Origin of the sequence: Hwanghaeella sp. LZ110, assembly GCF_048892525.1 — a bacterium.
Classification (GTDB): Bacteria; Pseudomonadota; Alphaproteobacteria; order UBA8366; family Aestuariispiraceae; genus Pacificispira.
The window spans coordinates 57,672-114,215 of sequence record NZ_JBLZHT010000006.1; the positions used below are offsets into that span (position 1 = coordinate 57,672).

At 56.4% G+C, this 56,544-nt stretch carries 55 protein-coding genes, 1 tRNA gene and 1 pseudogene (2 of these 57 running past the window's edge); 32 read left to right on the top strand and 25 right to left on the bottom strand.

Translation table 11 applies throughout. The features are described from left to right. From ppsR to ACOSDM_RS13400, 6 genes are all read left to right on the top strand, one after another. Positions 1 to 996: the 3' portion of a transcriptional regulator PpsR gene (gene ppsR, locus ACOSDM_RS13375; protein WP_420725043.1), read on the top strand. Its footprint begins 432 nt before the window's first position; 996 of the gene's 1,428 nt are visible here — the last part of the coding sequence; the start codon falls outside the window, past its left edge; its stop codon occupies positions 994 to 996. Between the two features lie 115 nt (positions 997 to 1,111). Then, on the top strand, positions 1,112 to 2,026 hold the full coding sequence (gene chlG / locus ACOSDM_RS13380; protein ID WP_420725044.1) for a chlorophyll synthase ChlG: 915 nt from the start codon (positions 1,112 to 1,114) through the stop codon (positions 2,024 to 2,026). Continuing rightward, positions 2,027 to 3,355, top strand: a complete 1,329-nt coding sequence (locus tag ACOSDM_RS13385; RefSeq protein WP_420725045.1) for a BCD family MFS transporter — start codon at positions 2,027 to 2,029, stop codon at positions 3,353 to 3,355. A 24-nt stretch (positions 3,356 to 3,379) separates the two neighbouring features. After that, on the top strand, positions 3,380 to 4,582 hold the full coding sequence (locus ACOSDM_RS13390; RefSeq protein ID WP_420725046.1) for a geranylgeranyl diphosphate reductase: 1,203 nt from the start codon (positions 3,380 to 3,382) through the stop codon (positions 4,580 to 4,582). Between the two features lie 4 nt (positions 4,583 to 4,586). Beyond that, entirely contained in the window at positions 4,587 to 5,084 is a 498-nt protein-coding gene (locus tag ACOSDM_RS13395) for a TspO/MBR family protein (RefSeq protein ID WP_420725047.1), read from the top strand. Continuing rightward, complete coding sequence (locus ACOSDM_RS13400) at positions 5,081 to 5,338, top strand: hypothetical protein (protein WP_420725048.1); 258 nt, start codon at positions 5,081 to 5,083, stop codon at positions 5,336 to 5,338. The genes ACOSDM_RS13395 and ACOSDM_RS13400 overlap by 4 nt, the downstream gene beginning before the upstream one ends. A gap of 28 nt (positions 5,339 to 5,366) precedes the next feature. Here ACOSDM_RS13400 and ACOSDM_RS13405 read toward each other — a convergent pair whose 3' ends face one another. Further along, the gene (locus ACOSDM_RS13405; protein ID WP_420725049.1) at positions 5,367 to 6,134 is read right to left on the bottom strand and encodes a diguanylate cyclase domain-containing protein; all 768 of its coding nucleotides are present in this window, start codon (positions 6,132 to 6,134) and stop codon (positions 5,367 to 5,369) included. Positions 6,135 to 6,240: 106 nt separating this feature from the next. On the opposite strand from ACOSDM_RS13405, the gene purE reads away from it, so the two are divergent. Both purE and ACOSDM_RS13415 read left to right on the top strand, forming a co-directional pair. After that, positions 6,241 to 6,753, top strand: a complete 513-nt coding sequence (gene purE / locus ACOSDM_RS13410; protein ID WP_420725050.1) for a 5-(carboxyamino)imidazole ribonucleotide mutase — start codon at positions 6,241 to 6,243, stop codon at positions 6,751 to 6,753. After that, positions 6,746 to 7,855 carry a 5-(carboxyamino)imidazole ribonucleotide synthase gene (locus tag ACOSDM_RS13415; RefSeq protein ID WP_420725051.1) on the top strand — a complete coding sequence of 370 codons (1,110 nt, stop codon included), beginning with the start codon at positions 6,746 to 6,748 and terminating at the stop codon, positions 7,853 to 7,855. Before purE ends, ACOSDM_RS13415 begins: the two co-directional genes overlap by 8 nt. Here ACOSDM_RS13415 and ACOSDM_RS13420 read toward each other — a convergent pair. From ACOSDM_RS13420 to def, 3 genes are read right to left on the bottom strand one after another with little or no spacing between them, the layout of a single operon-like run. Further along, the gene (locus ACOSDM_RS13420; RefSeq protein ID WP_420725052.1) at positions 7,821 to 8,171 is read right to left on the bottom strand and encodes a hypothetical protein; all 351 of its coding nucleotides are present in this window, start codon (positions 8,169 to 8,171) and stop codon (positions 7,821 to 7,823) included. The genes ACOSDM_RS13415 and ACOSDM_RS13420 overlap by 35 nt on opposite strands. Before the next feature lie 9 nt (positions 8,172 to 8,180). Beyond that, positions 8,181 to 8,885, bottom strand: coding sequence for a COQ9 family protein (locus tag ACOSDM_RS13425; protein ID WP_420725053.1), 705 nt, complete (start codon positions 8,883 to 8,885; stop codon positions 8,181 to 8,183). Positions 8,886 to 8,910: 25 nt separating this feature from the next. Further along, entirely contained in the window at positions 8,911 to 9,480 is a 570-nt protein-coding gene (def, locus tag ACOSDM_RS13430) for a peptide deformylase (protein WP_420725054.1), read from the bottom strand. A gap of 142 nt (positions 9,481 to 9,622) precedes the next feature. On the opposite strand from def, the gene rpsU reads away from it, so the two are divergent. Further along, positions 9,623 to 9,826, top strand: coding sequence for a 30S ribosomal protein S21 (gene rpsU, locus ACOSDM_RS13435; protein ID WP_169624038.1), 204 nt, complete (start codon positions 9,623 to 9,625; stop codon positions 9,824 to 9,826). 109 nt (positions 9,827 to 9,935) lie between these two features. Here the strand turns inward: rpsU and ACOSDM_RS13440 are convergent, their stop codons facing one another. Together ACOSDM_RS13440 and ubiG are read right to left on the bottom strand one after the other, a co-directional pair. After that, a complete protein-coding gene (locus ACOSDM_RS13440) occupies positions 9,936 to 11,243 on the bottom strand; it encodes a DUF2254 domain-containing protein (protein WP_420725055.1) in 1,308 nt (435 codons plus the stop codon). A 2-nt stretch (positions 11,244 to 11,245) separates the two neighbouring features. Further along, positions 11,246 to 11,992, bottom strand: a complete 747-nt coding sequence (gene ubiG / locus ACOSDM_RS13445; RefSeq protein WP_420725056.1) for a bifunctional 2-polyprenyl-6-hydroxyphenol methylase/3-demethylubiquinol 3-O-methyltransferase UbiG — start codon at positions 11,990 to 11,992, stop codon at positions 11,246 to 11,248. A gap of 143 nt (positions 11,993 to 12,135) precedes the next feature. Here ubiG and ACOSDM_RS13450 point away from each other — a divergent pair, with 143 nt between their 5' ends. From ACOSDM_RS13450 to ACOSDM_RS13495, 10 genes and pseudogenes are all read left to right on the top strand, one after another. Continuing rightward, positions 12,136 to 13,356 carry an aspartate kinase gene (locus ACOSDM_RS13450; RefSeq protein ID WP_420725253.1) on the top strand — a complete coding sequence of 407 codons (1,221 nt, stop codon included), beginning with the start codon at positions 12,136 to 12,138 and terminating at the stop codon, positions 13,354 to 13,356. A gap of 228 nt (positions 13,357 to 13,584) precedes the next feature. Continuing rightward, positions 13,585 to 15,870: a phosphoenolpyruvate--protein phosphotransferase gene (ptsP, locus tag ACOSDM_RS13455; protein ID WP_420725057.1), complete on the top strand. Its 2,286-nt coding sequence runs from the start codon at positions 13,585 to 13,587 to the stop codon at positions 15,868 to 15,870. Between the two features lie 145 nt (positions 15,871 to 16,015). Continuing rightward, positions 16,016 to 17,560, top strand: coding sequence for a RodZ domain-containing protein (locus tag ACOSDM_RS13460; RefSeq protein WP_420725058.1), 1,545 nt, complete (start codon positions 16,016 to 16,018; stop codon positions 17,558 to 17,560). A 108-nt stretch (positions 17,561 to 17,668) separates the two neighbouring features. Further along, positions 17,669 to 18,796, top strand: a complete 1,128-nt coding sequence (gene ispG / locus ACOSDM_RS13465; RefSeq protein WP_420725059.1) for a flavodoxin-dependent (E)-4-hydroxy-3-methylbut-2-enyl-diphosphate synthase — start codon at positions 17,669 to 17,671, stop codon at positions 18,794 to 18,796. A gap of 43 nt (positions 18,797 to 18,839) precedes the next feature. Then, positions 18,840 to 20,099, top strand: a complete 1,260-nt coding sequence (hisS, locus tag ACOSDM_RS13470) for a histidine--tRNA ligase (protein ID WP_420725060.1) — start codon at positions 18,840 to 18,842, stop codon at positions 20,097 to 20,099. A 3-nt stretch (positions 20,100 to 20,102) separates the two neighbouring features. Beyond that, on the top strand, positions 20,103 to 21,437 hold the full coding sequence (gene hemA, locus ACOSDM_RS13475; RefSeq protein ID WP_420725061.1) for a glutamyl-tRNA reductase: 1,335 nt from the start codon (positions 20,103 to 20,105) through the stop codon (positions 21,435 to 21,437). Next, complete coding sequence (gene prfA, locus ACOSDM_RS13480; protein WP_420725062.1) at positions 21,434 to 22,516, top strand: peptide chain release factor 1; 1,083 nt, start codon at positions 21,434 to 21,436, stop codon at positions 22,514 to 22,516. Before hemA ends, prfA begins: the two co-directional genes overlap by 4 nt. Further along, positions 22,513 to 23,412: a peptide chain release factor N(5)-glutamine methyltransferase gene (gene prmC, locus ACOSDM_RS13485; protein ID WP_420725063.1), complete on the top strand. Its 900-nt coding sequence runs from the start codon at positions 22,513 to 22,515 to the stop codon at positions 23,410 to 23,412. Before prfA ends, prmC begins: the two co-directional genes overlap by 4 nt. Before the next feature lie 163 nt (positions 23,413 to 23,575). Next, positions 23,576 to 23,752, top strand: a pseudogene (locus tag ACOSDM_RS13490) (DUF4167 domain-containing protein); the annotation flags it as partial. Further along, positions 23,753 to 24,376 carry a hypothetical protein gene (locus ACOSDM_RS13495; protein ID WP_420725258.1) on the top strand — a complete coding sequence of 208 codons (624 nt, stop codon included), beginning with the start codon at positions 23,753 to 23,755 and terminating at the stop codon, positions 24,374 to 24,376. Between the two features lie 105 nt (positions 24,377 to 24,481). Here the strand turns inward: ACOSDM_RS13495 and ACOSDM_RS13500 are convergent, their stop codons facing one another. After that, positions 24,482 to 25,447: a quinone oxidoreductase family protein gene (locus tag ACOSDM_RS13500; RefSeq protein WP_420725064.1), complete on the bottom strand. Its 966-nt coding sequence runs from the start codon at positions 25,445 to 25,447 to the stop codon at positions 24,482 to 24,484. Positions 25,448 to 25,566: 119 nt separating this feature from the next. Between ACOSDM_RS13500 and ACOSDM_RS13505 the strand changes: the two genes are divergently transcribed. After that, complete coding sequence (locus ACOSDM_RS13505) at positions 25,567 to 26,427, top strand: LysR family transcriptional regulator (RefSeq protein ID WP_420725065.1); 861 nt, start codon at positions 25,567 to 25,569, stop codon at positions 26,425 to 26,427. A gap of 32 nt (positions 26,428 to 26,459) precedes the next feature. Here ACOSDM_RS13505 and folD read toward each other — a convergent pair whose 3' ends face one another. From folD to ACOSDM_RS13520, 3 genes are read right to left on the bottom strand one after another with little or no spacing between them, the layout of a single operon-like run. Then, positions 26,460 to 27,353, bottom strand: coding sequence for a bifunctional methylenetetrahydrofolate dehydrogenase/methenyltetrahydrofolate cyclohydrolase FolD (folD, locus tag ACOSDM_RS13510; protein WP_420725066.1), 894 nt, complete (start codon positions 27,351 to 27,353; stop codon positions 26,460 to 26,462). Between the two features lie 32 nt (positions 27,354 to 27,385). Further along, entirely contained in the window at positions 27,386 to 27,703 is a 318-nt protein-coding gene (locus tag ACOSDM_RS13515) for a DUF167 family protein (protein ID WP_420725067.1), read from the bottom strand. Beyond that, positions 27,703 to 27,999 carry a YggT family protein gene (locus ACOSDM_RS13520; protein ID WP_420725068.1) on the bottom strand — a complete coding sequence of 99 codons (297 nt, stop codon included), beginning with the start codon at positions 27,997 to 27,999 and terminating at the stop codon, positions 27,703 to 27,705. Before ACOSDM_RS13520 ends, ACOSDM_RS13515 begins: the two co-directional genes overlap by 1 nt. Positions 28,000 to 28,227: 228 nt before the next feature. On the opposite strand from ACOSDM_RS13520, the gene ACOSDM_RS13525 reads away from it, so the two are divergent. Then, positions 28,228 to 28,303: transfer RNA gene (locus ACOSDM_RS13525), tRNA-Ala, on the top strand. A 54-nt stretch (positions 28,304 to 28,357) separates the two neighbouring features. Here ACOSDM_RS13525 and ACOSDM_RS13530 read toward each other — a convergent pair. From ACOSDM_RS13530 to ACOSDM_RS13540, 3 genes are all read right to left on the bottom strand, one after another. Next, on the bottom strand, positions 28,358 to 29,107 hold the full coding sequence (locus tag ACOSDM_RS13530) for a DUF6969 family protein (RefSeq protein WP_420725069.1): 750 nt from the start codon (positions 29,105 to 29,107) through the stop codon (positions 28,358 to 28,360). A 121-nt stretch (positions 29,108 to 29,228) separates the two neighbouring features. After that, positions 29,229 to 29,621 carry a hypothetical protein gene (locus ACOSDM_RS13535; RefSeq protein ID WP_420725070.1) on the bottom strand — a complete coding sequence of 131 codons (393 nt, stop codon included), beginning with the start codon at positions 29,619 to 29,621 and terminating at the stop codon, positions 29,229 to 29,231. A gap of 184 nt (positions 29,622 to 29,805) precedes the next feature. Continuing rightward, positions 29,806 to 30,420 carry an FMN-dependent NADH-azoreductase gene (locus ACOSDM_RS13540; protein ID WP_420725071.1) on the bottom strand — a complete coding sequence of 205 codons (615 nt, stop codon included), beginning with the start codon at positions 30,418 to 30,420 and terminating at the stop codon, positions 29,806 to 29,808. A 237-nt stretch (positions 30,421 to 30,657) separates the two neighbouring features. On the opposite strand from ACOSDM_RS13540, the gene rmuC reads away from it, so the two are divergent. Next, positions 30,658 to 32,112, top strand: coding sequence for a DNA recombination protein RmuC (rmuC, locus tag ACOSDM_RS13545; protein WP_420725072.1), 1,455 nt, complete (start codon positions 30,658 to 30,660; stop codon positions 32,110 to 32,112). A gap of 43 nt (positions 32,113 to 32,155) precedes the next feature. Here rmuC and ACOSDM_RS13550 read toward each other — a convergent pair whose 3' ends face one another. From ACOSDM_RS13550 to hflK, 4 genes are all read right to left on the bottom strand, one after another. After that, positions 32,156 to 32,455 (bottom strand): NfeD family protein, encoded by a 300-nt coding sequence (locus tag ACOSDM_RS13550; protein ID WP_420725073.1) that lies wholly within the window; start codon positions 32,453 to 32,455, stop codon positions 32,156 to 32,158. Positions 32,456 to 32,458: 3 nt separating this feature from the next. After that, on the bottom strand, positions 32,459 to 33,406 hold the full coding sequence (locus ACOSDM_RS13555) for an SPFH domain-containing protein (protein ID WP_420725074.1): 948 nt from the start codon (positions 33,404 to 33,406) through the stop codon (positions 32,459 to 32,461). 146 nt (positions 33,407 to 33,552) lie between these two features. Continuing rightward, positions 33,553 to 34,434: a protease modulator HflC gene (gene hflC, locus ACOSDM_RS13560; RefSeq protein ID WP_420725075.1), complete on the bottom strand. Its 882-nt coding sequence runs from the start codon at positions 34,432 to 34,434 to the stop codon at positions 33,553 to 33,555. After that, complete coding sequence (hflK, locus tag ACOSDM_RS13565) at positions 34,431 to 35,582, bottom strand: FtsH protease activity modulator HflK (RefSeq protein ID WP_420725076.1); 1,152 nt, start codon at positions 35,580 to 35,582, stop codon at positions 34,431 to 34,433. The genes hflC and hflK overlap by 4 nt, the downstream gene beginning before the upstream one ends. A gap of 302 nt (positions 35,583 to 35,884) precedes the next feature. On the opposite strand from hflK, the gene apbC reads away from it, so the two are divergent. The 7 genes from apbC (at position 35,885) to ACOSDM_RS13600 (ending at position 41,745) form a co-directional block, all read left to right on the top strand. Further along, positions 35,885 to 36,994 (top strand): iron-sulfur cluster carrier protein ApbC, encoded by a 1,110-nt coding sequence (gene apbC / locus ACOSDM_RS13570; protein WP_420725077.1) that lies wholly within the window; start codon positions 35,885 to 35,887, stop codon positions 36,992 to 36,994. 15 nt (positions 36,995 to 37,009) lie between these two features. After that, positions 37,010 to 37,945: a CAP domain-containing protein gene (locus tag ACOSDM_RS13575; protein ID WP_420725078.1), complete on the top strand. Its 936-nt coding sequence runs from the start codon at positions 37,010 to 37,012 to the stop codon at positions 37,943 to 37,945. Between the two features lie 41 nt (positions 37,946 to 37,986). Then, complete coding sequence (locus ACOSDM_RS13580) at positions 37,987 to 38,409, top strand: DUF4399 domain-containing protein (RefSeq protein ID WP_420725079.1); 423 nt, start codon at positions 37,987 to 37,989, stop codon at positions 38,407 to 38,409. Between the two features lie 11 nt (positions 38,410 to 38,420). Continuing rightward, positions 38,421 to 39,176, top strand: a complete 756-nt coding sequence (locus ACOSDM_RS13585) for an HpcH/HpaI aldolase family protein (protein ID WP_420725080.1) — start codon at positions 38,421 to 38,423, stop codon at positions 39,174 to 39,176. Between the two features lie 82 nt (positions 39,177 to 39,258). Further along, the gene (locus ACOSDM_RS13590; RefSeq protein WP_420725081.1) at positions 39,259 to 40,371 is read left to right on the top strand and encodes an S-(hydroxymethyl)glutathione dehydrogenase/class III alcohol dehydrogenase; all 1,113 of its coding nucleotides are present in this window, start codon (positions 39,259 to 39,261) and stop codon (positions 40,369 to 40,371) included. Positions 40,372 to 40,393: 22 nt separating this feature from the next. Further along, positions 40,394 to 41,323 (top strand): diacylglycerol/lipid kinase family protein, encoded by a 930-nt coding sequence (locus ACOSDM_RS13595; RefSeq protein WP_420725082.1) that lies wholly within the window; start codon positions 40,394 to 40,396, stop codon positions 41,321 to 41,323. 17 nt (positions 41,324 to 41,340) lie between these two features. Then, positions 41,341 to 41,745 (top strand): hypothetical protein, encoded by a 405-nt coding sequence (locus tag ACOSDM_RS13600; RefSeq protein WP_420725083.1) that lies wholly within the window; start codon positions 41,341 to 41,343, stop codon positions 41,743 to 41,745. A gap of 3 nt (positions 41,746 to 41,748) precedes the next feature. On the opposite strand, the gene ACOSDM_RS13605 is transcribed toward ACOSDM_RS13600, so the two are convergent. Next, positions 41,749 to 42,567 (bottom strand): hypothetical protein, encoded by an 819-nt coding sequence (locus tag ACOSDM_RS13605; RefSeq protein ID WP_420725084.1) that lies wholly within the window; start codon positions 42,565 to 42,567, stop codon positions 41,749 to 41,751. 185 nt (positions 42,568 to 42,752) lie between these two features. Here ACOSDM_RS13605 and fghA point away from each other — a divergent pair, with 185 nt between their 5' ends. Both fghA and ACOSDM_RS13615 read left to right on the top strand, forming a co-directional pair. Then, complete coding sequence (gene fghA, locus ACOSDM_RS13610) at positions 42,753 to 43,595, top strand: S-formylglutathione hydrolase (RefSeq protein WP_420725085.1); 843 nt, start codon at positions 42,753 to 42,755, stop codon at positions 43,593 to 43,595. Positions 43,596 to 43,607: 12 nt separating this feature from the next. Beyond that, entirely contained in the window at positions 43,608 to 43,997 is a 390-nt protein-coding gene (locus tag ACOSDM_RS13615) for a DUF427 domain-containing protein (protein ID WP_420725086.1), read from the top strand. Positions 43,998 to 44,003: 6 nt separating this feature from the next. Here ACOSDM_RS13615 and ACOSDM_RS13620 read toward each other — a convergent pair whose 3' ends face one another. After that, positions 44,004 to 48,071 (bottom strand): PAS-domain containing protein, encoded by a 4,068-nt coding sequence (locus ACOSDM_RS13620; protein WP_420725087.1) that lies wholly within the window; start codon positions 48,069 to 48,071, stop codon positions 44,004 to 44,006. A gap of 279 nt (positions 48,072 to 48,350) precedes the next feature. On the opposite strand from ACOSDM_RS13620, the gene ACOSDM_RS13625 reads away from it, so the two are divergent. Then, positions 48,351 to 49,187, top strand: a complete 837-nt coding sequence (locus ACOSDM_RS13625) for a trypsin-like serine peptidase (protein WP_420725088.1) — start codon at positions 48,351 to 48,353, stop codon at positions 49,185 to 49,187. A gap of 37 nt (positions 49,188 to 49,224) precedes the next feature. Here the strand turns inward: ACOSDM_RS13625 and ACOSDM_RS13630 are convergent, their stop codons facing one another. The 6 genes from ACOSDM_RS13630 to ACOSDM_RS13655 all read right to left on the bottom strand — a co-directional run. Beyond that, positions 49,225 to 50,055 (bottom strand): sulfite exporter TauE/SafE family protein, encoded by an 831-nt coding sequence (locus tag ACOSDM_RS13630; RefSeq protein ID WP_420725089.1) that lies wholly within the window; start codon positions 50,053 to 50,055, stop codon positions 49,225 to 49,227. Between the two features lie 23 nt (positions 50,056 to 50,078). Next, on the bottom strand, positions 50,079 to 51,296 hold the full coding sequence (locus ACOSDM_RS13635; RefSeq protein ID WP_420725090.1) for an MFS transporter: 1,218 nt from the start codon (positions 51,294 to 51,296) through the stop codon (positions 50,079 to 50,081). A gap of 55 nt (positions 51,297 to 51,351) precedes the next feature. Next, positions 51,352 to 53,361 (bottom strand): biotin carboxylase N-terminal domain-containing protein, encoded by a 2,010-nt coding sequence (locus ACOSDM_RS13640; RefSeq protein WP_420725091.1) that lies wholly within the window; start codon positions 53,359 to 53,361, stop codon positions 51,352 to 51,354. A gap of 237 nt (positions 53,362 to 53,598) precedes the next feature. Continuing rightward, on the bottom strand, positions 53,599 to 53,934 hold the full coding sequence (locus tag ACOSDM_RS13645; protein ID WP_420725254.1) for a GIY-YIG nuclease family protein: 336 nt from the start codon (positions 53,932 to 53,934) through the stop codon (positions 53,599 to 53,601). 410 nt (positions 53,935 to 54,344) lie between these two features. Continuing rightward, on the bottom strand, positions 54,345 to 55,877 hold the full coding sequence (locus tag ACOSDM_RS13650; RefSeq protein WP_420725092.1) for an acyl-CoA carboxylase subunit beta: 1,533 nt from the start codon (positions 55,875 to 55,877) through the stop codon (positions 54,345 to 54,347). Between the two features lie 91 nt (positions 55,878 to 55,968). Further along, a protein-coding gene (locus ACOSDM_RS13655) for a LysR family transcriptional regulator (protein ID WP_420725093.1) crosses the window boundary here: on the bottom strand, positions 55,969 to 56,544 show its 3' portion. 339 nt of this gene lie beyond the right edge of the window; the window shows 576 of its 915 coding nt (coding positions 340-915); the start codon falls outside the window, past its right edge — the gene reads right to left on this strand; its stop codon occupies positions 55,969 to 55,971.

Below are 56,544 nucleotides of genomic sequence, written 5' to 3' on the forward strand. Positions count from 1 at the left end.
GCCCAGATGTCGATGGAACGGGAATATGCGCGCATGCGCCGGGCCGAAACCCGCTATCGCCTGCTATTCCAATTGGCATCCGAAGCAATTCTTATTCTGGATGCCACGACCAATAAAATTGTCGAAGCCAATCCCGCAGCATGCAAACTGTTATCGCGTGAGGAAAAGCGGCTGGTCGGCAGTTCCGTTGCTTCCGCTTTTGACAGCGAAAGCCGAGGCCGGGTGCAGGATCTTGTTACCAAGATTCGCGACGGCGCGACGGGTGAAACAATATCGGCTGTGACGGCGGAAAGCCATGCCGACCTGACACTGGCCGGATCGTTCTTCCGTCAGGATGGCAATTCATTCTTTCTGATCCGACTGGTTTCAAAGGATGCGACGTCAGCGGGCGAGGCATCGTCCCATAGCAGCAATGTCGTTCAGAATGTGATGGAAACGCTGCCGGAAGGGTTTGTCGTCACCGATATGAATGGTGAAATCCTGAAGGCAAATGACGCCTTTCTGGATATGGCCCAGGTCGGCACGGAAGAACAGATCAAGGGACGTGCGATCAATCGATGGATCGGTCGGTCCTCCGTTGACCTGAATGTCCTGATGGCGAATTTGAAAGAGCATGGTTCTGTCCGGTTCTTCGCCACCGTATTGCGTAATGAATTTGGCAGTTCAATCGATATCGAAATTTCTGCCGTTTCGGTTGAAGAGGGTGAAATTCCCTGTATCGGCTTTATCATTCGCAATCTGGAAGGGCGCGTCACCTTGCCGGAAACCCGAGCTGGAACAGGCCCCCGGTCGGTTGAGCAATTGTCCAAACTGGTCGGACGAGTGCCGCTGAAAGACCTGGTACAGGAATCGACGGACATTATCGAAAGCATGTGCATTGAGGCGGCCCTGGAACTAACCGGTGACAATCGTGCCTCTGCTGCGGAAATGCTGGGGTTGAGCCGCCAAAGCTTGTATGTGAAGCTGCGCCGGCATGGCCTGAGCCAACGGGAATGAGGGCTGAAAAGCGCTATCATTGTCGTCGAAATCCTTACCCTGTGTGTCATTTTAAATTTACATTTTATTGTCAACTTAGATTGACATAATTCTGTCTCAGCCCTAGGCTGATTGCATGACAGAACAGATTGCCTTGAAAGCACAATCATCCCTGCCAACGCCCGGCGCGTTGTTGGAATTGCTGAAGCCAATCACCTGGTTTCCGCCGATGTGGGCCTTTGCCTGTGGCGCTGTTTCTTCCCCTGTCCCTTTCATGGAACGATGGGACGTCATCTTGCTGGGCATATTGCTGGCAGGCCCTCTGGTTTGTGGCACCAGTCAGGTTGTAAATGACTGGTTCGACCGTCATGTCGATGCCATCAATGAACCCGGACGCCCTATTCCATCCGGTCGCGTCCCCGGACGCTGGGGCCTGTATATGGCGCTGGTCTGGACGGTGCTGTCGCTGGTCGTCGCCTACAGTCTTGGGATTTGGGTTTTTTCCGCTGCCTGTATCGGCATGGCACTGGCCTGGGCCTATAGCGCGCCCCCGTTCCGGTTAAAGCGCAATGGCTGGTGGGGAAATTCCGCCGTGGGGGCCTGTTATGAAGGGCTTCCCTGGTTCACTGGTGCGGCTGTCATGGCTGCAACCCTGCCCGATACCAAGATCATCCTGATCGCCGCGCTCTACAGCATCGGGGCGCATGGCATCATGACCCTGAATGATTTCAAATCCATCGATGGGGATCGCCAGATGGGCCTGAAGTCCCTGCCCGCCATGCTGGGAACGGACAAGGCCGCCCGATTGGCCTGCTGGGTCATGGGCATTCCGCAGGTTGTTGTCATCGGCCTATTAATTTACTGGGGTGCGCCGCTGTTTGGCGCGTTGGTCGCTGCGGTGCTGACGGTTCAGATTTATCTGATGTTCCAGCTATTGGAATCTCCCCGGGAAAAGGCGCCCTGGTATAATGCAACCGGCATCAGCCTGTATGTCAGCGGCATGATGGCCTCTGCCTTTGCCTTGCAAAACCTGTTGGACGGAGGGCTGTAGATGAGCACGGCCCGATCATCCGGCATGGGATGGATTGATATTCTGCGGTGTGGCCTTGTGCAGACTGCGCTTGGGGCCATCGTCGTCTTAACCACCTCTACCTATAACCGCGTCATGGTCGTGGAACTGGCCCTGCCCGCCATGGTGCCAGGGGCTCTGGTCGCGCTGCATTACGCCATTCAATTATCGCGCCCCCGCTGGGGCTATGGCTCTGACATGGGGGCCAGGCGCACAAACTGGATTATCGGCGGTGTTGCGATTTTAGGCATCGGGGCCGTGCTGGCTGCCATCGCAACCGGCTGGATGCAAACAGCCGCAACGGCAGGCATGGTGCTGGCCGTGTTCAGCTTCGTGTTGATCGGGGCCGGTGTCGGGGCGGCGGGAACATCCCTGCTGGCCTTGCTGGCAACACAGGTGGACCCCGCCAGACGGGCCGCGGCCGCCACCATAACCTGGTTGATGATGATTCTGGGCATTGCAGTCACTGCCACGATTGCAGGGAAAATGCTGGACCCGTTCAGCCCGGAACGCCTGATCGCGGTTGCCGCCAGCATCGCAGGCATCGCCTTACTGGTCACCCTGTTGGCGACATGGCGGCTGGAACGATCCAATTCATTTCCCGCAGACCAATCAGAACCATCCCAGAAGCCCCCCTTCCGGCAGGTCTTTGCCGAAGTATGGGCCGAACCAGAGGCCCGCCGGTTTTCAATTTTCGTCTTTGTTTCCATGCTTGCCTATAATACCCAGGATCTGATCCTTGAGCCTTTCGCAGGGCTGGTCTTTGGCATGACGCCAGGCGAATCAACACAACTGACCGGCGTGCAGCATGGCGGCGTTTTTCTGGGCATGATCCTGGTCGCATTGGCGGGCAGCAGCCCCTTACGCCGTTGGATCGGGTCTTTAAAGGGGTGGACGGTCTGGGGGTGCATTGGATCTGGCGTGATGATGACCAGCCTGGCACTGGCAGGACGTATCGGTCCCGATTTCCCACTACAGATCGCCGTCTTCCTGCTGGGGCTGGCAAACGGGGCCTTCGCCGTTGCCGCCATCGGATCGATGATGAAACTGGCCGGGTATGGCCGTCCGGGGCGGGAAGGAATTCGCATGGGGGTCTGGGGCGCAGCCCAGGCGCTTGCCTTTGGGATCGGCGGATTCATGGGAACGATACTGGTCGATATCACACAGGCCGTGTTTCGGGACCCAGCCCTTGCCTATGGCAGTGTTTTCGCTTTTGAGGGAGTGCTGTTTCTTATCTCGGCCATCTTGGCCGCGCGCATTGATAGTCCGGATCGTCCGGCACAGCGTTTTATGGCCGCCCCCGCAGAATAGGCGGCCCGTAGGGGAGTTTGATCAATGAACTCGTTACACATTTATGATGTTGTGGTGATCGGTGGTGGCCCGTGTGGCGCGACTGCTGCTGAGGATCTCGCGCGGGCTGGACGCTCAGTCCTGTTGCTGGACAGGGCGGGCCGGATCAAACCCTGTGGCGGTGCAATTCCCCCGCGGCTGGTGAGAGATTTTAATATCGATGAACGGCAACTGGTTGCCAAAGTGCGGGGCGCGCGCATCATCTCCCCCAGCGACCGGCTGGTTGATATGCCCATTGATGATGGCTATGTCGCGATGGTGGACCGGGAACATTTCGACGAGTATCTGCGCCGCCGGGCGGGCCTGTCCGGGGCGATGCGGGCGACGGGCACGTTTGAGCGTCTGGAGCGCGACACCGATGGGACCGCGATCATCTGCTATCGCATGGGAAAAGACGGGCCCCTGGAAACGGTGCGTTGTCGTGCCGTCATCGGGGCCGATGGTGCGCGTTCCGTGGTCGCCAAACAGGCGTTGCGGGAAGAACATGTCCCCTGCGTCTTCGCCTATCATGAAATTGTCCGCGCGCCTGCCAATGACAGCGGCACCCCTGCGCGGTATGACGGTCAACGCTGTGATGTCTATTATCAGGGCGGGCTGTCCCCTGATTTTTATGCCTGGGTCTTCCCGCATGGCGACACGGCCAGCATCGGCACCGGCAGCGCCAATAAGGGGTTTTCCCTGCGTGGTGCGGTGGCCACCTTGCGGGAACAGAACGGCATGGCTGGGCTGGAAACCGTAAGGCGGGAAGGCGCGCCAATCCCCATGCGTCCCCGCAAATGCTGGGATAATGGCAAGGATGTCCTATTGGCGGGCGATGCGGCGGGGGTTGTCGCGCCGGCATCGGGTGAGGGGATATATTACGCCATGATCTGTGGTCGCTTTGCGGCTGAGGCGGTTGAGGAATTGCTGGCGACCGGCGATGTGAAAGCTCTGGCGCGCTGTCGCAAACGGTTTATGAAAGACCATGGGCGTGTCTTCTGGATTCTGGGAATCATGCAGAAATTCTGGTACAGCAGCGACAAACGCCGGGAACGGTTCGTTTCCATGTGCAACGATGCGGATGTGCAGCGACTGACCTGGGAATCGTATATGAACAAGAAGCTGACCCGGCGGGACCCCATGGCCCATATCAAAATCTTCTTTAAAGATATGGCCCATTTATGCGGGTTCGTATCCTCCAAAGCTTAGGCATATGATGCGTTTGCAGAGTTTCCGCCCCTGGAAACCAACCCTGGCGGCGGCGGCCTGGGCTGTTGTCACTGCCGGGGTCGGCGGGGCCCTGACCACGATTGGCCCCTGGTATCACGATCTGACAAAGCCGGTGGGGCAGCCCCCCGATTGGGCGTTCGGTCCCGCCTGGACCCTTATCTTCACGCTGACTGCCATTGCCGGTGTCTGGGCCTGGCGCGACAGTGAAACCGCCCGACAGCGCCGCCGCATTATAGCCGCCTTTATCCTGAACGGTGTGTTGAATGCGGGATGGAGCGGGCTGTTCTTTACTCTGCAACGACCGGATTGGGGTCGGATTGAGGTCGTCTTTCTGTGGCTGTCGGTCGCGTGGATGATGTGGGTGGTTGCTCCCTATTCGCGGCGTGCGATGCTGATATTGATCCCATACCTGCTGTGGGTCGGCTATGCGTCGCATTTGAATTGTGGCGTCGTGCGCCTGAATGGGCCTTTTGGCGGATGATGCCCCCCTTCCCCCTGGTCCATATCGCAGATGCGATTTTACTTATCATCGCAGCAGAAGCGCTGTTTCTGACTCATCGCGCCACCAGGGGGGGACCGGCTTTGGCACGGTTTCTGCCAAATCTGATTTCAGGCGCCTTTCTGGTTCTGGCCCTGCGCCTGGCTTTGGGGGGGGCCCATTGGCTGACGCTGCTGGCCTGTCTGGCGGGCAGTTTTGCCGCCCACCTGTATGATCTATGGCGCATGCATCGTTAGGATATCCGGCTGAATTAAAACGGATGTTCTAACGCGCATCCTTATCCGCGCGGGCCAGGGCCGCCATCGGATCTTCCCGTGGCCCCAGAACTGCCTGACCAATCGCAACTTCCCCCGGTCGCAATTCCACCGCATCCGAATTGGAATCGATTTCGGCCGTTATTGCCTGGGCCAGGGCCAGGACGCGTTCTTCCGCTGCGGTACCAGCAAGACCGGTCAGCAGAACCAGGAACTCCCCATCCCCAATTCTACCCGCAGGTTCACTGTCTTCCAGCGCTGCCCGCAGGGCCTTGCCCAGGGCAATCATGGTTTTTTCCGCCCCAGATCGACCGACCTTATCGCGAAACCGGGCAAAGCCGGTCACCCGCAATAAGGCGATTTCACTGGCGCGCCCTTCCTGACGGTCCAGCATTTCCAAATGCCGGATTTCCGCCAGCAAGGTATCATGACGCAACAGCCGCGTGTCGGGGTCATGATGCCGCTCATCTTCCAGCCAGGCCACCCGTCGATCCGCCGCCTGTAAGGCATCCTGTAACTGCTTTAGTGTATCGGTGAAGGCCTGCAGCGCGGCTCGTGCATTGGGCTCTGTGGAGTCCAGATCCAATTGATGAATCTCAATCGGATCTTCTTCAGCCCTCCCTTCCGCCTGTCGGTCCCGCCATGCGTCCAGGGCATCCCGCTCCCGCTCCGCTGGTGATTTTAAATGGGTCGATGTGATGCCCGCATATGCAGAGACACCGCTGCGCTGAACGAACGGAATTTCATGCTTCACAAGGTTGGTTTCGTCTGTCTTCATGCTGTCACCATACACCACTTGCGCCCGCGCGCCGCGTCCTTATACTCGCGCCCTTCCCGGTTACTTTCCGGGTTTTTACATACTAGCACAAAGGTGAGGAAAGACGATGAGCGATGCGCCCCTGATCGGCATTGTGCCCCTGGTCGGCATTGTTATGGGCAGTCAGTCGGACTGGCCAACGATGAAACACGCCGCCGCCGTTCTGGAGACTCTGGGAATCGCCCATGAAGTCAAAATCGTTTCCGCCCACCGCACGCCAAAACGCATGGTCAGCTATGCCGAAACCGCGCGGGACCGCGGGTTAAAGGTTATCATCGCCGGGGCCGGGGGAGCCGCCCACTTGCCAGGTATGATCGCCTCAATGACCCCGCTGCCGGTTTTTGGCGTCCCGGTAGAATCCACTGTCATGAAGGGCCAGGACAGCCTGTTATCCATCGTCCAGATGCCAGCGGGCATTCCTGTCGGGACGCTGGCCATCGGGCGTTCCGGCGCGGTGAATGCCGGCCTGCTGGCAGGATCCGTGATCGCCCTGAACGATCCAAAGGTCGCTGCTGCCCTGGACACGTATCGCGCGACACAAACTGCAGCCATTGCTGAGGAACCCAACCGTGATGAATGATGGCACGCTTCCCCCCGGCAGCACGATTGGCATTCTGGGTGGCGGGCAATTGGGCCGCATGCTGGCAATCGCTGCTGCACGTCTGGGCTATCGCTGTCATATTTTTGAACCCCAGATCGATTGCCCGGCCAGCCATGTCGCCCAGCATACCGCCGCTGGATATGATGATACCGCCGCCCTGGATGCCTTTGCCCAATCGGTTGATGTTGTCACCCTGGAATTTGAAAATGTCCCGATTGCTGCGGTTCAGCGTTTGGCTAAAACCGTGCCGGTCCGCCCGGGGGCCACTGCCCTGGCCATCGCGCAGGACCGGGTGACAGAGAAATCCTTCCTGAATAAGGCCGGGATCGAAACCGCCCCCTGGGCCGCAGTCCAGTCACAATCAGATTTGGATGCTGCCTTGCAGAACATCGGTCTGCCCGGCGTTCTGAAAACGGCCCGCCTGGGCTATGACGGCAAGGGACAGGCAACCCTGCAGAGCGCAACGGATGCGATGGGCGCGCATGAGAAACTGGGGTCCGTGCCCTGTGTCCTGGAAGGGTTTGTCGATTTTGCGCTGGAAATTTCCGTCCTTGCTGCGCGCGGTCTGGATGGATCTATCGCCTGTTTTGAGCCGGTAGAGAATATTCATCGCGATCACATTCTGCACAGAACCCTTGTCCCGGCGCGCATTGATGCGGCCATCGCCCAGCGCGCGACCCAAATCGCAACCCAGACGATTGAGGCGCTGGATTACATCGGCTTGCTGGCGGTGGAAATGTTTGTCTGCCGCGATGGGCGTGTGCTGGTCAATGAAATGGCCCCCCGGCCCCATAATTCCGGGCATTGGTCAATCGATGGCGCAGCGACTTGTCAGTTCGAACAAACGGTACGGGCAATTTGCGGCCTGCCCTTGGGCGATACGACGCGGATCAGCGATTGTGAGATGCGCAACCTGATTGGCGATGAAGTCAATGATTGGCGTGAAATTCTGGTACAGCCCGGCGCGCGGCTGCATCTGTATGGCAAGGCCGAAAGCCGCCCTGGCCGCAAAATGGGCCATGTGACGACGCTTCACAGCCCAACGATCACCGTACGGCCCAGTAAATCCCAGAGCCAATGAAGACCGGTACCCATAGGAACGGGGCCAGCGCAAACAGCAACGACAGCGTATAAATTTTCCGGCTATGCAACAGAACAGCCAAACCGATCAGGGTTAAACCGCTGACCGGATAGTAAATTGCCGCATCCGCCATCCCCCAGGGCATATTGCGCAGTGAATCCCAAAGGATCATCACCACAACAGCCATCAGCACACCCAGGGGACACAAGGCCGCTGCGGCAATAACGATGGCATTGCGAGAGACCAATTGCGCCTCTTCCCGCCATCCCTTGGCCTTCGCGTCTTGCAATTCCTCCCGCAGATGCTTGATCAACATTGGGCAGGCTTACCAAGTGCCGCGCATACCGCCGCGCCCGAACGACCGAAAGGCCTTCATCCGGGCAGCCACACGACCTGGAACATTCAACGGCAAGCTTTGCGCCACAGCAGAAACACGGCTTTTCAGTTTCGGGATTTGCATCACGTTTTCGATCCGACGATCCAGAAACGCGCGTGTTTCGGAAAAATCCTCCGTCTGATCATTCAACCAGACCATCAGGGTCGAAGAGTAAACCCCGCTCAACAACATCCGCTTGGAATAGAAATTCCAATCCGTGGAGCGATCCCCCGCCGCAAACCACATATCGTCAACCGTCCGATACAGCAGTTGCAGGGCCAGACCGGCATTCTGAGGTTTTGACAGGATGGCCAGCCCCCGTCGAATGGCTTCTCGGTCCTGGGCATTCTGCTCCAGCCGTGTCATCACGGCGGTGGCGATCCTTTCGCGAATTTTCAGGCTGTCCAGATTTGCCTTCTCCAATGCGACCATCATGCGCCGGTCGGCCATCTGACTGTGCCAGGCGATCATGTCGCGGGCATCGCCTGGAAACAGCGCTTGGGCGTCTGATTTATCCAGGCCGATATCTTCCGCCCCGCGCAGCAATGCGGCACGGGTCCAGCCGTCAAATGGGACATGCGTCACAACGGCTGTGATCAATTGATCGCGCTGGGCTCTGATATCCGATTGATCGGCGTCAGGGATTTTTACCATTGCTGCATCTCTCCTTCTGCTTTGCCTAGTCTTTTGGCACAGACGCCTGTGCCGACAGCAAACGCTGGGCTTTCTCGGGCACACCATGGCGCAACTCTTCCCGAAAGATCAATAAACTTAGATCATCCATACGCTGAGGGTAGAGGATTCCATCAAGATGGTCACATTCATGTTGCAACACCCGGGCATGAAATCCGTCATAGTGTTCATCAATCGAACCCCCATCCGGGGTTTCGGCCTGCAGGCGAATGCGGGTCGGGCGCGGGACGACCCCCACCATATCGGGCACAGACAGGCACCCTTCCCAATCATAGGCGATTTCTTCCCCAATTGGGGTGATGATCGGGTTGATCAAACAGGTCAAGGGCACAGCGGGTTTATCCTTCCCGGCCCGGCCTGCTGACACGTAATAGACAACCGCTCGCAGCGGCGCGTATACCTGGGGGGCCGCCAGCCCTGTCCCTTCGGCATCTTCCATTGTCTCGATCATATCCGCCAGCAGGCGTTTCATGTCTGGCGAAGCGGGATCAGATATTGGCTGTGCGACCTGTCGCAGGACCGGATGACCCATACGCGCGATCTTAAGAATTGCCATAATTAAGCCCTTTCCCTGTCTGGCTGTCTTTAAGGGTTCACAAACCCCTAATGAAGTGCTATACGCCGCCCTCATCTCCGAGGGATACGCTCTCGGTGTCTATGGATTAAACTTCAATCGCTTGAAAGGCGGGTGAAAGCAAGTGCAGGTCATCGTACGCGATAATAACGTCGATCAGGCTCTTCGTGCGCTCAAGAAAAAGTTGCAGCGTGAAGGCGTCTTCCGGGAAATGAAGCTTCGTCGGCATTTTGAAAAGCCGTCGGAAAAGAAAGCCCGTGAAAAGGCAGAAGCGCAGCGGCGCCACCGTAAACTCTTACGGAAGCGCCTGGAGCGTGAAGGGTTCTAGATTAACGGACCTGTCACCGACCCTGCAAAGGATCGGTTGATCGTTACAGTGGAAACGCTCTTGAGCCCTAGGTTCGAGGGCGTTTTTGCATTTAAAGCCAGCTTTAATGCTATTGCTTGATATCCACAAAATCCAGTCGTGTCTTCAAATGCGCCAGATCTTCAGGCAGGGGATTGCTGCTGGCATAACTGTCATAGACCAACTGACCATGGACCCGCAGCAAATCGCCCAGCTTGGGATGGGCGATTTCGCTTAAACGGGACAGGGCATTTGCCAGTGTCACCAGCATCAGCAAATTGTCCGAGGAAGACCGACGCAGCGGATGAAATACGGCATCGATCAGGCTATCGGCAGTGTAACCCGGTATTAGAACCCGCACACAGCCATCATCATCGACAATACTTTGTTCTGTCAGGCCACATTGGACGCTGCTGTTCAGCGCACCGGTCAGCCGGTCAATGCAACTGATTGCGGTAAAAGTGTCATTCACACCGGGCGACAGCGCACGCAACGCGATCTCGATCAGAACATTGATCGCATATTCGATGTCATCAACGGCACTGCGCGATTTGGTCAGATACACACAATTGATTATCTGCTCATGGATTGACTCGCGGGGCTCATCGTCCAGCTTTCTGCCGGCGGTTACAGTAATAAACTGCTGGTCTTTCAACACGAAGGTGCCAATCTTTTTCAGCAATTTTACTTCCAGGTCATGCTCACAGGCCAGTGAATACAGGGTTTCCTGTTCCACGATGGTCAGATACCCGTTTTCAACGCTTTTGAGGGGGATACAGTCTTTCTCTTTGAGAGACTTGCTGGTCTTGTCGGCCTGTTTCTCAACACTTTTCACGATCTGGGACAGTTTATCTTCCAAGCGTCGTGAAATTTCCGCGACTTCTTCGTCAATCATCACGCTGCGCGACACGGATTGAACAAAGTAGATCAGCTGCAAAACCGACAAAACCGCCAGCAGGAACGAAAAATTGACCGACAGGACCGGGACGTTGGTTTCTGATGTCTGGTGCAGCACCGTCAAGGAAACCAGAAACGTAGCGCCCAATAGTCCCGCGGTAATCTGATTGACACGATCACCGGTAAAACGCTGCAACAGGCGCGGCCCAATGTTTCCTGCCGCCAGTGTGAATACAATCAGGACCAGTGAGTAAACCAGACCCAAAGTCGTGATGGCCGCACCAGAGATAACCGACAGAACACTTTCCGCTGTATCCTTTGCGACCCAGAACCAACCCGCCTGCAAAAAATCCGGCAGATGCGGCTGCAGCGTGCGATCCAGGTACAGAAGGAGCATCGAAAACAGCCAGATCGAAATGGCAATGACACCAGGAATCGTCGCCAGGGCCCGTATCTTGAAAACTTCGCCAATGGCGTATTTCAGCGTTATCAGAAAACCCACAACTATCCTTTCACAGCAAAGGCCAGATAATTCACGTCTATATCACGTGGGGCCAGATGGAAGTCATCCTGAATTGGATTATACGCCATCCCACAGATATCACTGACGATCATCCCGGCCGGGCGCAACGCAGCAGCCAGTTCGCTTGGTTTTACAAATTTTCGCCAATCATGGGTGCCACGCGGCAACCAGCGCAGCACGTATTCGGCCCCAACAACGCCTAAGGCAAAGGATTTTGCCGTCCGGTTGAATGTCGACAGCGCCATCGCGCCACCCGGTCGAACCAATGCCGCAGCATCTTCAATAAAGGCCTGCAAATCGGACACATGTTCGACCACTTCCATATTCACAACGGCGTCAAACTGTTCGCCTTGCGCCACCAGATCATCGGCGGTTGTGTGGCGATAGCGGATATCCAACCCCATGCGTTGGGCATGGTTATAGGCAACATCAATAGACTGCCCTGTGGCGTCCACGCCCGTCACGGCTGCACCAAGGCGGCTTAAGGGCTCACAAATCAAGCCACCGCCACAGCCGATATCGCATATCGTAAGGCCTGACAGCGGCTTTGGCCCCAGAGGATCGCGCCCGAACCGGGCACACAGGCGATCACGGATATAGCCGATACGCACGGGATTTAACATGTGCAGCGGTTTGAATTCCCCATCCGGGTCCCACCATTGGTCTGCAATGGCGGCAAATTTTTCGATCTCTTTCGGATCAACTGTTGATGCAGCACGTTCAGTCATAGGGAATTTCCGATTCAGGTTGGTAATTCTTGCACGCGAAACCTGTAGCGAGTATGGATACGCCGCCCGCGCGGGGCAAGCGGTCGCATGCCGCAACAGCCAAGGTTTTTCTGGTTATTCTTGAAGAAGGCGATCCCGAAGAGATGGCGCGTATTGTTATGAAGTTTGGCGGAACCTCCGTCGCTGACATAAATCGCATCGCCAATGCAGCCCAACGTGTGAAGCGTGAAGTGGATGCAGGCAATGAAGTGGCCGTCGTGGTTTCCGCCATGTCCGGAGTCACCAATCAGCTGGTCGGTTATGTTCAGGAAACATCGCGCATTTATGATGTGCGCGAATATGATTCCATTGTTGCCTCTGGCGAGCAGGTCACCGCAGGTCTGATGGCATTGCGACTGCAGGAAATGGGGATATCAGCCCGCTCCTGGCTGGGTTGGCAAATCCCGATTACCACCAATGAAATGCATGGAAAGGCCCGCATTGAGGATATCGACACCTCTGAGATCGTTAAACGCTTTTCGGAGAATCAGGTCGCCGTCGTTGCAGGATTTCAGGGGGTGACACCCCGCAATCGCATTGCAACCCTGGGGCGGGGCGGGTCGGATACGACGGCAGTTGCGCTGGCGGCCGCGCTGAAGGCGGATCGCTGCGATATCTATACCGATGTTGACGGGGTCTATACCACCGACCCGCGCATTGTGCCGAAGGCGCGAAAAATTGATCGTATCGCCCATGAAGAAATGCTGGAAATGGCGTCTCTGGGTGCCAAAGTGTTACAAACACGTTGTGTGGAAATTGCCATGAACCATGGCGTGCGCCTTCAGGTCTTGTCTTCCTTTGAAGATAAGCCGGGCACATTGGTTGTCGATGAGGATGAGATCGTGGAAAAGCAAGTCGTAAGCGGCATCGCCTATAGTCGGGATGAAGCCAAGATCACACTGGTGAAGGTTGCCGACAAACCAGGCGTTGCAGCCCATATCTTTGGCCCGCTGACCGATGCATCGATCAATGTTGATATGATTGTGCAATCCGTCTCTCCCGATGGGGAACGCACCGATATGACCTTCACAGTGGCCCGCGCGGACATTGATCGCGCAATTTCCGTGCTGAAAGGGAATCACGATAAGATCGGATATGAAACGCTGCTATCGGATGGCGCCGTTGCTAAGATCTCCGTCATCGGGGTTGGCATGCGCAGCCATGCCGGGGTCGCTCAAACGATGTTTAAAACCCTCGCTGAGAAGGGGATCAACATCCAGGTCATCTCAACCAGTGAGATAAAGATATCCACCCTGGTTGCAGAGGAATACGCTGAACTGGCGATCCGGGCGCTTCATACCGCCTATGGCCTCGACGCCGCCTAGGGCAAAGCCTTCGCAAACGAGGACGTTTGCGACGACGTATTTGCTGAAAAGAGAGATAAGAGCATCCTGTGTGAGCTCTTGCGAGCGCATGATGCTCTGGGGCAGGAACAAAAAAACCCGGTTTGGCGGGGCTGGATCGCGATCAGGATCCGGCTCTATCCGGTTTGAACAGGCAGAACCCGTTCTGAACAGTCACAACGGGCATAACGATGGGAGACTACAGGGCGAATGGCCAGAGAAGCGGCACCATCCCCTACAGTTTGGGCAGGACCTCGCAAGTTGCTTCGGCGGCTGCGCGACGTTATGGCCGGTCCCGGCGATGCTCAGGACCGACTGGACCGCATTGCCAAGCTGATCGCCGGGGATATGGTCGCTGAAGTGTGCTCCATCTATGTCAGGCGCGCCGGGGATGTATTGGAACTGTTTGCCACCCAGGGCCTGAAACCGGAAGCCGTCCATAATACCCGCCTGCGCATTGGTGAAGGGATTGTCGGGGCCGTTGCCGCTGACAGCCGCCCAATGGCTCTGGCAGAGGCCCGTAAACACCCCAGCTTCGCCTATCGCCCGGAAACCGGGGAAGAAATCTATACCTCCATGATGGGGGTACCGATCCTGCGCGGTGGCCGTATGCTGGGGGTTCTGGCGATTCAAAACCGAACGCAGCGTGACTATACCGATGAGGAAGTGGAGACGATGGAAACCGTCTCCATGGTCGTCGCGGAAATGGTTGCCAGCGGGGAATTGATCGAAACCTCTGAACAGCGTCCTGCCGATGGCATCGGAATTGCCCCTTTGCGCCTGGACGGGATCAAGCTGAATGGCGGCCTTGCCATGGGGCATGCGGTTTTGCATCGACCCGCCATCCCTGTCGGGCGTACCGTCGCTGAGGATTCCGAAACTGAAAAGTTGCGGCTGAAAGAAGCCCTGGCCAGCATGCATAAAAGGCTGGATGAATTGCTGGCCCAAGCGGATGCCGAAGGACCAGGCGATCACATTGACATCCTGAAAACCTATCGGATGTTTGCGGAAGATAAGGGTTGGATCCGGCGCATTGTGGAGAATATCGACAATGGCCTGACCGCAGAAGGCGCCGTCGTACGCGTACAGGATGATACACGCGCACGGATGAAAAAGGTCGATGACGCCTATCTGCGGGAACGGTTGCTGGACCTGGAAGATCTGGCGTTTCGTCTGTTGCAGCACCTGACCGGGGATGCGGATGGCACCCGCGCCCATATGCTGCCGGAAGAGACCATCCTGGTCGCCCGCAATATGGGACCGGCGGACCTGCTGGATTATAACCGCAGCAATCTGAAAGCGCTGATCCTGGAAGAAGGATCATCAACATCCCATGTCGCGATTGTCGCGCGGGCCCTGCAAATACCAGTGATCGGGCGCGTAAAAGGCATTCTGGACCGCGTCGAACCGATGGATCCAATCCTGGTCGATGGCGGGAATGGACTGTGTTACATCCGCCCCGGCGATGAAGTACGGTCTGCTTTTAAAGCATCGATGCGGATGTTTGAAGAAAAGCGCGCCCATTATCGGGCCGCAAAGGATTTACCGTCGATCACGAAAGATGGCGTCGAAATCTCTCTGATGATGAATGCCGGCCTGTTGATCGATATGGGACATCTGCAAGATTCCGGCGCTGCGGGCATCGGCCTGTATCGCACCGAAGTACCCTTTATGGTGCGATCTGACTTTCCCGACACGGCGACCCAGGCCGAACTGTACAGCGCCATTCTGGACCAGGCAGAAGGCAAGCCTGTTACCTTTCGCACCCTGGATATCGGCGGCGACAAGGTTCTGCCCTATTTTCACGAGATGCAGGAAGAAAACCCGGCGATGGGCTGGCGCGCCATTCGCATCGCGATTGATCGGCCGGGTCTGATGCGCGGGCAATTGCGCGCCCTGATCCAGGCCAGCAACGGACGCCCTTTGCGGGTGATGTTCCCAATGGTCGCCAATGCCGATGAATTTGTACAGGCGCGCGCCATGCTGGATAAGGAATTATCACGCGCCGCCCGGCGTGGTTTGCCGCTGCCGTCAGAATTGAAAATCGGCGCAATGCTGGAAGTGCCGTCCTTGATATTCCAATTGGACGCCCTGGCAAAAAAGGCGGATTTTATCTCCATCGGCAGCAATGACCTGTTGCAATTTCTGTTTGCCAGCGACCGCGGCAATCCCCGCATGGACGGTCGATATGACGCATTGTCCGCACCGGTCCTGAATGTCGTGAAAGAAGTCGTGCACCGCGCCCAGCAGAATGGCCTGGAACTGTCCGTCTGTGGCGAAATGGCCGGACAGCCGCTGGAAGCCCTGGCCCTGATCGGGCTTGGAATCCGCACATTATCGATGTCTCCGGCCAATATCGGCCCGCTGCGTGATACGGTTCGGGCCTGCACTGTTTCCGCCTTGTCTGACTTTACAGAAGCCCTGACCCATCGACCGGATCGGTCCCTGCGCGGTGCAATGGCCAACTTTGCCCGCGACCATGGCATAACAGTTTAGGAACAAGACCTGGTACCAGCGTCGTTTTGGGTCTTTGCAATCCGGCACCAATCGCGCCATAGTATTGAGACAGGAACGTTTTTCGTCGATTGCCCATGCTGAGAAAACAGAATGGGCGTGGGCAATTTTGTTATGGTTGGGGTATATGAAAGCGTCTGAAGATCAGGAACAGGCGCGTAAGGGCGTCAATCCCGAAAATCCGGGTGCCGGTGTTGGGGCGATCTTACGTGGAGCGCGACTGGCGCGCGATGAGGACCTGCGCGAAGTGGCTGCAGCGCTGCGCATTCGCCTACCCTATCTTCAAGCCCTTGAATCCGGGGCCATAGAAGACCTGCCCGGTGTGACCTATGGTATCGGTTTTGTCCGCGCCTATGCCAGCTATCTGGACCTGGACAGCGCCGAAATCGTCGACCGGTTCAAAGTTGAAGCGCGTGGCATTAGCCATCGAACCCAATTGCAGTTCCCAGAACCCCTGCCCGGCAATCGGGTACCGGGTGCGGCCCTGCTGCTAATTGTATTGCTGTTGGCAGGCGGGGTTTATGGTGTCTGGCTTTACAGTTCCTCCCAGAATATGACCATTGTTGAAGCTGTCGAAGCTGTGCCAGCCCGGTTGATGGCGTTGGTTGAACAGGAATCGACACCGGACACATCGGCGCCAGTTGAAACCGCTGTGGACACCCCCAGCACCCCTGAAAGCAGCGATACCCCTTTCGCAGACGGCGCGGAAACAGAGTCTGAACCGTCCGTCACACCATCAGAAGCCGACGCTTCCAACGCCGTGCCCGCGCCGGAAACGTCAACAGGTGAGACAGATACTGCCAATACTGCGGACGCGATCGCACCGGCCACTTCGGATATAGCGGCGACACCGACACTGCCATCCACTGAAACAACGCCAGCAGAAACCGCCCCATCTGAGGTACCAAGTTCCGAAGCACCAACCAGCACGGAACCAACCAGCACAGAAACACCCAGTGCAGCGGCACCCCAGGCAACAGCAAGTTCTGATGGCGCGGAGACTGAGGCTGCGACACAAGACGCGACCGCCACATCAACACAAGCGGAAACGCAATCCGGCGCGGCAGAGAGTGCATCGACAGAACAACAGCGTGTAGATGCCCTGCCGGAACCAGAAGTACCTGCGCCGCCACCTCAACCCAGCCCGACTCAACCCAGCCAGCCTGAACCCAACTCAGCGCAAGAATCACCAACCGCTGATACGGGCGCCGCGTCAAACGCGCCCCAGTCAGAAAGTTCGGCGATCACGACACAGGATCTGGCACCTCCGCCACAGCCTGCACCACCTGAAAACTCAACGGATGCGGCACAGCCTGAAACCGTGCAGGGGCCTGTGACAGATCCAGCGCCGACAACGCCAGCCCCCCCCGCTGTGACACAGAACACAAACGACTCCCAAACGGCTGCCTCCCCCTCTGATTCCCGCATCATCATTCAGGCAACCCAGGAATCCTGGATCCAGGTGAAGAATGCTCAGGGTCAGGTGCTGATTGAAAAGCTGATGCTGATGGGGGAAATCTACCGCGTGCCGGACCGTCCCGGCCTGACGCTCAGTTCCGGCAATATCGGCGCACTGAAACTGATTGTGAACGGCACCATGGCCCCAACGCTTGGGACATTGGGCGAAGTCCGCCGGGACATTCCATTGACGCCAGAGAATTTACTGCCTTAGAGTATCCGTCTTCATCAAGCTTGTGTTAAAAGTTCAGGGCAACCTTGATCTTCCGGGTAAAAGCGCGCATTTTCTGGTGGTCGCCGCCGACCCTGAAAGAGAGTGATCATGAGCGTTAGACCCTATCGCGAAATACACCGCCGACCGTCGCGCAAGATCATGGTTGGCCCGGTCGCCGTGGGGGGCGATGCACCAATCACCGTGCAGACGATGACCAATACGCTGACATCGGACGTACAGGCAACAATTGATCAGATCCGTCGCTGTGAAATTGCCGGGGTGGATATCATTCGGGTGTCCTGCCCTGACGAAGACTCCACCGCCGCCCTGGTCAAAATTATTCCCGAAGTGACGGTGCCGGTCGTCGCGGACATCCATTTCCATTACAAACGTGCGATAGAAGCCGCCAAAGCGGGGGCTGCCTGTCTGCGGATCAATCCGGGCAATATCGGGTCCGCCCAGCGCGTGAAAGACGTGGTTCAGGCCGCAAAGGATCACGGCTGTTCCATGCGGATTGGGGTGAATGCCGGATCACTGGAAAAGCACCTGCTGGAGAAATATGGCGAACCCTGCCCCGAAGCGATGGTGGAAAGCGGCCTGGAGCATGCCCGCATTCTGGAAGATGCCGATTTCACCGAATTCAAGATCAGTGTGAAGGCATCCGATGTCTTCCTGGCAGTCGCGGCCTATCATGGATTGGCCGAAGCCTGCGATTACCCCCTGCATCTGGGAATTACCGAAGCGGGCGGATTGCGATCCGGCACGATCAAATCTTCCATCGGCATGGGCTCCCTACTTTGGGCTGGCATTGGCGATACGATCCGCGTCAGCCTGTCTGCAGAGCCTGAAGAGGAAGTAAAAGTCGGCTTTGACATGCTGAAAGCCTTGAATCTGCGGCATCGCGGCGTGAATGTGATTTCCTGCCCATCCTGTGCCCGGCAGCAATTCAATGTAATCGAAACAGTAAAAGTGCTGGAAGAGCGGCTGGCCCATATTACCACGCCGATGACTGTCAGTGTGATCGGCTGTGTCGTGAATGGCCCTGGCGAAGCGCGTGAAACCGATATTGGCTTTACCGGTGGCGGCAAAGGCACCCATCAGGTTTACATTGCAGGGATGCCCCATCATCGCCTGAAAGACCAATCCATCGTTGACCATCTGGTTGAACTGGTGGAACAGAAGGCGGCGGAAATTGAGGCTGAGAAACCCGAAACCGCCACCATCGCGGCGGAATAGCGACCCATTCTCCACAATTTGTAGACGTTAAGGATTCTGACCCATGGCAGATTTACAGCCGGTACGCGGCACCCATGACCTCCTGCCCGATGACATGCGCGCGCATCGCCATGTCAGCGATACAGCGCGGGGTACAGCCGCATTGCATGGCTTTGACGAGATCGCCACACCGATCTTTGAATTCACCAACGTCTTTGCGCGCACCTTGGGCGATACCTCTGATGTCGTGACCAAGGAAATGTACACATTCGAAGATAAGGGCGGCGATATGCTGACCCTGCGCCCGGAAAATACAGCGGGCGTGTGTCGGGCTTTCATCTCCAATGGCTTGGCGCAGCATGCCCCGGTGAAATACTTCTATTCCGGCCCCATGTTCCGCCATGAACGCCCCCAGAAAGGTCGTCTGCGCCAGTTCCACCAGATCGGCATCGAACTGATCGGGGCCGCACAGCCCCTGGCCGATGTGGAGGCGATTGCCTGCGGCCACGCCATCCTGACGGATCTGGGCATTGTTGATAAGACCGTGCTGGAGTTGAACACATTGGGCGACACGGAAAGCCGCGCCGCCTATCGCGAGGCCTTGGTTGAATATTTCCAAGGTCATCTGGAGAAATTGTCTGTTGAATCAAAAGACCGCCTGACCCGCAACCCGATGCGTATCCTGGACAGCAAGGATGAGGACGACCGAAAGATCGTCGCCGATGCCCCGATTTTTTCAGATTATCTGAACATGGCGAGCATCGAGTTTTTCGCCGCGGTCAAAACCGGCCTGGATGCACTGGGCATCGAATACACGCTGAACCCCCGTTTGGTGCGGGGTCTGGATTACTATTGCCATACCGCCTTTGAATTCACCACCGATGCGCTGGGCGCACAAAGTGCGGTAATGGCAGGCGGCCGCTATGACGGGTTGATTGGCATGCTGGGCGGACAGGAAACGCCAGGTGTTGGCTGGGCCGCTGGCATAGAACGCCTGGCAATGTTATCGGCTGAAGCTCCGCCTGTGGACCGCCCGCTGGTCATCGTCCCAATGGGGGACGCAGCGGAAGCACAGGCTCTGGCCATTGCAAAGACCCTGCGCGGCAGCAGCCTGCGCACCGAATTCGCCTTTTCCGGCAATATGAAGAAGCGCATGAAGCACGCCAACAAGGTCAATGCCTGGGCGGCGATTATTTTAGGAGATGAGGAATTGTCCAAGGGCGTGGCCCAGGTCAAAACCCTGGATGATGGCGAACAGAAAGAAGTGGCGATGACCGACCTGGCGGCAACCTTGACTGTGATGCGGGTTGAAGATCGGGGGTAGACCATGGCCGGGATATCCGCTGGGACAACCGCTGGGACAAGTGTCGATGGCGCTGGCCCGGCCCCAATGGATAGACCTTACATCGTGGGGGCCAGCTTTCGCACGGCCGACGCGCGGATCCGGGACCGCCTGTTTGTTGAACCGCCTGCCCAGCCTGAATTCCTGGCAGCCTGTCGCGATGCGGGACTGACGCAATTGGTGTCACTGTCGACCTGTGACCGGGTAGAGTTGATTGGCACATCCACCGACCCGGAACGGGCCAGTGGCACAGCAGAACGGCGCTTGCGCAGTCGGTTAGAGGGAATGAGCGTCCCCGAATCCACCTTCTACCGCCTGTATGATGTGGATGCCGTCGCCCATGTCTTTCGCATCGCCAGCGCCCTGGACAGCCAGATGATCGGGGAGTCCCAAATTCTGGGTCAATTGAAGGACGCTGTGCAGGTTGCAAGCGATGCCGGAATGATCCAGGGAGAACTGGACCGGTTGATGCAAACCAGCTTCGCATTAGCAAAGCGGGTCCGCAGCACCACCCGAATTGGAGAAGGGGCCGTTTCCGCCGCCGCCGCCGCGGTAAAGGTCGCCCAGGACCTGCACGGCACGATGGCCCGATGCCGCGCCTTGCTGATCGGGTTGGGAGAGACCGGCGGACTGATCGCAGAACAGTTTCAGCGTGCGGGGATCGGGGTGCTGGATTTAACCGGTCCATCACGCCGGACAGAGCGGGAAGCAGCGCGGCGCGGGTTGACCTATCAGGATTATGAAAAACTGGACCGCGCCCTGGCGCATTCTGACATCGTGATCACCGCTGCCGGTCGGGGCCGATATCTGTTGGACAGCGATAGTGTCACCAAAGCATTAGAAGCCCGCCGATCAAAACCGATCCTGCTGATTGATGCCGGGATTCCGCTGGATATCGATCCAGCCGTGGACACTCTGCCCGATGCCTTCCTTTATACGATGGAAGATATTGAACGGCTGGCAGAAAAGGGCCAGTTAGACCGCAAGGCAGAGGCTGCGGAAGCCGCCGCTATGGTCGACAGCGCGCTGATCGATTGGCGGCGCAGCCAGGCAGAGCGGGAAGGCGTTCCCGGCCTGATCGCCTTGAGAGAACAATTCGACCGCCTGCGTGAAGATGTGCTAAACCGCCATCCCAGTGCCGATGCAGCAGAGGCGACCCGCCTTCTGGTCAACCGCATTTTGCACGAACCCAGCGAAACCCTGCGCGCCATCGCCAGCGAAGGCGGGGCGGCAGACCTGCGTGACACAATTACAGTAAACCGCGTGCTGGAGCGCCTGTTCGCGCTGCGCATTCAGGATGAAAGAAGCGATACAGAATGAGTTGGACCGATAATATTGACCGCGTCATCAGACGGCATATGGAACTGTCTGATCGCATGTCTACAGGCACATTGCCTGCAGAAGAATTCCAGGCTGTTTCCATGGAATATGCCGAACTGACACCCATTGTGGAGGCTGCCCAGACATTTCGGGCGGCAGAGGCGGAACGCACAGACCTGGTGGCGATGATCGAGGATCACAGCAGCGATAAGGAAATGCGCAGCCTGGCCCGCGAGGAATTGGAAAACCTGGACGAGCGCCTGCCAGAGCTTGAACAGAACCTGAAACTGTTGCTGCTGCCAAAGGACGAGGCCGACCGGCGCGCCTGTATCATGGAAATCCGCGCGGGCACCGGCGGGGACGAGGCCGGCCTGTTCGCAGGCGACCTTTTACGCATGTATCAGCGCTATTGCCAGAATCATAGCTGGCCATTTGAAGTGATCGATATCAGCGAGAATGAAGTCGGCGGCATCGCCCAGGTAACAGTCTCCATCAATGGGGCGGGCGCCTATGGGAAACTAAAATTTGAATCCGGCGTGCATCGTGTCCAGCGCGTGCCAACAACCGAAAGCGGTGGACGCATCCACACCTCAGCCGCAACAGTCGCGGTTCTGCCTGAAGCACAGGAAGTCGATATTGAAATCAACGAAGGCGACCTGCGGGTGGATACCTATCGCTCTCAGGGTGCGGGCGGTCAGCATGTCAACACCACCGACAGCGCGATCCGCATCACCCATTTGCCGACCGGCCTTGTCGTGACTTGTCAGGATGAAAAGTCCCAGCACAAGAATCGCGCCAAAGCGATGAAGGTTCTGCGTGCGCGTCTGTATGATCAGGAACGGGAACGCCAGGCGTCGGAACGGGCTGCGGATCGCAAATCCATGGTTGGCAGCGGGGACCGGTCCGAACGCATCCGGACCTATAATTTCCCCCAGGGTCGCGTCACGGACCACCGCATCAACCTAACCCTTTACAAACTGGACAGGATGATGCTGGGGGAAGCGCTGGATGAAATCCTGGATGCGTTGATCCTGGAGGACCAGTCCTCTCTTTTGGCGGAATTAGGGGAAGCGGTGTGAGCCCAGACACGGCGCGCCAGACTGCGTTGCGCGCCGCAGTGGCGCGATTGCAGGCCGCTGATATCCCCTCCCCGTTATGGGAAGCCCGCCATCTCTTATGTGATCTGGAAGGGATTACGCCCACCGACATAATCGCTTATCCCGACCTTCCCGTGCATCATATCACCCAATATCAGGATTGGGTCGCCTTACGCGCGTCAGGGGTTCCGATGAGCCGGATCACCGGGCGCCGCAATTTTTGGGGACTGGAATTTCATGTCACCCCCGCAACGCTGGATCCGCGCATGGATAGTGAGGTTTTGGTAAAAGAGGCATTGGCGCTTATACCAACGGATCAGACATGCGAGATTGCTGATATAGGAACCGGAACCGGCTGCCTGATACTGGCATTGCTGCATGACTGCCCTTTGGCAACAGGCATAGGCCTGGACATTTCTAGTGAGGCGCTGAAAACAGCGCAATCCAATGCGGACACCCTGGGTCTTTCCGGTCGCGTTCGCTTTGTTGAAAGTGACTGGCTGTCGGCTCTAAAGCCACAATCGATCGATATCCTGGTCTCCAACCCGCCTTACATCGTTCAGGGGGAAATTCAGCATCTGGATCCTGCTGTGCGGGATCATGATCCCATTCTAGCCCTAGATGGCGGCACAGATGGTTTGGATGCCTATCGCGCGATTATTGAAACGGCGCCAAAAGTGTTGCGCCCCGGCGGCTGGATTGCCCTGGAAATTGGCTGGGATCAGGGTCAAACTGTCCCAAATCTGCTGGATAAGGCCGGTTTTTTACGCATATCCTGTCATCAAGACACTGCCGGGCGGGACCGTGTCGTGCTGGGGCAAAAACCAGACACGACAGCCTTAAAAAAAACACTTGGAAAGGACCGGGCAAAGGGCTAGGTTGCAGTGCGTCGCGTTTCGTGGGGGACGGCCTGTAATTATGGGCATTCCGAAACCGACTTTCCGAGAGAGAAGACTTTATCGACCCATTTTGACCGGGTGCTGCAACGATACGGTTCAGCTTGTCTCTCGTTTGATTCAATCGCACCTCAAGAGGTAACGCGTGAATAATCCAAAACAAAATCGCGGACGGCATCGCAACAATGCCCGGCGTAGTAACCCTTCCCGTCAGAATTTTGATTCTAACGGACCGGGCGTTCGTATTCGTGGAAATGCTACGCAGGTGTATGAAAAATACATCCAGCTGGCACGTGACTCGCAAGGGTCCGGGGACCGCGTGATGGCAGAAACCATGTTGCAGCATGCGGAGCATTATTACCGCATCCTGAATGAAAACAACACGGGGGACCGCCCGCGCCAAAGCCATGACGAGTCTGCATCAGATCAGCAGAACAGCTTTGATGACACCAATTACGAAGACGATGGCGACGACAGCAACGATGCCGACGGCAATACCGGCGGCTATAACGGCAATCGCAATGCCAATAGCGGCCATGGCAACAATGGCCAGGGTAACAACAGTCAGGGTAACAACGGCCAAGGCGGCGGCAATCAGGGCAATGGCGGCCAAGGCAATGGCGGCCAGGGCAATAACGGGGGCCGAAATAACCCGCGTAACAATGGCGGTCGCGGCCGTGGGCGTCGCCCGCAACAGAATACGGCGGAGGGCAGCGAAACCCCGGCGTCAAATTCTGCCGATACTCAAACCAAGAACCAACCCGCCAATAATGATGCAGATCCGGCACCTAAAGAGCCGGCCAGCACCCCAGCAGCAGCCCCGGCGGCCAATACGGATGAGGCCCCAAAAGCCCCACGAGGACGCCCGCGTCGCACCCCGCGCAAATCTGCCAGTTCGGAAGACGGTGCCGCTGTGGAAGCCCCTGCAAGCTCAGAGCCAGCATAGCAGGAAATGACAATCATCGCCGATTAAGGCGCGATCATCCGCCTATGAAAGGCGCCGCCGCATAATCTTGCGGCGGCGCTTTTCGTTGGTACCCTGGGGTTTAATTTAGGCGCTTGGTATTAGAACCAAGGAACCTGTGGTCTGGCCATTTTCCAAATCAAACTGCGCCCGCGCGACTTCTTCCAAGGCATACGTGCCGCCGACACTGCCGCCCAAATCTGGCCCTAGAATGTCAAAAACCGCCTTCGCGCCCGTCGCGTAGAAATGCGAATCTGCCAATAAAGACATGACACTAGGTTTAGATAAAAAGGCATCCCCCAATTCACTGATTTGAAGGGCAGGTGTGGGCCCGGCGACCCACCCAATATTGGCAACCATCCCGAAACGACGCACACAGCGCAGCGACTGTCGAACCATATCGCCTCCAATCCCATCAACAACCAAGTCAACACCATGACCCTGTGTCAGCTCATTTACGCGGGCAGCAATATCGGCCTCTCGCCCGACGATGACTGCATCGACGCCGTTTGCTGTCGCGATGTCTGCTTTACCCTCGGTGCTGACCGTCCCGATTACTGTTGCCCCGAAATGTTTGGCCCAGCGCGTCAGAATTATCCCCAATCCGCCCGCTGCGGCATGTACGAATATGGTACTGTTCGCCGATACAGGATGGACCAGCGTTAACAGCATATAGGCTGTCAGCGCCCGCAACATGTTGCCACCAACCACATCCATCCGCGCCGCGTTCGGCAGGCGAACCGCGCGCCAAGCGGGCAAAAGTCGTGTTTTCGCATACGCCCCAAGCGCGCCAGCATAGGCGATAGCATCACCGATCTTCAAATCTGTAACGCCCTCTCCCACCGCCTCAATGATCCCCGCGCCTTCAACCCCCAAAACCCCAGGCAAGGGGACAGGATGCGCCCCAATCCGGTGATAAATATCGATGAAGTTGACCCCAATCGCCTGATGCCGCAGTCGAATTTCCCCGGGTCCAGGGACCTCAACGGCACGCTGCCCGATCTTGAATTGCTCGATGCCGCCCGTTGTGTGGATTTCCATAACTGTATTCATAATTTTTGTCTCCAATGTTCCGTTGACCTCATCAGCCAACCAATTCACGGATAATTGCATCTGGCCTATCATCAAAAAATTCCCTAAAATTACCCAATAACTGTGAAAGATTTAACATAATGGATTGGGAGCATCTCCGGCATTTTGCAGCTTTTGCCGAGACAGGAAGCTTGTCAGCGGCGGCGCGAGAGATTGGCGTTGAACACGCAACAATTGCCCGGCGCATCGCGTCACTGGAAGAGACGCTGGCGCTCAAATTGATAGACCGGCGGGGTCGCAAACTCACCTTGACCGCAGAAGGGATCCGCATTGCAGAGATTGCGCGCCGGATGACGCGCGATACAGAAGAAATTACCAGAATAGCCGCTGGCGTGCGATCTGAGGTGTCAGGGCATGTTATAATCAGCGCGCCACCGGCCTTGACCGCATTATGCCTTGTGACTCCACTTGTTGCCTTACAAAGCCGTCATCCAAACTTGATCATCACCCTTATCGGTGAAAGCCGCACAGCGTCGCTGGAACGGCGCGAAGCTGATCTAGCCATACGCCTGAGCCGCCCGGAAACAGGACCCTTCAAAATCTTGAAACTGGGTGATATGCCGTTTCGGCTATACGCGACACCTGCCTATTTGAACGAAACCGATGAAAAGAATTGGCGCTTTATTGGTTATGGTGGCGCGATGAAAACGGCCCCACAGCAATTGGATTTGGATGCCCGTGCGCAGGGACGGTCCTTTCGACTGATGGCAAGTTCCGTTGAAATCCAATTGGCCGCAGCAAAAGCCGGGGCAGGAATTGCGATTCTACCGGAATTCTTGGCAGACAGTGAAACTGACCTGACACGTATTCCACTGAAAAACACCCCATTTCATCGCGAAATATGGTTGGTCGTCCATGATGATTTGCAAAATTCTGCCCCCATTCGTACCGTCATTGAGACTCTCAAGACGGCCTTTAGCAAACGCGAGCAGTCGGGTTAGGCTGAGACGACCCGTTTGCCAATAAAGCGATATCACATTTCAGGCTCTTGATACCCATTTTGGCGGCAGAAGGCGGTGACCGTGTTGCGCAACAGACAGGCAATGGTCATCGGGCCAACACCGCCTGGTACCGGCGTAATGGCGGACGCCACCGGACTGGCTGAAGCGAAATCCACATCCCCAACCAGGCGCGTACCACCATCGGGCTTGTCGATCCGGTTAATGCCAACATCGATCACCACAGCACCGGGCTTTAGCCAGGACCCCTGCACCATTTCGGGCTTTCCAACAGCAGCAATGACAATATCAGCCTGAGCGACTTCTGCGGGCAAATCCACCGTGCGGGAATGAGCAACGGTCACGGTACAGCTTTCCTGCACCAACAGGGTCGTCATCGGCTTTCCAACGATGTTAGACCGCCCCAGCACGATGGCTTTCTTGCCCGCTAAAGAGCCCTTGAAATGGTCGCGCAGCAGCAGCACACAGCCCAAAGGCGTACAGGGGACCAAGGCGCTGGGATTTCCCGTATTCAACCGCCCGACATTGACCACATGAAACCCATCGACATCCTTATCCGGGTTAATTTCGGTCAGCACCGCCTGTTCATCAATCTGCTTGGGCAGGGGCAGTTGCACCAGAATGCCATTGACCGTTGGGTCTTCATTCAATTGCCGAACTTTTGCCAACAGGGTTTCCTGATCGGTGCTGGTATCCATCTTGAACTCGAAGCTTTCCATGCCTGCTTCGACGGTTTGTTTGCCCTTGCTGCGGACATAAACCTGACTGGCAGGATCTTCCCCGACCAGCACGACCGCTAGGCCAGGCGTTTTGCCATGATCGGCCTTCAAGGCGGCGACCGCGGCTGTAACCCGTTCGCGCAGGCCTGCTGCAAATGCCTTACCATCGATGATCTGTGCTTCCGCCATGCGCTATGCTCCCCCGATTGTGTCTTTGTGTCTTAAAGCCGCTCAAGGACCGCGCGAAGGCTGTCTTCCAGCCGCGCTCTTTCCCCTGACAGCGCAATGACCTTAGTGCGATCCGTTGTGCCCGATACGATACTCAGCGACGTTTTTGGACATTTCAACGCCTTCGACAACAGCTTTATCAGCGCCTTGTTGGCTTTGCCGTCTTCAGGGATCGCGGTTACCTGGATTTTCAGGTGGCTTGCACCCTGGGCATCCTGGGCGATGGCTTGCAGGCGATCCGCAGAGGCTTTGGGGGTCAGGCGGACGGCCAACAGCATCACATCCCGCCCGGCATCCCATCGGAACGGCATCAGATGCGATAGGCCACGTCGGTCAGTACTTTCTGCAGGAAGAACAGGATCAGGAGCAGCACGATGGGTGAAATATCAATTGGCCCCATATTCGGCAAAATACGCCGGATCGGGCGCAAGGCTGGTTCGGTCAGGCGGTACAGAAAATCGCCGATCATATAGACGACACGGTTGCTGGTATTGACCACATTAAAGGCCACCAACCAGCTTAAAATCGCCGATGCGATGATCAGCCATGTATAAAGAGACAGCGCCACCAAGACGACCTGTATCAAGGCGTTAAGCAAAATATCCATCGACCCGCTTCCACCATGCCGTTGTCACTGTGCGGAGAGACCCCCCTCTGCATTTCCGTAAAAACAGAGATAAGGCGCAAGACCTTCCTGCGCAAGTCATGATCCCAGAAAGCGGTATAACCCCACCAATTTCACACCTTGACACAAACGCCCCTCAGACCGATATTCCGCCCGTCCAGACAGCGTTCTGGGCCAGATTTATGGGCCGGATTTATGGGCCGGATTTATGGGGTCGTAGCTCAGCTGGGAGAGCGTCGCGTTCGCAATGCGAAGGTCGGGAGTTCGATCCTCCTCGACTCCACCAATTTCAAAAGCGCCGATCGGGTCACAGGCCGGGTCGGCGTTTTTGATTTAGCTCCTAAGATGCCAGCGCCGCCTGGATCGCCTTGATCTGCTTGTCCACATCGATCTTGCATTCCGATGTGACTTCCAGGGCGCGATCCTCAAACACATCCAGGCCGGGATTGCGGGCGGTCCAGGTCGTGATGCGGGCATCGCGCTGCTCCAGCAAGGACAGGATCTGGGGCTTGAACAGGATCAGCATATGCGACAGCCAGCGATTGCTGGCCCAGGACGGAAAGGTGTGATCGATTTCAAACTTGTCGATCATGCGCGCGACATCTGGCGCCGCATACCAGGTTTCGTCCGTAACCCAGCGATTGACCGTGAACATCTTGATCCCATAGCCCTTTTTATCCATCGATACGGCAATGATATGCGCCCCGATCCGATTGTCGTTAGGAGCCTGAGGATGCACCAGCGGCGCCGGAGCCACACCCTTTGGCATGCCGGTATAACGCAGGAAGGTATGAAAATGTCCGTGCTCTCCCGGACGTTCCCCCTTGGGGTGGGCATGATAATAGTATTGCGAATGCGTTTCCCAATCGATGGCATCGCCCGCGGGGAAATGGTTCCATTCATAGAATGTGCCCTGGTGGCGCAATAGTTCCGCTACGACATTGCTGGACGTTTTGCGCAGCACACGCTGACAGGTCAGCACCTCTTCCCCCGCCGCCAACATGCGCCGCAGGCTGGCCTTTGATAACATTGACAAGGCCGCATCAAGGTTTTGTGTCGCATCCATCGGGTCAGAAATATCGGGTGTCACTCTATGTCCCTCGGGCAAATCCACCATCCATCCGCAAAGTGTTTCATTCCCCGCCGCTTCACACAAGACTGAGGCGTCGCAGGGGATGCGACGCCTCAAATCCGGGCAAGACGCCGGGGCGTCAGGCAGGGATTGCATCCATATTCACCTGATCCATGGATGCTTGGCTGGCATCGGGGTTATCTGCACCACTGCCACATGGGTTTTTCTTCGCAGCACAGGGATTGCACGGGTTACAGGCATTCTTGGCCGCGCAAGGGTTGCACGGGTTACAGGCATTCTTTGCTGCACAAGGATTACAGGGGTTACAAGCCTTGGCCGCACAAGGGTTGCAGGGATTGCACGAACCGCCGCCTTGAAGCGGGGTTTCCTGTGGCTGGGCGTCGACCATCAGAGGTGTCGCTGAAACGGCGCCCGCTACGCCAACCGAAGAGGCCTGCGCCCCTGCTGCAAACGCCGCCCCTGCCATCAGGGAGGCAATCGTTGTTGAAAGAAGATGTGTCTTGAAGCTCATGATCTCGCTGTCCCTATTGTTGTTGGTATCAGAACCGGTTGGGACACGAGCAAAAACCGCCGCATCCCTGAATACCGATCTGTCAGTATCGGTACACCGGAATGCGGCGGCGCAAGAATCAAGTCACCTCACTTTGGTGTGAAAGCGCCGGATCAATTGGCCTGGCGCGCGATCACCGCAACGGTCAGGCGGCCAGAGCCTCAATCGATTTTTCGGCCTTTTCTGAGGCTTTTTCGTCCATCATTTGTTGACCAGCAGCAATCACGGTTACGTCGGTAACGCCAATAAAGCCAAGAACGTGCTTCATGTAAGGCGTCGCATAATCAATCCCCGACTCCACTTCGGTGACGCCAGAGGCAACAACAAGATAGGCCTTCTTGCCACTCAACAGACCAACGGGGCCGTTTTCGGTATATTTGAAAGTCTCACGCGCCCGGGCGATCATATCGATCCAGGCTTTCAAGGCTGCAGGAACGCCAAAATTATAGACCGGCACGCCAATCACCAGAATATCCGCCGCACGCACTTCTGCGATCAGGGCGTCAGATTGCGCCAGAGCCTTCTTTTGTTCCGCATTCCGCTCTGCGGGATCGGTGAAATTCGCACCGACCCAATCGGGCGATACGAAAGGCAGGCCTTCCGCAACATTCCGCAGGGTGATGTCCAGGTCATGGCTTTCTGAGAGATGCGACAGAAGCGACTCTGTCAGCTTCCGCGTTGTCGAATTCTCCGCGCGCGCACTGGAATCAACGCGTAAAACCTTTAGCGCCTTGTCACCTTTTTGGGATGCATCAGACATATTGAAAATCCTTTCACTGTTCCGGGCCGCCCAACCCCTGTAAGGGCGATTGTTCTTCACCCGAAACGTAAGCCCGGCACACCAAAAGAATAATCAGCCCATTTGGAATATTATTGTTTCTGGTAAGTGCCTAATCATCCTTTGGAGTCACTGCTTCCTCCTTTCACTTGCTCAGAGAATCAGGCTTTCTGAGGATGGTCCCGTGACCGCCCCACTATCATGACAGGAGCACCCGCCATGCTGATCGATATCGCAACGATTGCTGCCCTAACCGGCGGAGGGTTGTCGGTCGGGTTGTTTCTGGCCTGGGTCTTTATGGTCCGAGGGAAAGAGGAGCAGCTGCAAGCCCTGCAGACGCGGGAACGCGAACTGTCGCAAACCATTGAAGATATCAGATCTGAACTTTCCGGTGCCCTGGCCAATCAAAAGGCCCTGGAAGAAGCGCGCAGTGAATTGCGAACGGATCGGGATGAATTGCGCCAGAAGGTGGAGGCGTTGCAGTCAGACCTGTCCAACCGCCGCGTGGAAATCGAAAACCTGCAAACCACCCTGTCCTCAGAAAAGAAGGCCCATGGCGAAAAGCTGCAGGAATTGAGCAATGTCAGGGGCCAGATTGAAAAGGATTTGCAGGTCCTGATGAATGGATTGCTGGACACGTCTTCAAGCAAGTTCCTGGAGCGCGCCAACGAAGTTCTGAAGGCGCAGCAGGAAAAGGGTGAAACAGGCATGAAATCCATGGTTGGCCCGATGAAGGAGGCGCTGGATAAATTCCAGCAACAGGTCAACGAGATGGAAACCAAGCGCAAACAGGATGAAGGCGCGCTGACACAACAGATTCAGCATATCGCCAACAGCCATACCAGGCTGAACGACACCACTGTCAGCCTGGTCAATGCCCTGCGCAGCGCCCCCAAAACCCGTGGCCGTTGGGGGGAGCAGCAATTGCGCACCCTGTTGGAAATGGCTGGGATGGCCGAATATGTGGATTTCGAGACGGAAAAGCATTTCGAGACCGAAGAAGGGGCCAGACGCCCCGATGTGGTTCTGAAAATGCCTGGCGGGCGCACGCTGGTGATCGATGCAAAGACCTCCCTGTCGGCCTATCTGGAGGCGATGGAGGCCGATACTGAAGAAGCGCGAGAGGCGAAACTGGTCGAACATGCCCGCCAGATCCGCACCCATATGGAACAATTGGGTCGCAAGGATTACTGGAAGACCCTGCCGTCGGATACGGTGGATTTCGTCGTCATGTTCGTGCCCGGCGAACCGATGTACAGCGCCGCCATGGCCCGCGATCCCGGCCTGTTCGACACCGCTTGGGAAAAGAAGGTCATCATCTGCTCCCCCACCACATTGCTGGGCCTGGCAAAGGCCATCGCCTATGGCTGGCGTCAGGAGAAGGCCTCTAAAGATGCGCAAAAGGTGCATGAGGCGGGCATTGAGCTATATAAACGGCTGGTGAAACTGGGCAATGACGTTGCCAGCATGACAAAATCCTTGAACGCCCATGTCGGCAAACACAATGCCTTCGTCGCCAGCCTGGAAGGCCGCGTCCTGCCCCAGGCCCGCAAGATGACCGAACTGTCCATCGGCGACAGCTATGGCGAAGTCCCGGAGCTGGAACCCGTAGAACACGAAGTCCGCGAACCCCTGCAGGACCGGGATCTGCTGATCGATGGGCCGAAAGATTAGAACCAGCCCGCAACTGCAAGCGCGTCTGGACGCGCAATGACGTTCAATACTGATTGATATCGGGCGTATCGATGTTGCGTCGCTGGAACAGCTTGCGGATCAGAAAGATGGCAGCGACTGAGAGGATGGCAAAGGCGATCAGGACCTCCCGCCAGCTTTCCAGCAGGATCGTATCGCTGAACCAGAACCGGCTTTCTGCAAACAGCAGGGCTGATACGATGGCTGCGGCAACTCCCACGGGCAGCACAAAGAAATCCAGTCCAACAACGATGTCGGCAATGATCAGGACCAGCGCCAGGATCAACCAGACTTCCGCCTGAAACAGCCAATAGGTAATCGACATCGCTTACGCCCCCTTGCGTGATCCAGCTAGGCTTTCCGCCAATGTATGCAGCGACCCGATGGCTCCGGTTATATCCGTTGGCACGATGATGGTTTTGGTGTTGGACGAAGACGCCACCGCCCCCAGGGCTTCCACCTGTCGTTTCATGATTTCAAAATCAATCGCAGGCTGACCATTCGCAGCAATCGCCTGAGAAATCAGTTTCGTCTGCTCCGCATCTGCTTCTGCGGCGACCTTTACAGAATAGGCATCCGCATCCGCCTGAACCCGCACGGCCTCTGCATGGCGCTGGGCCTCATATAATCTGGCGTCAGCAGCCAGTTCGACGGCGCGCTTCTCCCCTTCTGCCGTGGCAATCGCGGCCCGGCGCTGCCGTTCTGCGTTCAATTGCTGGCGCTGAGCATCCTTGGTCTGTTCATCGACAATGACATCCGTGATTTCCGTGCGGGTGATCTCAATCCCCCAGACCTCGGCGGCCTGTTGCAGATTGCGGGCAATTTCCTCATTCATCGATTCGCGCGACGATTGCAGATCATCCAGTTCCAGCTTACCCGCTGCCGAGCGCACAATGGACGTCGCCGCAGTATAGATTGCCTGGTTGATATCCCGAATACGATAAACCGACGCGGCAGCATCGGTGATGCGATAAAACACGGTTGCTTCCAACCGCACCTCAACATTGTCGCGGGTGATGACAGAAATATCAAATTCCGGCAATTGCCGTTCCAATATGGAGACCCGATGCGCGACACGATCCAGAAAGGGGACAATAAAGTTCAGGCCCGCCGGCAGGGTTTTTGTATATTTTCCAAACCGCTCAACCACATAAACTTCACTTTGAGAAACAACCTTGACCCCCTTGGAGATCAGAACCAATGCAAAGACCACAAGGATCAAGGCGATGATGCTAGAAAGCGACTCTTGGATCATGTAAGCGATTTCCGGGCCCATGGCACAGTCCTTGTTGGTGTAGCGTATCAGCAGATTTCATATAACGCTAAGTTGTGCACCGCGAAACTGAAAAACACCGGTAAAAAAAACCCCGGCCTGAGAGGATGTCTCGGACCGGGGCTTTTCCGCACTGATTATCCAACAGGCTACTGCGAAATTGGTGCCGCACCTGTCTCGTTCTGGAAATAGCGGAAGAAATCGCTGTTGGGCGCACCGACAAAGGTCGTCGTGTCACCCCCCAGCCCCTTCTGCATTGCCTGCATAGACCGCCAGAAGTCAAAGAACGCAACATTCTGACCATAGGCACTGTTATACAGGCCCTGGGCTTCCGCATCGCCCTTACCACGCAGGATTTCTGCTTCCCGTCTGGCTTCGGACACAATCACGCGCTGGCGCTTGTCCCCTTCGGCACGGATTCGCTGGGCTTCCTTATCCCCTTCGGCCCGCGCCAGACGTGCTTCCTGCTGGCGCTGTGTGGTCATGCGCTGAAAGATTGCCTCGCTGTTGTCTTCCGGCAAATCAATACGCTTGATGCGCACATCAACCACTTCAATCCCAAAGGTTGCCGCTTCACGCGCAACGATGCGGGTGAAATCTTCCATCAGGCGGGCGCGTTCCGGCGTCAAGACAACAGAAAGGTTTACCTCCCCGATGACTTCCCGAAGCGATGCGTTGATCAATGAGTTAAACCGCTGCTCTATGCCGCGTTCCGTACCAACCGTCTGGAAGAACCGCAGAGGATCAGTGATGCGATAGCGCGCAAAGGCGTTCACAACCAATTGCTTCTGATCTGCCGTCGGGATTTCCTGTTGGTCTGCGTCATAGTCCAACACGCGCTTGTCAAAGAAACGGGCTGTGTCGACAAAGGGTACTTTAAAATGCAGGCCCGGTTCCGTGATTTCACGCTGCGGTTCCCCGAAGCGCATGACAAGAACCTGTTCGGTTTCCCGCACGGTAAAGGCGGCACTGATCCCGGTGATGAAGATCACAACCAGGAGGCCAAGAATTATGAGAGAACTGCGTTTCATTTGGCGGCTCCCGTCTTCAGTTGATCCAGTGGCAGATAAGGAACAACCCCACTGCCTTCTGCCCCTGGTTCAATCAGAACCTTGTTCATTTTAGAGAGCACATCTTCCATGGTTTGAAGATAGATGCGTCGTTTGGTGATGTCGGGCGCCTGCTTGTATTCCGTCAGGATCGCCAGGAACCGCTGAGTGTCCCCCTGTGCCTGGTTGACGCGTTCCTGACGATAGGCTTCCGCCTCCCGCAGGATCTGTTGCGCTTCACCTTCTGCCCGCTGGGTGACTTCGTTGAACTGACCCGTTGCTTCGTTGATTTTCTTTTCCTTATCCGCCTGCGCAGCCTGCACATCGCGGAAGGCATCGATCACCTGATTGGGCGGATCAAATTTCTGAGGGTTCACCTGAGTGATTTCAATTCCCGCGCCATAGCTGTCCAGAATTTGCTGAATGCGTTGATGAGCATCCTGCGCCACGGCATTCCGCCCGCGCGTCCGGATATATTCAAATGCGCTTTTACCGACGATTTCCCGCATTGCCGCCTCAGCAGCGTTCTTCACGCTTTGCTCTGGATTGCGTACATTAAACAGGAATTCCCCCGCATCGCGAATTTTCCAGAAGACCGAGAACTGAATGTCGATGATATTTTCATCGCCCGTCAGCATCAGACTTTCCGCCCGCAATTCAGAGGCCGAGGTACGTCCGGCGCTGCCGTTAAACCCGATCTCTACCGTATTGACCGCCGTCACGCGCGGCAACAGAACCTCTCCCAGCGGGGCGGGAACATTATAATTCAAACCCGGTCCGGTAACAGATGTCAGCTTGCCAAAGACCAGTTCAACGCCCTGTTGGTCGGCCTCAACGCGATAAAAGCCGGTTCCCAGCCAGATCAGGATCAGCAAAAGACCCACTGCGATCCCGCCCTTAACACCAAAGCCACCGGGGATCATGGAGCGGAGCTTCTCCTGCCCCTTGCGCACCATTTCCTCAACATCAGGGGGCTGGCCGCCGGGACCACGCCCGCCGCCGCCGCCACCCGGGCGTCCCCAAGGGCTGTTCGGGCCGCCGCCATTGCCGCCACCACGATTTCCACCGCCGCGATTTCCGCCGCCGCCCTGGCCGCCCCAAGGGCCGCCACCATTATTTTCCCAAGGCATCCTGTTCCGATCCGTCCGCCGTTAATACACTAATTGTCACGATCGATCCTGTTACCCTTATCGGCTGCAGGTCGCGTCAAATTCAGCCTCGCACGCCCATCCAGACTGCGACGGGCGCATAACACTTGATTTTTGCGGGTCAAACAACCCTGCACGCATGTTTTATCATATGCGGTCTTTGCGCCATGCTTCCTGTTCATATATGTACGACAAGACAAGTTCCCAACCATGTGGCGTTGATTTTTCGAGATTTCTGAACAAATTTTCACCACACACCCGTTCATGACAGGAGTTTCTGAATTATGGCCGATATTACTGAGGACGCAGTCCGAAAAGCTTTGGCGGGCATTCGTGCGCCAGGCGGCGGCGATATCGTCAGTTCCGGTCTGGTATCAGGCATCGCCATCCGGGATCGCATGGTCCAGATTTCCCTGGAAATCGGCGACCCGTCCAAGGCTGAAAGTTATGAGCCAACCCGGCGCGATGTTGAAAAGGTCGTTGGCGCAATGCCCGATGTCTTGTCGGCAACCGCTGTGCTGACTGCCGAAAAGGGTTCCGGCAGCACCACATCGCCAAAACCGGCATCAGATCAAGGGGCCATAGAGAAAGGCGCTGGCAAGATCCGCCATATCGTCGCCGTCGCCAGCGGCAAGGGCGGCGTTGGGAAATCCACCACGGCGGTCAATATCGCACTGGCCTTAAAGCAACTGGGCCTGCGGGTGGGCATGCTGGACGCCGACATCTTTGGCCCGTCGCAGCCGCGCATGCTGGGCATTTCCGGCAGCCGCCCCAATTCACCCGATGGGAAGACGCTGGAACCCTTGGAAAGCTATGGCATCAAAGTCATGTCGATCGGCTTTCTGGTCCCCGAAGATCAGCCCGTTGTCTGGCGCGGCCCGATGGTTATGGGCGCGCTGCAACAAATGCTGGACGATGTCATCTGGGGTGAATTGGATATCCTGATCGTCGATATGCCGCCCGGTACTGGGGATGCCCAATTGACGATGTCGCAAAAAGTACCGTTGGCAGGTGCCGTGATTGTTTCCACCCCTCAGGACATCGCCCTGCTGGATGCCCGCAAGGGGCTGAACATGTTCCGCAAGGTCGATGTGCCCGTATTGGGGATTATTGAAAACATGTCGATGTATATCTGCCCCAATTGCGGCCACGAAGCCCATATCTTTGGCCATGGCGGCGCAAAGAAAGAGGCGGAGAAGCTGGGCACGCCGTTCCTGGGAGAAATCCCGCTGGAGATTGAAATCCGCCTGACCGCCGATGGCGGCAATCCCATCGTCGTATCCGATCCTGAAAGCCCCCATGCCAAGGCCTATCTGGCGATTGCTGAGAAAATCCAAACCGCATTGGATGGGCCAGGTGCGGGGCGCGCGGCCCCCCTGTTCACAACAGAATAAGCCCCGGGCGCGATCATGACGGGTCAACGGATCATCAGGGGAATTGCACGCGGCACTTGCGCCGTCATCCTGATGACCCTTCTGATCGCGCCCTTGCAGATTTCGACCACAGGTCCGGCAGGCGCGCAGGCGGATGAAAAGGAACCCCGCCTGATTGAAGTGATCAATCGGGCCCGGGCGGAGCGCAATCGTGCCCCCCTGCGTTATGAACCCCGTCTGACGCAAATCGCCCGCCAGATGGCCCAGGCAATCTATCAAGGTCAGAAACTGGACGCCCTGACCGATGGGTTGGAGACCCTGTTAAAATCAAAAGGGTACCCATACACATTGTATGGGGGGCGCTATGCCATCAATTCGGATTCCGTCGAGAAAATGGTCACTGAATGGCTGGAGGATGGCGGTCAACAGAGCATTCTGACCAACAAGACTGCGACAGAAATCGGTGTGGCCTATCTAAGCAGCGAAGGGTCCCTGGTGCCGGATATCGAACCCAGCATCTGGACTGTTGTAATTGCCGCCCCAGCCAGGCCCGCCGATTCAGATTGGGCACAGCAGATCTTGCAACTGGTCAACCAGTTTCGCGCCACTTATCAATTGCCACCGTTGCAGCCTAACGCTTTTCTGAACCGGGCCGGTATGGCCCAGGCGCGGGATATGCTGGCGCGGGATTTTTTCAGCCATACGAACCCGGATAATGTCGGGCCGGGTGAACGCGCAACCAAGGCCGGGTACAAATGGTCCCTGGTGCTGGAAAACATCGCAGCGGGCCAATCCACCCCCCGTGATGTCGTTAATGCCTGGATCGCCTCAAAAGAAGGCCACCGGGAAGCCATGCTTAACCCTGATGTCACCGAACTTGGTATAGGATATGTCTTTGCCCCATTTGATCCAGGGCGCATAAAATCACTGCATTACTGGGCAATGACCCTGGGTAAGCCTAGGGACCCATGATAACGTTCAATGCGCATAGAAACGATTTGAAAGGCTTGAAGATGAGACTTTTGTGCAGCGTGCTTGTCGGGGCAATTGTGCTGTTGGCGCCCAGCGTATGGGCACAAAGCCCACCGCCGCCAGGCGCACAGGTTTTCTTTGCCAATCTTCAGGATGGCGCGGTCGTCAAAAGCCCGTTTCTGGTTAAGTTCGGCGCAGAAGGGGTAAAAATCACCCGTGCAGGAATCAACATCCCCGGCACCGGTCATCACCATCTGCTGATCAATACGGAACTGACCGCCGAAGATAAGGGATATTCCATTCCCCAGGATGCGCGCCACCTGCATTTCGGTGGCGGTCAGACAGAGGTGGAACTGAACCTGGATCCCGGCACCTACACGCTGATGATGGTCCTGGGCGATGGCGACCATGTACCGTTTGAGCCGATGATCACCTCTGACAAAATCACCATAACTGTTGAATAGGAAATTTTCAGATGACCGCATTTGACCGCTTGCGCGATGGGGATTTTGCCATCGGCACCATGATCATGACCGACAGCATGCTGACTGCAGAAGTGGCGGCGCGATCAGGCTTCGATTTTTTATGTCTGGATCGTCAGCACGGCCTGATTGACGACGCGACCCTGTGGCAGCAGATGGCCGCCATCGGGCGCATTGGCAAGGCCTGCCCCTGGGTTCGGGTGCCCTGGAACACGATGGCGGACGCAATGCGGGCGCTGGATGGTGGCGCGGCTGGCATCATCGCGCCCATGGTCGGCAATCGCCAAGAGGCTGAGGCCCTGGTTCGGGCCTGCCGCTATCCCCCGATGGGAGAACGCAGTTGGGGCCCTGTCCGCGCAGGCATGGATGATGGGGTTGGCTATACCAAGGCGGCCAATGACACCCTGTTCGTGGCCGCCATGATTGAAACCAAAGACGGCTATGAGAATCTGGAAGAGATCGCCGCCACGCCGGGTCTGGATGCGTTGTTTGTGGGACCCAATGACCTGAGCCTGGCCATGGGCAATTGGCAACCGGCGATGCCGACCGATAAGGACTTTATCGCCGCCCTGACCCGCATTGCCGACATTGCCAAGGCCAATGGCAAGCTGGCGGGCATTCATTGTTCCGACGCCGCCATGGCGCGGGCCTGCCGCGCCTGGGGCTTCCGCTTTGTCACCATTGCCGCCGACATCGCCTTTCTGGGTCAGGCCGCCGCCGCCTGTGTCCAGGCTGCTCAGGAAAAGTAAGGACATAGATACTTGCACCACCGGAAGAGGGCTGGCAGTCTCTGGCCCGAAAAATTGTTCCAAGTTTAGGGAGAAACCACCAATGAAAACCCGTGCCGCTGTTGCCTTTCAGGCTGGAAAACCACTGAGCATTGAAGAGGTCGAACTGGAAGGACCGCGTGCAGGCGAGGTATTGGTGGAAATCAAGGCGACCGGCGTTTGCCACACGGACGAATTCACCCGCAGCGGGGACGACCCTGAAGGCGCATTTCCAGCGATTCTGGGCCATGAAGGGGCTGGTATCGTGGTCGATGTCGGACCGGGTGTGACCACCCTGAAGAAGGGCGATCATGTTATCCCCCTGTACACGCCGGAATGCCGTGTCTGCGAATACTGCCTGAACCCAAAGACAAATCTGTGTCAGGCGATCCGCACCACCCAGGGTCAGGGCCTGATGCCTGATGGCTCTTCTCGCTTCTCTCTGAATGGCGAGCCGATCCTGCATTATATGGGCACTTCGACCTTCGCCAATCACACGGTTGTGCCGGAAATCGCCCTGGCAAAAGTGCGGGAAGACGCCCCGTTTGATAAGATTTGCTACATCGGCTGTGGCGTGACGACTGGGATTGGTGCGGTTATCAACACGGCAAAGGTTGAGATCGGCTCAAATGTCGTGGTCTTTGGACTGGGCGGGATCGGCCTGAATGTCATTCAGGGTGCCCGGCTGGCGGGCGCAAATATGATTGTCGGGGTTGATTTGAACCCTGCGAAAAAGGAAATGGCAGAACGGTTTGGCATGACCCATTTCGTCAATCCGAAAGAGGTCGAAGGCGATCTGGTCCCCTATCTGGTGGATCTGACCAAGGGCGGCGCGGATTACAGTTTCGAATGCATCGGGCGCACCGACACAATGCGCCAGGCCCTGGAATGCTGTCACAAAGGCTGGGGCGAAAGCATCATCATTGGCGTTGCCGGTGCGGGTCAGGAAATCTCCACCCGTCCCTTCCAACTGGTGACGGGCAGATCCTGGCGCGGCACGGCCTTTGGCGGCGCCAGGGGTCGCACAGATGTGCCCAAAATCGTCGACTGGTACATGGATGGCAAAATCGACATCGACCCGATGATCACCCACACCATGCCCTTAAACGATATCAACAAGGCTTTTGACCTGATGCACAGTGGTGACAGCATCCGCTCTGTTGTTGTCTTTGACTGATAGGCAGGGGCGGATTCACTAGGTGTCTCAATCCGCCCCCCCTGAATCCACATCCGGAGGTCATCCCCCGACCAAGGTGGATTGTTTCATCAATCCGAATGCGCGCGCCGCTCAGGAAATGGCCGAAACGTTCATTGAGGCTTTGGAACAGGCTGGAATTGACGTCACCGTTCATTGGATGTCGTCCTGTGAACAGGCCCTGGACGATATTGCCAACCTGCCCGAAACCGACGCCATCCTGGTCGGTGGAGGCGATGGGACGGTCAGCGGGCTGCTGCCCGCCTTGCTGGAACGGCGCGAAACGATTGGTATCCTGCCGCTGGGCACCGCGAATGACTTTGCCCGTGGGGCCGGCATTCCAACCACGCCGCAAGCTGCCGCGAAGGTCATATCCGAAGGGCACCGCCTGTCTGTTGATACCGGACTGGTTGCGGACCGCCCCTTCCTGAATGTCGCAAGCCTTGGGATCAGTGTTGAAATCGCCAGCCTGCACGAAGATCGTGCCAAGAAACTGCTGGGCCGGTTCGCCTACCCCATTCGCTGGGCCGAAGCATGGCACAAGCATCGCCCCCTGAAACTGAAGATCACAACGGATGGCAAGAGCCGACGCGCGCGATGCTCTTTATTGGCTGTCGGATGCGGGCGTCACTATGGCGGCGGGCTGACCCTGGACGAACAGGCGCAATTGAACGATGGCATGCTGCACCTATATTATGTAGCACCGCGCAATGCCCTACATTGGCTGTGGTTTCTGCCTGGCCTGTGGCGTGGCACCTTGAAAGACGGGGACGGTGCCCATACTGGTACCGCCCGGAAAGTTACGATTGAAACCGCATCCGGGCGCGCCAAAAAAGTAAACGTTGATGGAGAGATCGTGGCGCGTACGCCGATTAACATTACAATTCGCCCTCAAAGTCTGACAATCTTTGCCCCTGCCGAACGGTCCAATTGATACCGCGAGGAACTCAAATGTCTCTACTAATCCCGCCGGAAATTGCTGCGATCAATGATGTGATAAAAGCGGCCAGAGATAGTGCTAGAGCCTGGTCGTGGGCCGCTGACATGGAGGGGGTCAGCGACGCAGCTGATATGCGCGCCAAGTCAAAGGCCAGAACGACACTTGCAGAGCAATTATGCGATCAGGTGCGTGATCTTGATGCGCAGCCCCCTGCGGAAAATACGCAGGGGGAAATAGAGGTGATTGAGACCCTCTGGTCGAACCTGCGCGCCAGTCTATCGGGCGATCCTGATTCTGCTGCTCAAGAACTTTGCAAATCTGCAGAAGACCGATTGTCGGCGGCGATCGATGCGGCTTTGGCGGAAGAAGCACTGCCTCCCGCCGCCGCCAGCACTATCAATCAATTCACACGTTAACCCCTAAGTGGTCGATTGAGATAGGGCCATCAGGGGGTTTTCGTCCTCCGCCTCAATCGTCGGGCTGGATTGCGAGTCCTCTATGCTTTGCAGCAGGAAAGCCTGCATCGCATTTCGACGCTCCATTTGTTGCTGATACAGCTGCTCCGTTTCTTCCAGATGCGCTCTCGCACTCGCCAACGCGCTTTGATAACTCTCATAAGTATCATGATGCGGATACCATCTATTCGCGAATTCGGTTTTATTTAGCATATTTGACGTGTTGTAATTGGAAACCTGCAGGTTTCCATATCGCGCCGACAGAGCTTTTTTCCCTTCATCCTGAAGGTAGGCAATTTTCGCCTCTCCGCTCAGGCCCATCGCATCGGCTTTTTTCGCAATATCTTGCAGGACACTGCCGCCGGCATGAGTCGCCACACTGCCATCCATATTGATGTAACCCAGAATTTCAGATCCTGTTGCGAATACCGTCCGAACGCCGGAAGGCGAGCCAGGATCATTCTGCTCCAGATTTTGCACATGCTGTCGCGCCCGTTCGACACTTTGCAGACTGCCTGGGATGTCACCTGTGTCTGACATTATCCTGCTTTGCAGTTCCAGCCATTTGTCAAAACTGGGGACGGCGGCACGGTATTGTTCGGCACTTAACTCATGTAACTCGACCGACTGCCCATCGGGCATTGTCATTGACACCGTCGTTGGTGTCTCAGGCATTGCATCAATACGTTCATAGAATGCTGCATATTGCGAGTCATACAGCTTTTTTAAATGCGGCCGCATTGTCGGATCAGAATACATCTTGGCACTGAAATCTATATCCATTGACTTTACTCCCTCATGATAACCCGCAATGGATCAGCAAAGTTTGTGCCAAAATACATTGGTTAAGTAATTCGCGCTAAAAAAACGAATATGGGAACAGAAAACCGGCTTGGCCTTGCAGATTTGGTTCGGCCCGGCCACATTCTAGACAGCGATACAAACAATCTCAGCCAGTCAGGAAAACGATGCCCTTAGAGACGCTTAATCAATGGAAATGCTTTGGTGGAACTCAATCTGTTTACGCGCATGACAGTAAGGCGACCGGGACGCGGATGGAATTTGCCGTATTTGAACCGGCAAAAAGCAGCGATGCCCCGAGCCCTGTTCTGTACTGGTTGTCAGGTCTGACCTGCAATTGGGAGAATTTTGTGACCAAGGCGGGCGCGCAGCGCTATGCCGCCGCCCATAACATCGTCATCGTCTGTCCTGATACCAGTCCGCGCGGAGATACCGTACCGGATGCCGCGGACGAGTATGATTTCGGCAAGGGTGCCGGATTTTACGTCAATGCGACCCAGCAACCCTGGTCGAAAAACTATCATATGTATGACTATGTGGTCGGCGAGCTTCCCACAGTGATTGAGCCACATCTCAGCAATCCGGTTTCGGCGCGCGGCATTTCCGGTCATTCCATGGGGGGCCATGGGGCATTGACCCTGGCCCTGAGAAATCCGGATCAGTACAGCAGTGTTTCCGCCTTTTCCCCCATTGTCGCCCCCAGCCAGGTTCCCTGGGGCGAGAAGGCACTTGGGCGATATCTGGGGGATGATCGCGCCACCTGGGCGGCCCATGACGCCTGTGCGTTGATCGCCCAACAGGGCTGGTCCGGTGACATATTGGTAGATCAGGGGGATGCTGATAATTTCCTGGAAAACCAGCTGCGGCCCCAGCTTCTGATAGAGGCCTGCCGGGATGCGAATGTACCCTTGGAGCTTCGCCTGCAGCCAGGTTACGATCACAGCTATTACTTCGTTGCCAGCTTCATCGGCGACCACATCGCCTGGCACGCGAAACGCCTTTCGGCCTGAGGAGAATGCGGAATGCCCCAAGACATCCTGGAACAGGCCGGAACGCCGGACCATCCCATCACGGTGGAGCGCGCGCCCGGTCGCGTGACGCTTTCCGCCAAAGGAACGAAACTGGCTGAAACCGCCGATGCCCTGATCCTGCGGGAGGGGCGGTATCCACCCACCTATTACATCCCGAAATCAGCCCTTCCAAAGGACCTGCTGGAACAAGCATCAAAGGTGACGCATTGTCCCTATAAAGGGGATGCGACCCATTGGAAGGCAACGTTGGCCGATGGTCAGGGTATTGATCCCATCGCCTGGAGTTATGAAAATCCAATCCAGGGTATGACATCCATCCAGGGATATCTGGGCTTCTACATCAGTGCTTTTGACGGAGTCTTTGACCCGCCCCCACAGTAAAGAAGCCTAATCGCCCAGCCCTTTGATTGAGGAAAGTAGATCGGACAGAGCCGCCTGAGCATCGGCGCTAAGTGTCTCTTGTGTGTCCTGACTATCCGTGTCCTGTGCGACAATAGCCGCTGACGCCCCTGTCTGGCGCTGGATTGCCGCCGCCAATTCCTCCATCTGGACCGGTTTGGATACGTAATCGGACATACCGCTATCAATATAATGTTCCCGTTGGCCTTCCAGCGCATTCGCCGTCAAGGCCACGATTGGGATATCGGCCCATCGTTCATCGCTGGCCCGAATCCATTGTGTTGCGGTCGGTCCATCCATAACAGGCATTTGCACATCCATGAAGACCAGGTCATAGGGAACCAGCCGTAAGGTATGCAGCGCTTCGGCTCCATTGGATACGGTATCTACATGATGACCCAGCTTCTGTAACATGGTGCCGATAACGATCTGGTTGACATGGTTGTCTTCCACCAGCAACAGACGCAGGCGACGGGTTTCATCCGATACGACCTGAACGGAATCCGACTCCAACGGAACAGATGCCGGGCCTGGCTTGCATTCCAATTCGAACCAGAATGTCGAACCGACGCCTTCCTGGCTGTCAAAACCAATCCGCCCGCCCATCAATTCAACCAATTGCTTACAGATCGCCAATCCAAGCCCGGTGCCACCATATTGCCGGGACGTGGAACTGTCCGCCTGGGTAAAGCTGTTAAACAGGCGCCCTTGCGCTTCTTCCTTGATGCCCACACCGCTGTCCTGGACTTCAAATCGAATATGAATGCTTTCTGCGTCTCCGGTCCCTTCTGATTGGGTCGCGACACGCAAAATCACCTCACCTTCCTTTGTGAATTTGATCGCATTACCCACCAGATTGAACAATATCTGCCGTATTCTGGTGGCATCCCCTAACAGGTTCTGAATTGCATCAGAATCCCCCTGCGTTACCAGCGATACTGATTTCTGCTCTGCCTGGGGGCGCAGCAATTGCACGACGCTTTGCAAGACATCGCCTAAGCGGAAGGCTTCCTGTTCGATCTCAATTTTCTTCGCCTCCAACTTGGAGAAATCCAGAATGTCGTTCAGGATGATCAACAAGTCGGATGCGGATTGACGGGCAATCTCGGTAAACCGGCGCTGTTCTTCCGTCATTTCGGTATCCAGCAACAGGCCCGTCATGCCCAGAATGCCATTCATCGGCGTGCGGATTTCATGGCTCATCGCCGCCAGGAACTCGGACTTGGCCCGGGTTGCCGCCTCTGCCTGATCACGGGCGACTGCGATGTCTTCCGTCATCGACACCAGTTCCGCACTTTGCCGTTCAAGGCGCTGCTGGGCGAGCTTTTGTTCTGCAACAATGCGCTGCAGCTCTAATTCAGCCTGTTTCCGATCCGTAATGTCCTGAAAAGTGCCATCAAAACCGATACAGGTTCCCGCCTCGTCAAATGCGAGGCGACCACGTTCCTGAACATGGCGCCATTCCCCGCTGGGCAATGTGATCTTGTATTCGTCTGCATAATCTTCCAGCGTCGCCGTTGCGGAAGCCGCCCGATTGCGAATTCGCTGGGCATCCCTTTCACTCACCAAGTTAGCCAGAGTGTCATAATCAACGACATTTTCACCCAGCGACTGAAGGCCAAACAAGGCGCAGGCCTGGTCGGACAGATGGGTGAAGCGTCCCTGTTCCAGGGAATAGGAGAAATCACCCAGCCGTGCCAAGGTCTGGGCCTCTTCGACGCGGGCGGAAGCCTGGGCCATTCGGGTCTCGCGCTCAACAACCTCAGTGACATCAATACGCAGGCCTACCACCCCCCCATCATCCAACGCGCGCTCCTCAACACGCGTGTAGGTGCCGTCTGCATTCTTCTGAATAAAGGAGCTTTGAGAAGATTTATGCGCTTCCAATCGCATTCTTATAAAATCTTCCCACTCTTCTCGTTCGATCTGGAACACGCCTGCTTCCAGACCATCCCACAACAAATCTTCATAACGGGCGCCAGGGACAAATTTATCGGAAACCAGTGGATGCATGGTTCGATATTGCGTATTGCACATCACCAATCGATCTTCAGAGTCGAAAATCACAAACCCTGCAGAAATCGATTCCACAGCTGTTTTCAGGACCATTTCCGCGCGCGCCTGAGCCACAAGCGCATTTTCCAGCTCTTTTTCCCGCTGCACCAGTTCAGTGACATCGACACGGAAACCGACAATTCCGCCATCGGGTGTGCGGCGCTCCTCAATACGCAACCACCGACCATCGTCCAGATTCTGCAAAACAGGCTCACCGGGATTCTGGTGCATCGCCAGTCGTTCCTGAACAAAAGCCTCTACAGAGGCGGGATCTGTGGCAATATTCGAATATTGGCCGTGTTGCGCGCCATACCGAATGATTTCCTCAAATGTATTGCCAATTTTTAACGCGGGCTTGGTCAGGGCATAAAAATCCGCGTATCGAGAATTGAACACTTGCAGGCGATCATCCGTGTCATACAGCATGAAACCCTCGCTTAAGGATTCCAGGGCGATACTCATTTGCTGCTCTGCTCGCTTTTGAGCACGCAGAGAGGATTGTGAGGTTGCCAATGCGGCCTCTGCATCCTGCTGTCGTTGTGCCGCGATGCCCGAAAGAACACTCATCCGATACACCAACACCGTCGCGGTCAGCCCGATCAATAGGATCAATTCCGGAAACCAGCTCATCAACCCACTGCGGGCGGCATGACCGACCGTGATACGCCAATCCCGATTAATCCGATCCAGCGGCATGGAAATTGTCAGCGGCGCACTTTCTTCTAGATCTGCGCCGAAATGAAATGCCTTTCCGGTATTGTCCTGCAGCAATATCGACAGATCATCCGAAAATGGGAGTTCCTGGTCATCGGTCAACAATGTCGGCAGGTCAAACACGCCAAAAGTCTGGCCGAAAAAAAGAACGCTTCGATTGGGCGGAGCAACAACCACAAATCCCAAATTTCCGGTTAACAGTTTGAAGAACCCTGAATAAGCCATCTTGCCAGTGCGCATGGCGTGTCGGAAACTCTCCCCAACCCTGGGTGACTCAAATACCGACATACCAATCGCCGCCGCATTTCCCCGAATGGGTTCAATCCACTTGATGATGCCATTCTGATCCGTGTGTTCAATCGACAGGATCCCTGGGAAATCCCGCACCAATTCACTAGCATCGCGTCGCCAGAAGGTTTCGAACTGGGGGGTGCTTGCGTTCCAGCGACCCGCCATACGCTCAATCCCATTGGCGCGGCGAATCACGATTCCGGACACCGCATCCGCAACGGCTTTCGCTTCAAGCTGTAACTCTCGCGATTCAGCGTCTTTCTGATTTTCCGTGGCCAACTGCCAGGCGATCAGGCTCAAAATCAGGCCAATCACAACGCTGGCGGCATTGCCTATTATGCGGCTTTGCATGCCTGAGACACGCAATGCCAGGTAAACATTACCCAGAACCGCTATTCCAAGGAAGATCAGGCTAGCGGATGTGAAAACGCCAACATCCGAATGTTGATCCAGCCGCGTCCCAGAATTAGTGCTGAAAATCCAGGCGGCGACACCACTGAATCCCGCAGGAACCAGAAAGACACTAACCGCACCACGAATAATAAGAGACAGGCGACCCGCAAAAAACGTGGCAATCACTGCGACGCACAGAAGAATGATGCACGCCGTCGTGATCAGCGACATGCGCTGTATCACGGGGACATTTTCAGTGGTCATTGAAGACACAAAAAAGCGATCATTTCCAATATTCTGCCGGAAAACGTCCTGCCCCAGCGCCAAGACACATATGATCAGAGCAAGAACTGTCAGGCCCGCGGCAAGCCACCGCCCCAGATACGCAGAGACCGCCCCACCGCGATACCAGCCCGGATTGAAGGGGAAATTCTGCAAAAGCAAAGCCAGCGACAAGCCGAACAGACTGACCGCTGTACCTGGATATGTTGGCGCGCTATCAATTGCACTGAAATATGCTTCCGGGTTGCGGAAGAACCACAGTCCAGACAAAATTAAACTTGAGACGGCAACAAGTCCGGCGGTTCCAATGGACAACGCCATTGCGCTCCACCAGCTTGCATTCGACCCGATAGAACTAGATTTTAAAACCGGCTTCAACAAAACAACTTTCTATCTGTGACCAACACGGTCTGGAACTCAGAATAGCTTCGCAGCGTAACCAGGAAACGCTAAAAAAGTGCTAACAAATTGGTCAGAAACATATGATCGCAACGTACATACAGTATGCTAAAGTCGAATGCGATAACAGTAGGTACTGATGATATGCGTCTTTCTTCAAGTCTGTTACCCCACGTGTTCGTTCGTCACTGTCACGTGATCATGATCTTGTGGGCGATTGGATTAGCCATTGGCCTGCCTTTTCGCAGCGGATATGCGGAATCGATTGCCAATGCCCCCTCGACCCTGGCGCGCACGGTGGTTGATGCCTCACAGTATCCTTGGAGCGCGGTTGGACGGGTCAATATCAGTGGCGTCAGTTCAAGGTCCCATTGCACAGGGTCATTGATCGGGGAGCGTATCGTCCTGACGGCCGCTCATTGCCTGTATTTTCGCCCGACAAAACGCTATGCCGCACCACAGCTTATTAACTTTGTTGCAGGCTATCAGCGCGAAAAATATGTTGCCCATTCAACAGCCATTCAGATCATCCCCTCCCCCAATTTTAATGGGGAGCTTTGGGCAGATCCATCCAATATGGAACACGACTGGGCGATCGTGATTCTAAAAGATCCAATTGGCCGCAAAGCCGGGTATCTGGGCTTTCAGGCCTTGGATGCAGAAACCCTGAAGCAGATGATCGATACAAAACAGTATTTCTCTTTGGCTGGCTATCCCAAGGACCGTGCCCATGTAATTTCCGTCGACAATGCCTGCCGTATCCTGGGATTCCTGGGGCATGGGGAATTATTAAGCCACAGTTGCGAGATTGTCAGCGGCGATTCCGGTGCACCCATCGCAATCCGCACAAAATCGGGCCTGCAGGTGATTGGCTTGAACAGTGCGACCAATGTCCCGCTGACAGACGGTACCGTCACAAATACCGCCGTGCCAATTTACACCATTCTGAATCTGGTGGAGCGCGCCATTCGCCATACGGAAATGAATGCGGTTTTTTCATCCGACAACAGCCGCGAAGGGCAGGGTCCGGTCGAATAATCAATGCCTGACGATTAACCGGTCACCCGCAGCCCGATTACCCAAAAACAGCCCAGGCCATGCGACAGGCCGTGATCAACAAAAACACGGCGAAGGCCCGGCGTAAAAGGGGTGGAGAGATGGTATGAGCCAGCTTTGCCCCCAGCGGTGCAAAAGCGATCGTTGAGGGCACGATAACCGCAAAGGCCAACAGATTTGCATAACCCAGGCTGAAAGGCGGCAGGCCAGGCTCTCCAAATCCACTGATGATGAAACCGATCACGCCGGGCAATGCGATCACCGGGCCCAGTGCGGCTGCGGTTCCCACGGCCCGTCGGATCGGCACATTAAACAGGCTGAGCGTGGGCACACCCAGCGTTCCCCCGCCAATCCCCATGACGACACTGAAACCCCCGATAAACATGCCGATTAAGGCGCGACCGGGCCAGGATGGTAAGGATTTTCTGAGGCACCATTCCTGCTTGCCCAGGCCCATATGCACGGCGACCAGCAAGGCGACGGAGGCGAAGATGATCTTCAGGGTTTCCCCACCGGCCCGAGTCCCGATGAAAATGCCAATTGCAACGCCCAGCACGACAAAGGCGCCCAGCTTCTTCAACAGGTCAACATCCACCCCGCCCCGTTTCCAGTGTGACTGGGCAGAAACCAGACCGGTCGGCACGATTGTCGCCAATGACGTCCCAACCGCCAAATGCATGCGCAAATCCTCCGGCACGCCAAAGGCAGGCAACAGCATATACAGGATGGGCACGATCACGATTCCACCGCCAACACCCAGCAATCCGGCCAGGGTACCCGCAAAGGCCCCCGTCGCCAGCAAGGCCAAGGCAAACGGCAATAAAAAGGCGAAATCGAATTCAATCGGCACAATCAGTATCCTTTCAAACCTACTTAAACCGGATGGCGGGCGGATATCCTGACCGCCAGACCAAAACAACACAGCCCGATCAGCGCCAAAGCGATCAAGGCCCATACGACCAAATCATAGCCGCCCCAACTCCAAATCAGACTACCCGCGCTGGGGCCCAATGCCGTCGCAGCAACAAAGGGCACCGCCACTGCGCCAGAAATGGCCCCGAACCCTGTGCGCCCCAGCAACTGCGCGGTTACAAGCGGGCGCAGAATACTAACAACGCCGTGGCTTGCCCCCTGCAACAGCACGAACAGATAGATCAGGATCGGAATTGCCGCCGCCAAACCCAGAAAAGTACCGCCGACCGCTATTGAGACGAAGATACAGCCGCATAATGCGATCACTCCGACCCATCGTTCCGTCAGCAACATGACAATGCGCCCAGCCACCTGCATCGGCCCCAACAGAGATATCGCAAAGACTGCTGATGCCAGTGAGATGCCGCGCTCATCCAACAAGGGCAATAAATGCGTAACGACAATGGCGTGGTTGAGGCCCAGAAGCGCAAAACTGCCAGCCAGCAACCAGTATACAGGGCGTGACAATGTCTGGCGCAACGCTGATTTGCGCAGGGCCTCCCAATTCTGGCCGGGTCCATTCACAAGATGATCAAGCGCAGTATCTCCAGTCCTCAGTTGTGTGCCGTACCAGAACAGGGGCACCGCAATACCCAGAATCAGAACAGCCATCGTGCCACTCGCTGCCTGCCAACTGACGGAAACTGCAATCCAGTTACACAGCGGGAAAGAGACCGTTCCTGCAAACCCTGCCATCAGGGTGATCATCGTAATCGCACCTCTGGCTTCGGCCCCACGACGATGGGTTAAAAAGGCGAAACAGGGCTCGTACAGGCATCCCCCCATGGCGATACCGATACCGATCCAAATAACAAAAAATACGGGATAGGACTCAACCTGGGTCAACAGCAACAGCAACACACCGCCCAAAGCCGCACACCCTGTCAGAATCCAGCGCCCTGCATCCTGATCAATCAATCCCCCGATCTTTGGCGCAACCACCGCAGAAACCAGCAAGGCACAGGTTGCCGCCAGGGTCAGCTCCGTCTTGGACCACCCCAGATCGGATTCCCAATGCACCAACAGGGCCGGGAAAAGATAATACATCCCTGCCCAAACCAAGGTTTCGGCAATCCCAAGGCACCATATCCGACTGTCCAGATAGATCGCGCGGCTCATGGAAAAGGGTTAGACCCCAATGCCTGTTCCCCGTCAATCACTCACACGGACAAGATCATTCGAATTCCAGGATCATCTGATCCACCGCAAGGCCATCCCCCTGGGCAGCGTGGGCGGTCTTGACCGTGCCATTGCTGACGGCGCGCAGAACATTTTCCATCTTCATCGCCTCAACAACCGCCAGTTCCTGTCCGGCCTCCACCGCATCACCGGGTGAGACACTGAGCCGCACCAACAGGCCCGGCATGGGGGACAGCAGGAATTTCGACATGTCTGGCGGCGGCTTGTAGGGCATCAACCGGCGCAGACCGGCATGGCGGGCTTCCAGCACCAGCGCCCGAATGCGCGCACCATCATGGCTCAATACAAACCCAGCGCCGTCCCGATCCACCTGGAACAGACGCAATTCATCATCCACCGTGGCACGGAAAATAATCATGCCCGGCCGCCACCCGCTTTCAATGAACAGGGTTCGGTCTCCCAGGGTCAGGCGATCGCCATCCTCTCCCCGTTCCAGATGCAGGGAGATTTCCTGCGCATCCTTATCGCCCAGAAATACTGTGTAATCCGATGGCAGGTCCGGCGCGCGGCCCTGTTCCTGGCCAGAAATGCGCCGCTCCCGCTGTTCAATCCGGTCCTGAATGACCGCTGCAATCGCCGCGAACAGGTCTGAATCATCCGGCTTCAGATGTGCCTCTGTCAGGCCGTCTGGATATTCTTCCGCAATAAAATTGGTGGTGATCTGACCCTCTGCAAAGCGGGGATGCTTCGCCAGATTGGCCAGGAAGGGCATGTTATGGCTCAGGCCGCGCACGACATAGCCATCAATCGCCCGGCGCATTTCCGCGATGGCCGATGCCCGGTCCTTGCCCCCGACAACCAGTTTGGAGATCATCGGGTCATAGAACATGGAGATTTCAGCGCCATCATAGCAACCGCTATCGACCCGCACCTTTCCTTCCACCGCCTGTGGCTCAATATAGCGGCTCAGGCGGCCTGTCGAAGGCAGGAAGCCACGCTCTGCATCTTCTGCATATAGCCGGGCCTCAATCGCCCAGCCGGTCAGTGTGATGTCAGACTGCTTCATCGGCAGCTTCTCGCCATAGGCAACGCGGATCATCCATTCAACCAGATCATAGCCGGTAACCAGTTCCGTGACCGGATGTTCCACCTGCAGGCGGGTGTTCATTTCCAGGAAATAGAAATTGCGATCCTTATCGACGATGAATTCCACCGTCCCGGCGGTGCGATATTTCACCTGTTGGGCCAGCGCGACCGCCTGTTCGCCCATCGCCTTGCGGGTTGCCTCATCCAGGAACGGGGATGGGGCTTCTTCGATCACCTTCTGATGGCGTCGCTGGATGGAACATTCCCGCTCCCCCAGATACAGGCAGGTCCCGTGACCGTCGGCCAGAACCTGAATCTCGATATGGCGGGGTTCTTCAATGAATTTTTCAATGAAGACACGGTCGTCGCCAAAGCTGCTGCGCCCTTCATTCATGGCCGATACCAGACCCTCCCGGGCCTCTTTATCATTCCAGGCCAGGCGCATGCCCTTACCGCCACCACCGGCAGACGCCTTCAGCATCACCGGATAGCCGATGTCGTTAGAAATCCGCACCGCCTCTTCGGGGTCGGTAATCGCCTCCAGGAATCCCGGCACAGTGCTGACGCCCGCGGCCAAAGCCAGCTTCTTGGATTCGATCTTGTCGCCCATCGCCTCAATCGCGCCGACCGGCGGGCCGATGAAGGCAATGCCCTCTTTCTCCAGCCGCTCTGCAAAGCGCTTGTTTTCCGACAGGAAGCCATAGCCAGGATGCACAGCCTCTGCGCCCGTCTCCTTACAGGCCTTAACGATGTTATCGATCACCAGATAGCTTTCAGAAGACGCCGCCGGTCCGACCAGCACCGCTTCGCCACCCAGCGCCAGGGCCGTCTTCACATGCAGCGCCTGCGCATCCGCCTCAGAATACACCGCGACCGGCACGATCCCCATCTTATGGGCCGTGCGCATCACCCGACAGGCAATTTCCCCGCGATTGGCAATTAGGATTTTCTTAAACATGTTAACCAACACCCCGTTTTGTTAAACCTTTGGGCTGCCTCTGTGCCCGTCCCCCATCCTTCGAGACGCGGCGTTGCCGCTCCTCAGGATGAGGGATTTACTATTGTGAACCCTCAGTTCTCTCCACCATCATCATTCTCATCCTGAGGAGAAACTCCTGCGTCGTATCAAAAGAGAGAGCGACTACCCTTTTTTTACTGCGGCTCCTTAGGATGAGGGGACCACAGTTATTCAACCTCACTTTTCTCCACCATCACACTTCTCATCCTGAGGAGACGCGTCAGCGTCGTCTCGAAGGAGGGCCCGCGAGGCACCTCGTTTTCCCAAAGCACTTATCCTCTTCCAATCCCCAGAAACCAACGCTTCCTTCTTGGCCCGAGACCACCCTTTTAACTGCTGCTCTGAAGCTATCGCATCTTCAACACGCACAAACCGCTCACTAAAGACAAGGGCAACAGGGCGTCTTGATGTTGTATATCCGGGATAGGCACCCTGCTGATGCTCTTGTACGCGCCGATCCAAAGACCCGCGAGCCGATCCGACATAGTAACTTCCATCTGAGCATCGGAGCATATAGACCCAGAAATCCAACTTGCCTCACTTTCCTGCCATCCCCCATCCTTCGAGACGCGGCGTTGCCGCTCCTCAGGATGAGGGATTTACTATTGTGCACTCTCAATTCTCTCCACCATCACGACTCTCATCCTAAAGAGAGGCGTCGTCTCGAAGGAAGGCCCGTGATCATCCGTTCAACCTGCGACCCTCACGACGCGGGATTTACCAATGCGCACTCTCAACTTTCTCCACCATCACACTTCTCATCCTGAGGAGACGCGTCAGCGTCGTCTCGAAGGAAGGCCCGTGATCATCCGTTCAACTTGCGGCCCTCACGACGCGGGATTTACCAATGTGCACTCTCAACTTTCTCCACCATCACGACTCTCATCCTGAGGAGACGCGTCAGCGTCGTCTCGAAGGAGGGCTTACAGCGGAATATTGCCGTGCTTTTTCCACGGGTTCTTGATGTCTTTCGTGCGCAGCATGCTGAGCGCGCGGGAGATGCGGCGGCGTGTGCTGTGGGGCATGATGACGTCATCGATGAAACCGTGCTGGCCCGCCACGAAGGGATTTGCGAATTTATCGCGGTATTCCGCTTCCTTTTCCGCCAATTTCGCGGGATCATCACGATCCCCGCGGAAGATAATTTCCACCGCGCCCTTTGGGCCCATGACGGCGATTTCCGCTGACGGCCAGGCATAATTCACATCGCCCCGCAGATGCTTGGACGACATCACATCATAGGCCCCGCCATAGGCCTTGCGGGTGATCACGGTGACCTTGGGCACCGTTGCTTCGGCGTAGGCATAGAGCAGCTTCGCGCCGTGTTTAATGATGCCGCCATATTCCTGGGCCGTGCCGGGCAGGAAGCCTGGCACATCGACCAGGGTCACGATGGGAATGTTAAAGGCATCGCAGAAGCGCACGAAACGACCCGCCTTGATGGAACTGGCAATGTCCAGACAGCCCGCCAGAACCATGGGCTGATTGGCGACGATGCCGACCGGGTGGCCTTCGATCCGCGCAAAGCCAACTACGATGTTGCCTGCATTATTGGGCTGGATTTCAAAGAAATCTTCCTCATCAGCGATCTTGTGTATCAATTCCTTGATATCATACGGCTTGTTGGGATTGGGCGGGACCAATGTGTCCAGCGACATGTCCAGCCGGTCATGGGGATCGTCGGTCGGGCGGTGTGGCGGCTGTTCCTTATTATTCAACGGCAGGAAGCCCAGGAAGCGGCGCAGTTGCAGCAGTGCCTCCACATCATTTTCGAAGGCCAGGTCGGCAACGCCCGATTTGCTGGTATGGCTTGTCGCCCCGCCCAATTCTTCAGCGGTCACGGTCTCATTGGTGACGGTTTTCACCACTTCCGGCCCGGTGACAAACATGTATGAGGAGTCTTTGACCATGAAGATAAAGTCGGTCATAGCGGGTGAATAGACCGCGCCCCCGGCACAGGGGCCCATGATCATGGAAATCTGCGGCACCACGCCGGACGCCATCACATTGCGCTGAAACACATCGGCATAGCCCGCCAGAGAGGCAACGCCTTCCTGAATGCGCGCGCCGCCGGAATCGTTGAGGCCGATCACCGGGACACCGACCTTCATCGCTTGATCCATGATTTTACAGATCTTGCGGGCATGGGCAGCGGACAGGGACCCACCGAACACGGTGAAATCCTGAGAAAAGACGAAAACCCGCCGACCATTGACCAGCCCATGGCCGGTGACAACGCCATCGCCGCGGATTTTCTGATCCTGCATCCCGAAATCGGTACAATCATGTTCGACAAACATGTCCCATTCTTCAAAAGAGCCTGGATCCAGCAGCAGATCCAGCCGCTCCCGCGCGGTCAGCTTTCCCTTGCTGTGCTGGGCTTCAATTCGCTTGGCACCGCCGCCTTGCCGCGCATCTTCGCGCATATCTTCAAGGCGTTGAAGAATATCTTGCATGGGCTTCCCCCTGTTTTTAAACCTTGGCGTCCGTTTTAGCGCGTCATTTTCTGCTTTACCAGCGACGAAAAGACCCAGCCAGGTGGAATGCTTAAGGTGGGTCGATTAACTGAATCTGTATCCAGCGCCGGATCTGATCAAAGCTGGGGTCCCGCACGCCGTCGCGCCAGACCAGCCACCAGCCATATTCTTCCCGCACCACTTCCGGACCAACAGGCACCAGCGTCCCCGCCAGTATCATCTCATCCACCAGGGGTCGCCAGCCCAGGCCAACGCCATTTCCCACCAGAATTTCCCGGATGACCAATGGATAATTGTTCAGTCTAATGTTTGCAGGCGGGGGTGTGCGATGGACCCCGGCCAAACGGAACCACACAGCCCAGCTCATCCAGGGGCGGTCCCCTTCGTCCATATGGATCAGGCGTTCCGTCATCAGGTCTTCCGGGGTAGCCCCCAGAAGCTCCGGGCGTTGCGCCGCCAGTCCGGCACTGATCAATGGCAGCACGGTTTCCGGGCGCAGCAGCACGCCTTCCATACCCGGCCAATCGCCCCGCCCATGGCGCACCGCAACGTCAAAATCGGTCCGGTCAAAATCAGTCGAACTGTCAACAATCGCCAGGTTGATCGTGCGCCCCCCCAGATCCGCGCGCAAATCATTCAGGCGCGG

What these genes read in the sequence shown, in the direction of transcription:
- ACOSDM_RS13600 (WP_420725083.1), top strand. Translation starts at nt 41,341, where the DNA reads ATGTCTCTACTAATCCCGCCGGAAATTGCTGCGATCAATGATGTGATA.
- ACOSDM_RS13640 (WP_420725091.1), bottom strand. Translation starts at nt 53,361, where the DNA reads ATGTTTAAGAAAATCCTAATTGCCAATCGCGGGGAAATTGCCTGTCGG.
- ACOSDM_RS13495 (WP_420725258.1), top strand. Translation starts at nt 23,753, where the DNA reads ATGGCAGAAACCATGTTGCAGCATGCGGAGCATTATTACCGCATCCTG.
- ACOSDM_RS13460 (WP_420725058.1), top strand. Translation starts at nt 16,016, where the DNA reads ATGAAAGCGTCTGAAGATCAGGAACAGGCGCGTAAGGGCGTCAATCCC.
- ACOSDM_RS13395 (WP_420725047.1), top strand. Translation starts at nt 4,587, where the DNA reads ATGATGCGTTTGCAGAGTTTCCGCCCCTGGAAACCAACCCTGGCGGCG.
- ACOSDM_RS13555 (WP_420725074.1), bottom strand. Translation starts at nt 33,406, where the DNA reads ATGGGCCCGGAAATCGCTTACATGATCCAAGAGTCGCTTTCTAGCATC.
- hisS (WP_420725060.1), top strand. Translation starts at nt 18,840, where the DNA reads ATGGCAGATTTACAGCCGGTACGCGGCACCCATGACCTCCTGCCCGAT.
- hemA (WP_420725061.1), top strand. Translation starts at nt 20,103, where the DNA reads ATGGCCGGGATATCCGCTGGGACAACCGCTGGGACAAGTGTCGATGGC.
- purE (WP_420725050.1), top strand. Translation starts at nt 6,241, where the DNA reads ATGAGCGATGCGCCCCTGATCGGCATTGTGCCCCTGGTCGGCATTGTT.
- ubiG (WP_420725056.1), bottom strand. Translation starts at nt 11,992, where the DNA reads ATGACTGAACGTGCTGCATCAACAGTTGATCCGAAAGAGATCGAAAAA.
- ACOSDM_RS13415 (WP_420725051.1), top strand. Translation starts at nt 6,746, where the DNA reads ATGAATGATGGCACGCTTCCCCCCGGCAGCACGATTGGCATTCTGGGT.
- ACOSDM_RS13625 (WP_420725088.1), top strand. Translation starts at nt 48,351, where the DNA reads ATGATCTTGTGGGCGATTGGATTAGCCATTGGCCTGCCTTTTCGCAGC.
- ACOSDM_RS13500 (WP_420725064.1), bottom strand. Translation starts at nt 25,447, where the DNA reads ATGAATACAGTTATGGAAATCCACACAACGGGCGGCATCGAGCAATTC.
- ACOSDM_RS13615 (WP_420725086.1), top strand. Translation starts at nt 43,608, where the DNA reads ATGCCCCAAGACATCCTGGAACAGGCCGGAACGCCGGACCATCCCATC.
- hflC (WP_420725075.1), bottom strand. Translation starts at nt 34,434, where the DNA reads ATGAAACGCAGTTCTCTCATAATTCTTGGCCTCCTGGTTGTGATCTTC.
- rmuC (WP_420725072.1), top strand. Translation starts at nt 30,658, where the DNA reads ATGCTGATCGATATCGCAACGATTGCTGCCCTAACCGGCGGAGGGTTG.
- ACOSDM_RS13580 (WP_420725079.1), top strand. Translation starts at nt 37,987, where the DNA reads ATGAGACTTTTGTGCAGCGTGCTTGTCGGGGCAATTGTGCTGTTGGCG.
- def (WP_420725054.1), bottom strand. Translation starts at nt 9,480, where the DNA reads ATGGCAATTCTTAAGATCGCGCGTATGGGTCATCCGGTCCTGCGACAG.
- fghA (WP_420725085.1), top strand. Translation starts at nt 42,753, where the DNA reads ATGCCCTTAGAGACGCTTAATCAATGGAAATGCTTTGGTGGAACTCAA.
- ACOSDM_RS13575 (WP_420725078.1), top strand. Translation starts at nt 37,010, where the DNA reads ATGACGGGTCAACGGATCATCAGGGGAATTGCACGCGGCACTTGCGCC.
- ACOSDM_RS13450 (WP_420725253.1), top strand. Translation starts at nt 12,136, where the DNA reads ATGGCGCGTATTGTTATGAAGTTTGGCGGAACCTCCGTCGCTGACATA.
- ACOSDM_RS13590 (WP_420725081.1), top strand. Translation starts at nt 39,259, where the DNA reads ATGAAAACCCGTGCCGCTGTTGCCTTTCAGGCTGGAAAACCACTGAGC.
- ACOSDM_RS13605 (WP_420725084.1), bottom strand. Translation starts at nt 42,567, where the DNA reads ATGGATATAGATTTCAGTGCCAAGATGTATTCTGATCCGACAATGCGG.
- prfA (WP_420725062.1), top strand. Translation starts at nt 21,434, where the DNA reads ATGAGTTGGACCGATAATATTGACCGCGTCATCAGACGGCATATGGAA.
- ACOSDM_RS13405 (WP_420725049.1), bottom strand. Translation starts at nt 6,134, where the DNA reads ATGAAGACAGACGAAACCAACCTTGTGAAGCATGAAATTCCGTTCGTT.
- ACOSDM_RS13505 (WP_420725065.1), top strand. Translation starts at nt 25,567, where the DNA reads ATGGATTGGGAGCATCTCCGGCATTTTGCAGCTTTTGCCGAGACAGGA.
- ptsP (WP_420725057.1), top strand. Translation starts at nt 13,585, where the DNA reads ATGGCCAGAGAAGCGGCACCATCCCCTACAGTTTGGGCAGGACCTCGC.
- ispG (WP_420725059.1), top strand. Translation starts at nt 17,669, where the DNA reads ATGAGCGTTAGACCCTATCGCGAAATACACCGCCGACCGTCGCGCAAG.
- chlG (WP_420725044.1), top strand. Translation starts at nt 1,112, where the DNA reads ATGACAGAACAGATTGCCTTGAAAGCACAATCATCCCTGCCAACGCCC.
- ACOSDM_RS13550 (WP_420725073.1), bottom strand. Translation starts at nt 32,455, where the DNA reads ATGTCGATTACCTATTGGCTGTTTCAGGCGGAAGTCTGGTTGATCCTG.
- ACOSDM_RS13520 (WP_420725068.1), bottom strand. Translation starts at nt 27,999, where the DNA reads ATGGATATTTTGCTTAACGCCTTGATACAGGTCGTCTTGGTGGCGCTG.
- ACOSDM_RS13635 (WP_420725090.1), bottom strand. Translation starts at nt 51,296, where the DNA reads ATGAGCCGCGCGATCTATCTGGACAGTCGGATATGGTGCCTTGGGATT.
- ACOSDM_RS13425 (WP_420725053.1), bottom strand. Translation starts at nt 8,885, where the DNA reads ATGGTAAAAATCCCTGACGCCGATCAATCGGATATCAGAGCCCAGCGC.
- hflK (WP_420725076.1), bottom strand. Translation starts at nt 35,582, where the DNA reads ATGCCTTGGGAAAATAATGGTGGCGGCCCTTGGGGCGGCCAGGGCGGC.
- ACOSDM_RS13515 (WP_420725067.1), bottom strand. Translation starts at nt 27,703, where the DNA reads ATGCCGTTCCGATGGGATGCCGGGCGGGATGTGATGCTGTTGGCCGTC.
- ACOSDM_RS13385 (WP_420725045.1), top strand. Translation starts at nt 2,027, where the DNA reads ATGAGCACGGCCCGATCATCCGGCATGGGATGGATTGATATTCTGCGG.
- ACOSDM_RS13540 (WP_420725071.1), bottom strand. Translation starts at nt 30,420, where the DNA reads ATGTCTGATGCATCCCAAAAAGGTGACAAGGCGCTAAAGGTTTTACGC.
- ACOSDM_RS13645 (WP_420725254.1), bottom strand. Translation starts at nt 53,934, where the DNA reads ATGCTCCGATGCTCAGATGGAAGTTACTATGTCGGATCGGCTCGCGGG.
- ACOSDM_RS13420 (WP_420725052.1), bottom strand. Translation starts at nt 8,171, where the DNA reads ATGTTGATCAAGCATCTGCGGGAGGAATTGCAAGACGCGAAGGCCAAG.
- ACOSDM_RS13390 (WP_420725046.1), top strand. Translation starts at nt 3,380, where the DNA reads ATGAACTCGTTACACATTTATGATGTTGTGGTGATCGGTGGTGGCCCG.
- folD (WP_420725066.1), bottom strand. Translation starts at nt 27,353, where the DNA reads ATGGCGGAAGCACAGATCATCGATGGTAAGGCATTTGCAGCAGGCCTG.
- ACOSDM_RS13535 (WP_420725070.1), bottom strand. Translation starts at nt 29,621, where the DNA reads ATGAGCTTCAAGACACATCTTCTTTCAACAACGATTGCCTCCCTGATG.
- ACOSDM_RS13400 (WP_420725048.1), top strand. Translation starts at nt 5,081, where the DNA reads ATGATGCCCCCCTTCCCCCTGGTCCATATCGCAGATGCGATTTTACTT.
- apbC (WP_420725077.1), top strand. Translation starts at nt 35,885, where the DNA reads ATGGCCGATATTACTGAGGACGCAGTCCGAAAAGCTTTGGCGGGCATT.
- ACOSDM_RS13650 (WP_420725092.1), bottom strand. Translation starts at nt 55,877, where the DNA reads ATGCAAGATATTCTTCAACGCCTTGAAGATATGCGCGAAGATGCGCGG.
- ACOSDM_RS13620 (WP_420725087.1), bottom strand. Translation starts at nt 48,071, where the DNA reads ATGGCGTTGTCCATTGGAACCGCCGGACTTGTTGCCGTCTCAAGTTTA.
- ACOSDM_RS13585 (WP_420725080.1), top strand. Translation starts at nt 38,421, where the DNA reads ATGACCGCATTTGACCGCTTGCGCGATGGGGATTTTGCCATCGGCACC.